The sequence below is a fragment of the Vulcaniibacterium thermophilum genome (assembly GCF_007923255.1).
Taxonomy (GTDB): Bacteria; Pseudomonadota; Gammaproteobacteria; order Xanthomonadales; family Xanthomonadaceae; genus Lysobacter_F; species Lysobacter_F thermophilum.
Window position 1 is genome coordinate 1 of record NZ_VOHJ01000025.1, and the last position, 40,480, is coordinate 40,480.

At 72.3% G+C, this 40,480-nt stretch carries 43 protein-coding genes and 1 pseudogene; 19 read left to right on the forward strand and 25 right to left on the reverse strand.

From position 1 onward, the window contains the following. The 9 genes from FQY64_RS14785 to FQY64_RS10525 all read left to right on the forward strand — a co-directional run. On the forward strand, positions 1-655 hold a 655-nt coding region (locus FQY64_RS14785; RefSeq protein ID WP_222431780.1), incomplete at its 5' end, for a hypothetical protein. Then, positions 652-1,293: a hypothetical protein gene (locus FQY64_RS10490; RefSeq protein WP_146474220.1), complete on the forward strand. Its 642-nt coding sequence runs from the start codon at positions 652-654 to the stop codon at positions 1,291-1,293. The genes FQY64_RS14785 and FQY64_RS10490, both read left to right, overlap by 4 nt. Next, on the forward strand, positions 1,290-1,721 hold the full coding sequence (locus FQY64_RS10495; RefSeq protein WP_146474221.1) for a hypothetical protein: 432 nt from the start codon (positions 1,290-1,292) through the stop codon (positions 1,719-1,721). Before FQY64_RS10490 ends, FQY64_RS10495 begins: the two co-directional genes overlap by 4 nt. Continuing rightward, the gene (locus FQY64_RS10500) at positions 1,718-2,530 is read left to right on the forward strand and encodes a type II secretion system protein (RefSeq protein ID WP_146474222.1); all 813 of its coding nucleotides are present in this window, start codon (positions 1,718-1,720) and stop codon (positions 2,528-2,530) included. Before FQY64_RS10495 ends, FQY64_RS10500 begins: the two co-directional genes overlap by 4 nt. 10 nt (positions 2,531-2,540) lie before the next feature. Continuing rightward, positions 2,541-3,281, forward strand: a complete 741-nt coding sequence (locus tag FQY64_RS10505; RefSeq protein WP_146474223.1) for a type II secretion system protein — start codon at positions 2,541-2,543, stop codon at positions 3,279-3,281. Beyond that, positions 3,278-3,490, forward strand: coding sequence for a hypothetical protein (locus FQY64_RS10510; protein ID WP_146474224.1), 213 nt, complete (start codon positions 3,278-3,280; stop codon positions 3,488-3,490). Before FQY64_RS10505 ends, FQY64_RS10510 begins: the two co-directional genes overlap by 4 nt. Positions 3,491-3,499: 9 nt before the next feature. After that, positions 3,500-4,117, forward strand: coding sequence for a response regulator (locus FQY64_RS10515; protein ID WP_146474225.1), 618 nt, complete (start codon positions 3,500-3,502; stop codon positions 4,115-4,117). Continuing rightward, the gene (locus FQY64_RS10520; protein ID WP_146474226.1) at positions 4,110-5,153 is read left to right on the forward strand and encodes a sensor histidine kinase; all 1,044 of its coding nucleotides are present in this window, start codon (positions 4,110-4,112) and stop codon (positions 5,151-5,153) included. The genes FQY64_RS10515 and FQY64_RS10520 overlap by 8 nt, the downstream gene beginning before the upstream one ends. A 92-nt stretch (positions 5,154-5,245) precedes the next feature. Further along, positions 5,246-5,887 carry a prepilin-type N-terminal cleavage/methylation domain-containing protein gene (locus FQY64_RS10525; RefSeq protein WP_146474227.1) on the forward strand — a complete coding sequence of 214 codons (642 nt, stop codon included), beginning with the start codon at positions 5,246-5,248 and terminating at the stop codon, positions 5,885-5,887. A 287-nt stretch (positions 5,888-6,174) separates the two neighbouring features. Here FQY64_RS10525 and FQY64_RS10530 read toward each other — a convergent pair whose 3' ends face one another. From FQY64_RS10530 to FQY64_RS10610, 17 genes are all read right to left on the reverse strand, one after another. After that, positions 6,175-7,035 carry a glycosyltransferase family 2 protein gene (locus FQY64_RS10530; protein WP_146474228.1) on the reverse strand — a complete coding sequence of 287 codons (861 nt, stop codon included), beginning with the start codon at positions 7,033-7,035 and terminating at the stop codon, positions 6,175-6,177. Beyond that, positions 7,032-7,895, reverse strand: a complete 864-nt coding sequence (locus tag FQY64_RS10535) for a glycosyltransferase family A protein (RefSeq protein WP_146474229.1) — start codon at positions 7,893-7,895, stop codon at positions 7,032-7,034. Before FQY64_RS10535 ends, FQY64_RS10530 begins: the two co-directional genes overlap by 4 nt. 10 nt (positions 7,896-7,905) lie before the next feature. After that, on the reverse strand, positions 7,906-10,116 hold the full coding sequence (gspD, locus tag FQY64_RS10540; protein WP_229814876.1) for a type II secretion system secretin GspD: 2,211 nt from the start codon (positions 10,114-10,116) through the stop codon (positions 7,906-7,908). 10 nt (positions 10,117-10,126) lie between these two features. Beyond that, positions 10,127-10,909 carry a general secretion pathway protein GspN gene (locus FQY64_RS10545; RefSeq protein WP_276508309.1) on the reverse strand — a complete coding sequence of 261 codons (783 nt, stop codon included), beginning with the start codon at positions 10,907-10,909 and terminating at the stop codon, positions 10,127-10,129. Then, a complete protein-coding gene (gene gspM, locus FQY64_RS10550) occupies positions 10,899-11,549 on the reverse strand; it encodes a type II secretion system protein GspM (RefSeq protein WP_146474230.1) in 651 nt (216 codons plus the stop codon). Before gspM ends, FQY64_RS10545 begins: the two co-directional genes overlap by 11 nt. Next, positions 11,546-12,643, reverse strand: a complete 1,098-nt coding sequence (locus tag FQY64_RS10555; RefSeq protein ID WP_229814875.1) for a PilN domain-containing protein — start codon at positions 12,641-12,643, stop codon at positions 11,546-11,548. The genes gspM and FQY64_RS10555 overlap by 4 nt, the downstream gene beginning before the upstream one ends. Before the next feature lie 35 nt (positions 12,644-12,678). After that, positions 12,679-13,557, reverse strand: coding sequence for a type II secretion system minor pseudopilin (locus tag FQY64_RS10560; RefSeq protein WP_146474260.1), 879 nt, complete (start codon positions 13,555-13,557; stop codon positions 12,679-12,681). An 8-nt stretch (positions 13,558-13,565) separates the two neighbouring features. Continuing rightward, positions 13,566-14,204 carry a prepilin-type N-terminal cleavage/methylation domain-containing protein gene (locus FQY64_RS10565; RefSeq protein WP_386112735.1) on the reverse strand — a complete coding sequence of 213 codons (639 nt, stop codon included), beginning with the start codon at positions 14,202-14,204 and terminating at the stop codon, positions 13,566-13,568. Next, positions 14,204-14,623, reverse strand: a complete 420-nt coding sequence (gene xpsI / locus FQY64_RS10570) for a type II secretion system protein XpsI (protein ID WP_146474232.1) — start codon at positions 14,621-14,623, stop codon at positions 14,204-14,206. Before xpsI ends, FQY64_RS10565 begins: the two co-directional genes overlap by 1 nt. Beyond that, a complete protein-coding gene (xpsH, locus tag FQY64_RS10575) occupies positions 14,620-15,072 on the reverse strand; it encodes a type II secretion system protein XpsH (RefSeq protein WP_146474233.1) in 453 nt (150 codons plus the stop codon). The genes xpsI and xpsH overlap by 4 nt, the downstream gene beginning before the upstream one ends. A 22-nt stretch (positions 15,073-15,094) precedes the next feature. Further along, the gene (gspG, locus tag FQY64_RS10580; protein WP_146474234.1) at positions 15,095-15,523 is read right to left on the reverse strand and encodes a type II secretion system major pseudopilin GspG; all 429 of its coding nucleotides are present in this window, start codon (positions 15,521-15,523) and stop codon (positions 15,095-15,097) included. A 142-nt stretch (positions 15,524-15,665) separates the two neighbouring features. Then, positions 15,666-16,883, reverse strand: coding sequence for a type II secretion system protein XpsF (gene xpsF / locus FQY64_RS10585; RefSeq protein WP_146474235.1), 1,218 nt, complete (start codon positions 16,881-16,883; stop codon positions 15,666-15,668). 590 nt (positions 16,884-17,473) lie between these two features. Beyond that, a complete protein-coding gene (locus FQY64_RS10590; protein WP_146474236.1) occupies positions 17,474-17,806 on the reverse strand; it encodes a GIY-YIG nuclease family protein in 333 nt (110 codons plus the stop codon). A gap of 258 nt (positions 17,807-18,064) precedes the next feature. Continuing rightward, complete coding sequence (gspE, locus tag FQY64_RS10595; RefSeq protein ID WP_146474237.1) at positions 18,065-19,783, reverse strand: type II secretion system ATPase GspE; 1,719 nt, start codon at positions 19,781-19,783, stop codon at positions 18,065-18,067. A 90-nt stretch (positions 19,784-19,873) separates the two neighbouring features. Then, positions 19,874-23,878: a phosphoribosylformylglycinamidine synthase gene (gene purL, locus FQY64_RS10600; RefSeq protein ID WP_146474238.1), complete on the reverse strand. Its 4,005-nt coding sequence runs from the start codon at positions 23,876-23,878 to the stop codon at positions 19,874-19,876. A gap of 62 nt (positions 23,879-23,940) precedes the next feature. Further along, positions 23,941-24,780 (reverse strand): DsbC family protein, encoded by an 840-nt coding sequence (locus tag FQY64_RS10605; protein ID WP_146474239.1) that lies wholly within the window; start codon positions 24,778-24,780, stop codon positions 23,941-23,943. Positions 24,781-24,853: 73 nt separating this feature from the next. Next, positions 24,854-25,321 (reverse strand): RDD family protein, encoded by a 468-nt coding sequence (locus tag FQY64_RS10610; protein WP_146474240.1) that lies wholly within the window; start codon positions 25,319-25,321, stop codon positions 24,854-24,856. Between the two features lie 29 nt (positions 25,322-25,350). Here FQY64_RS10610 and xerD point away from each other — a divergent pair, with 29 nt between their 5' ends. The 6 genes from xerD to FQY64_RS10640 all read left to right on the forward strand — a co-directional run bounded on the left by xerD (position 25,351) and on the right by FQY64_RS10640 (position 32,677). Next, complete coding sequence (gene xerD, locus FQY64_RS10615) at positions 25,351-26,304, forward strand: site-specific tyrosine recombinase XerD (RefSeq protein WP_146474241.1); 954 nt, start codon at positions 25,351-25,353, stop codon at positions 26,302-26,304. A 35-nt stretch (positions 26,305-26,339) separates the two neighbouring features. Continuing rightward, complete coding sequence (gene queD, locus FQY64_RS10620) at positions 26,340-26,696, forward strand: 6-carboxytetrahydropterin synthase QueD (protein WP_146474242.1); 357 nt, start codon at positions 26,340-26,342, stop codon at positions 26,694-26,696. A gap of 126 nt (positions 26,697-26,822) precedes the next feature. Beyond that, the gene (locus FQY64_RS10625; RefSeq protein ID WP_146474243.1) at positions 26,823-27,269 is read left to right on the forward strand and encodes a phasin family protein; all 447 of its coding nucleotides are present in this window, start codon (positions 26,823-26,825) and stop codon (positions 27,267-27,269) included. A gap of 216 nt (positions 27,270-27,485) precedes the next feature. Next, positions 27,486-28,259, forward strand: coding sequence for a TetR/AcrR family transcriptional regulator (locus tag FQY64_RS10630; RefSeq protein WP_146474244.1), 774 nt, complete (start codon positions 27,486-27,488; stop codon positions 28,257-28,259). Beyond that, a complete protein-coding gene (locus tag FQY64_RS10635) occupies positions 28,252-29,442 on the forward strand; it encodes an efflux RND transporter periplasmic adaptor subunit (RefSeq protein ID WP_146474245.1) in 1,191 nt (396 codons plus the stop codon). Before FQY64_RS10630 ends, FQY64_RS10635 begins: the two co-directional genes overlap by 8 nt. A 67-nt stretch (positions 29,443-29,509) precedes the next feature. Then, the gene (locus tag FQY64_RS10640; protein ID WP_146474246.1) at positions 29,510-32,677 is read left to right on the forward strand and encodes an efflux RND transporter permease subunit; all 3,168 of its coding nucleotides are present in this window, start codon (positions 29,510-29,512) and stop codon (positions 32,675-32,677) included. 169 nt (positions 32,678-32,846) lie between these two features. Here the strand turns inward: FQY64_RS10640 and FQY64_RS10645 are convergent, their stop codons facing one another. Continuing rightward, a complete protein-coding gene (locus FQY64_RS10645) occupies positions 32,847-33,620 on the reverse strand; it encodes a TMEM175 family protein (protein ID WP_146474247.1) in 774 nt (257 codons plus the stop codon). Positions 33,621-33,668: 48 nt separating this feature from the next. Here FQY64_RS10645 and FQY64_RS10650 point away from each other — a divergent pair, with 48 nt between their 5' ends. Both FQY64_RS10650 and FQY64_RS10655 read left to right on the forward strand, forming a co-directional pair. Further along, positions 33,669-34,154, forward strand: coding sequence for a GAF domain-containing protein (locus FQY64_RS10650; protein WP_146474248.1), 486 nt, complete (start codon positions 33,669-33,671; stop codon positions 34,152-34,154). Between the two features lie 49 nt (positions 34,155-34,203). After that, on the forward strand, positions 34,204-34,581 hold the full coding sequence (locus FQY64_RS10655) for a TfoX/Sxy family protein (RefSeq protein WP_146474249.1): 378 nt from the start codon (positions 34,204-34,206) through the stop codon (positions 34,579-34,581). Between the two features lie 311 nt (positions 34,582-34,892). On the opposite strand, the gene FQY64_RS10660 is transcribed toward FQY64_RS10655, so the two are convergent. From FQY64_RS10660 to FQY64_RS10690, 7 genes are all read right to left on the reverse strand, one after another. Then, positions 34,893-35,258 (reverse strand): histidine biosynthesis protein HisIE, encoded by a 366-nt coding sequence (locus FQY64_RS10660; RefSeq protein ID WP_146474250.1) that lies wholly within the window; start codon positions 35,256-35,258, stop codon positions 34,893-34,895. 383 nt (positions 35,259-35,641) lie between these two features. After that, the gene (locus tag FQY64_RS10665) at positions 35,642-35,848 is read right to left on the reverse strand and encodes a hypothetical protein (RefSeq protein WP_146474251.1); all 207 of its coding nucleotides are present in this window, start codon (positions 35,846-35,848) and stop codon (positions 35,642-35,644) included. A 235-nt stretch (positions 35,849-36,083) separates the two neighbouring features. Then, complete coding sequence (gene gcvH / locus FQY64_RS10670) at positions 36,084-36,473, reverse strand: glycine cleavage system protein GcvH (RefSeq protein WP_146474252.1); 390 nt, start codon at positions 36,471-36,473, stop codon at positions 36,084-36,086. Between the two features lie 65 nt (positions 36,474-36,538). Further along, the gene (gene gcvT, locus FQY64_RS10675) at positions 36,539-37,645 is read right to left on the reverse strand and encodes a glycine cleavage system aminomethyltransferase GcvT (protein ID WP_146474253.1); all 1,107 of its coding nucleotides are present in this window, start codon (positions 37,643-37,645) and stop codon (positions 36,539-36,541) included. A 51-nt stretch (positions 37,646-37,696) separates the two neighbouring features. Beyond that, positions 37,697-38,167 (reverse strand): hypothetical protein, encoded by a 471-nt coding sequence (locus FQY64_RS10680; protein ID WP_146474254.1) that lies wholly within the window; start codon positions 38,165-38,167, stop codon positions 37,697-37,699. Further along, positions 38,164-38,610 carry an NfeD family protein gene (locus tag FQY64_RS10685; RefSeq protein WP_146474255.1) on the reverse strand — a complete coding sequence of 149 codons (447 nt, stop codon included), beginning with the start codon at positions 38,608-38,610 and terminating at the stop codon, positions 38,164-38,166. Before FQY64_RS10685 ends, FQY64_RS10680 begins: the two co-directional genes overlap by 4 nt. A 3-nt stretch (positions 38,611-38,613) precedes the next feature. Then, complete coding sequence (locus FQY64_RS10690; RefSeq protein ID WP_146474256.1) at positions 38,614-39,570, reverse strand: SPFH domain-containing protein; 957 nt, start codon at positions 39,568-39,570, stop codon at positions 38,614-38,616. 87 nt (positions 39,571-39,657) lie between these two features. On the opposite strand from FQY64_RS10690, the gene FQY64_RS10695 reads away from it, so the two are divergent. Both FQY64_RS10695 and FQY64_RS10700 read left to right on the forward strand, forming a co-directional pair. Continuing rightward, positions 39,658-40,248, forward strand: a complete 591-nt coding sequence (locus FQY64_RS10695; protein ID WP_146474257.1) for an RNA polymerase sigma factor — start codon at positions 39,658-39,660, stop codon at positions 40,246-40,248. Further along, positions 40,241-40,480: pseudogene (locus FQY64_RS10700) on the forward strand (hypothetical protein); the annotation flags it as partial. The gene FQY64_RS10695 and the pseudogene FQY64_RS10700, both read left to right, overlap by 8 nt.

Here is a 40,480-nt window from a genome sequence, read left to right on the forward strand (position 1 = left end):
GCGCGCGATCGCCGCGGCGGGCGCGCTGGTCGCGGCCGGCCTGCTGGCGACGGCGGCGCAGCAGTGGCTCGACGCGCGCGCCCTGCGGCGCGAGGGCGCCGCGCTCGCGGCGCAGGCCGAGGCGAAACGGCAGGAGCTTGCGGCCATCGACGCGCGCTACAAGGCGGTCGGGGCCGACGCGCAGGGCGTGCGCGACGCGCTGGCCGCGTTCGATGCGCTGATCGCGCCCGCGCCGTCGCTGCGCGAGGGGCTGACGCTTGCGAGCCTCGGCTTCCAGGCAAGTCCGGCCTACGTGCTGGAGCGCCTGCACTGGCGGTTCGCCGACGCGCAACCGGTCGCCGCCGCGACCGGCGACGGCGATGCGGCGGTCTGCCCGCCTCCGCCCGAGCCGGCCGCCACGGACGCTGCGGATGCGGGCGCCTTGCGCGCCGGCATCGCGCTGGAGGGCATGCTCGCGGCCGAACTCGCGCTGCGCGCGGCGGTGGACGCGCGGCGCCGCTTCGAGGCGGCGTATGCCGGTCGCGACGCGGTGCGGCTGACCACGCCGAAGCCGCCGATCGACGCCAGCGGCGGCGGCGTGATCCGCGGCGGCGGCGAGACGCAGGCCGACGAGCGCCGCTTCGCCTACTGCCTCGTCTGGGAGGGCCGGCCATGAGCGGCGCACGTCTTCTGCTGCGGCGCGAGCACCTGCCGCTGATCCGCACGCCGCTGCTGCTCGCGCTCGCTGCGGTGCTGGTGGCCGGCGCGCTCGCCGGCATCGCGCGCGCCTTCGCCGTCCGCGCGCAGGCGGCGCACGCGCAGGCGGCGCAGGCGCTGGCGGGTGCCGAGGCCGAACTGGCGCAGTCGCGCCAGTCGCACGACGAACTGGAGCGCAACCTGCGCCGCTACGCCGAGCTGCGGCGCACCGGCTTCGTCGGCGAGGGCGACCGCATCGGCTGGACCGAGGCGCTGCTCGCGCAGCAGCGCGCGCTGGGGCTGCCGCCGGTGCGGTTCGAACTCGCGCCCCAGCGCGCGATCGGCGTCGGCGCCGCGCCGGTCGTGGACGGCATCGAACCCGACGCGGCGGCGCCCGGTCCGCAGGCGCACGATCTGCGCTTCTCGCTCGCCGGCATCCACGAGGACGAACTGCTGGCGCTGGTGGACGGGTTGCAGGCGCGCGGCATCGGCCATTTCCGCGTCGAGGACTGCGAGCTCCGCCGCGGCAGCGGGATGGGGCTGGATGCCGACTGCACGCTGCGCTGGATCACCTGGCGTCCGGCGGCGACGGCGGTGGCCGCGGAGGGCGCGCCATGACGCGCGCGTCGCTGCTCGTGCTGCTGGCGCTGGCGGATGCCGCGCACGCGGCAACGCCCTTGGGCCGGCTGTTCTACACGCCCGAACAGCGGCAGGCGCTCGCCGCCGCACGCGCGGGCGGCGCCAAGGCGACGGCGGATGCGCCCACCGCAGCGACGCCCGCTCCGGCCGCGCCGCGCGTGCTCGCGCTCACCGGCATCGTCGAGCGCCCCGGCCAGGCCAGCGTGGCGTGGATCAACGGCCAGCCGGTGGAGGACGGCGCGACGCTGCACGGCTACCGCGTGCGCATCGCCCCGCGCGGCGTGCGCCTGGTGCCCGCCCGCGGCGCCGCCCGGACGCTCGCGGTGGGGCAGACGCTCGATCTGGACGCCGGCACCGTGCGCGATCGGCTCGAGCCCGGCGCGGTCAGCGTGGAGGATGCGCGATGAGACGACAACGCGGCATGGCGATGCTGGCGGTGGTGATCCTGATCGTGGTCGCGCTGGCCGGGCTGCTGATCTACGACGCCCTGCGCGACAACCCGCGCATGGCGAGCCAGACGCGTGCCGCACCGCAACTGGCCGAAGCGCGCGAGGCGCTGATCGGCCACGCCAAGGCGGAGTGGTGCCGGCTGCAGACGGGCACGGTGGCCGACCACCTGCCCTGTCCCGACACCGGCACGTCCGAAGGCCAGGCCGCCGCGACCTGCGCCGGCACCGTGCGCGGCCGGCTGCCGTGGCGCACGCTCGGCCTGCCGCCGGTCCGCGACGCCGCCGGCGAATGCCTGTGGTACGAACGCGGGCCCGGCGGCGCGCGCGTGATCGCCCCGGGCGCGGCGCAGGGCGCTCAGGTGCGCGATGCCGCGGCCGGCGCGCCGGTGTGCGGCGGCAACTACGACCCGGCGCAGTACGTCGAAGGCGGCAACGACATCGCACTCGCCATCGCCGCCGCCGATCTCGCGCCGCCGAGCGGCTGCGCGCCGCCCGCACCGCCGCCGCCTCCGCCGCCGCCGTCCTCCAACCCGAGCTGCGTTTCGGCCGCGAACACCCTGCTCTCGAAGGTGTCCGGCAACAGCAACCTGTGCCGCCAGGGCGGCAACCGGGTGGCGCCGGAATGCACCGGCGCCGCCAACCAGATCGCGATCAACAACTGCGGCTGCCGGCCGGCCGCGGATGCGTTCGTCAATCCGCCCTGTCTCAACAACCTCAACCCGCCGCAGTGCCAGGCGGCGATCGCCAGCCTGCAGGGCTGCGGCTGAGGAGGCGACCATGAAACGCACGGCACGCGGTTTCTCGCTGGTGGAAATGGCGGTGGTGCTGGTGATCTTCGGCCTGCTGCTGAGCGGGCTGATGATGACCCTCACCGCGCAGCAGGCCTCGCAGCGCGCACAGGAGACGCGCCGGCTGCTGACGCAGGCGAAGGAGGCGCTGATCGGCTACGCCACCATCAACGGCCGCCTGCCCTGCCCGGCCGATCCCGCCCTCGCCAGCGGCGCGGCCGGCGCCGGCGCCGAGCGCGCGCCGACCGCGACCGGCTGCACCGGCGGACAATCGGGCGTGCTGCCGTGGGCCACGCTCGGGCTGCCCGAACACGACGCCTGGGCGCGGCGCATCACCTACCGCGTCAGCGCGCTGCATTCGCGCACGGTCGATCCGGCGCGCGCGGCCAGCCAGTACGGCTGCGCCACACCGCCGGCGACCGCGCCCGCGCAATCGGCGTTCGCGCTGTGCTCGCCCGGCGATGCCAGCGTGCGCGTCGCCGCCGCCGGCGCGACGCTGGCGGGCGCGGTGCCGGCGGTGCTGGTCTCGCACGGCGGCAACGGCTTCGGCGCCTCGCTTCCGGCCGGCACGGCGATGGCGGCCAGCGGCGACGCCGACGAGATCGCCAATCACGACGGCGATGCGGTGTTCGTCGATCGCACCCCGAGCGACACCTACGACGATCTCACCGACTGGGTCGCCTCGCCGGTGCTGATGAACCGGATGGTGCAGAGCGGGCGGCTGCCGTGAACGCCCTGCAGCCGCGCGAATCCCGGCGGCGTCGCCTGTGGCGGCGCGGGCTGGTCGCGGCCGGCGCGCTGCTCGTCGGCGGCGGCTACGCGCTGCTGTCGGTGCCCGCCGAGGCGATCCACACGGTGGCGGTGCAGCGCGCGTTCGCCGGGCTGGCGCTCGTGTTCGCCGGCGTCCTGGTCGCGGCCGCGAGCCGCCTGTGGCGCTGAGGAGGGGCGATGGACGATGCCGACGCGATCGAGGTGCTGCTGGTCGAGGACGACCCCGTGCTCGCGGAGCTGTTGCGCGCGCAGATCGCCGAGGCCGGGCACCGTGGCGCGCACGCGGGCGACCGCGAGAGCGCGCTGGCCGCGCTGCGCGGCAACGAGGCGATCGGCATCGCGCTGGTCGACCTCGGCCTGCCGCCGCATCCGAACGAGATCCGCGAAGGCGTGCGGCTGATCGAGCAGGCGTTGCTGGAACGGCCCGCGCTGAAGATCCTCGTGCTCACCGGCCAGGACCAGCAGGCCGCCGCGTTCGCCGCCGTGCGCGCGGGCGCGTTCGATTTCATCGCCAAACCGGCGCCGGCCGCGCGCATCCTCGCGGCGATCGAGCGCGCGCGGCTGTTCCTGGCCAACGAACGGGCGCTGCGCGCGCAGGGCGAAGCGCGCATCACCATCGCCGCACGGCTGAAGGACGGCCTGAAGGAAGCCGGCGAGAGCGCGGAGGAACGCCTGCTGCGGCAGGTGCTCAACGACACCGGCTACAACGTCGCCGAGGCCGCGCGGCGGCTCGGGCTGCCGCGCGAGAACCTCTACTACTTCCTGAAGAAGTACGGCATCCAGCGCAATGCTTGAACTGCTCGCGCTCGTCCTGGTCGTCGCCGGCGCCGCGCTCGCGGCCGCGCTGGCGGTGCTGCGGCGGCAGGCGCAGCGTCATGCGCGGCTGGCGGAGGCGCTGATCGCGCAACGGCCGCGCGTCGGCGCCGATCCGCTGGCGTGGTTCGAGGCCGCGCGGCCGATGCTCGAGGCGGCCGGCGTGCGCGGCCTGCGGTATCGCGGCCGCTGGTTCGCAAGCCCGGTCGAGGGCGGCTGGGGGACGGAAGCGGGCGAACCGCGCGTGCGTCGCTTCGGCGCCGGCGAGATGGCGCTGGAGGTCGCGCTGTTCCTGCGTCCCGCGCGCGGCGAGCGCCGCCTGCTGCGCGCGATGCCGCTGGCGGTGTTCGACCTGCTGCTGGAGCAGGCGTTGCTCGGCAAGTCGGAAGCGATCGCCGCCGCGCTCGCGCGCCAGGCGGAACTGACGCTGTACCTGCAGCACGACATGAAGAACCTGGCGCAGTGGCTGCTGCTGCTGGCCGACCAGTTCGAGGATGCGCCGGACGAGCGCCTGCCCGCCCGCGCCGCGCACCTGCGCCAGCAGGCGCCGCTGCTGCGTCGGCGCGCGGAACGGCTGGTGGATCTGATGGCGCGGCGGGCGCCGGTCGACGCGCCGGAAAGCGACGTCGAACTGGCCGGCGAGGCGCGCGTGTTCGCCACCTTCCACGGCGTGGAACTGGCGACCGCGGGCGATCCGGGCCGCACGCGGCTGGATCGCTCGCACCTGGAGCGCATCCTCGACAACCTGTTCGCCAACTTCGCCGCCAGCCCCGGAACGCCGCCGGTGACGCTGCGCGTCGAACGCGCGGCCGACCGGCTGTCGGCGGTGTTCCGCCAGCCCGCCGAGCTGGCCATTCCGCCCGAGCGCATCTTCGAGCCGCTCGCCAGCGGCCGCGCGCAGGGCACGGGCCTGGGCCTGTACCAGGCCCGGCTGGCCGCGCTGGCGCTCGGCGGCGATCTGCAGGCGCAGCCCACGGCGGACGGCCTGGAGTTCGTCCTCGCCCTGCCGACCCCGTAAACATTCTTTACGCCCGCGGCCATCAACCTTCCCGCCGCCGCGCCGCTAAAGCGGACACAGGTTCGGATCCGAATCAAACGGGGAGACACGCAATGAAGTCCTACAAGCGCCAGGCCGGCTTCACCCTGGTCGAAATCGCCATCGTGCTGGTCATCATCGGCCTGCTGCTCGGCGCGATCCTCAAGGGGCAGGAGCTGATCGACAGCAGCCGCACCAAAAACGCGATCAATGAGGTCAGCAGCATCAAGGCGGCGCATTACAGCTACATCGACCGCTACAAGCGGCTGCCGGGCGACGATACCCCGGTGACCGGCCGCGGCGGCACCTGGGCCACCGCCGCCGATGGCAACGGCAATGGCGTGATCAATGCGACCGCTGCAGACACCTTCACGGGCAACAACGAAGTCAGCACCTACTTCCGCCAGCTCCGCGCCGCTGGCTTCCTGACCGGCAACCCCGCGGATACTGGCGCCAACGCGCTCCCGCGCAATGCGTTCGGCGGTCTCACAGGCGTCGTCTACGCGAATGTCCAAGGAAACCCCCAACCGGTGCTTGCCGTATGCCAAGGCAACGTGCCGGGCAAGGCCGCCGTCGCGATGGACACGCAGAGCGACGACGGCCGCCCGAACGGCGGTACTGTCCGCGCGACGCAAGGTGCGAACAACGCCGCGCCGGCGGGCGCAGCTGGCGCTTACAACGAAGGGCAGGTCTACACGGTCTGCACCGCGATCTAACCCGGATCATCAGGCTGCTCAGACACCCCGCCCCGCGCGGGGTGTCGTCTTTTCGGGGCCTGCAGGAACGGCTTCAGCCGCGACCCGTGTGCATCATCAACACCCGGTCGCGGCTGAAGCCGCTCCTCGCAATGCCTTCGATCCGCGTTCATCCGCGCAAATCCGTGGCTGAATACCGTTGCGGTCGGTGGACCGGTCGCGGCCTAAGCCGCTCCCACAAATGCCGTCGATCCGTGTTCATCCGCGCGGTTCCGTGGCGGAGAGATGGACGCACCGGCCGTACCGCCTCAGCTCTGCCGCATCGCCGCGATCCACGCCCGCGTCGCCGCCAGCGGAAAGCGCAGCCAGATCGCCGCGAACACCGCCGCGCGCACCAGCGGCCGGCGCTGCGGCGCCTCGAACTTGCGGAAGTAGCGCCACAGCCCGCGGTGCTTGTGCCACTCGACGAACAGCGGCCGCGCGCGCGAGGACACGCCGCGCACGTGCACCACGCGCACGTCGTTGGCGACCGCGACCGTCGCGCCCGCCGCCTGCGCGCGCCGGCACAGATCGAGATCCTCGGCGTGCAGCCGGTAGCCGGTGTCGAATCCGCCGATGCGCGCGAACAGCGCGCGCGGCATCAGCATCAGCGCGCCGGACACCGCGTCCACGCGCTGCAGCGTGCGCGCGTCGTCCACCGGCACGCCCAGCCGCATCCGGCGCGGCGAACGCAGCATCGCGCCGAACTCGGGATGACGCCGGCGCGCGGCTTCGTCGCGCACGCCGGCCTCGTCGATCAGATCGGCGCCGACCAGCGCGCCGTCCAGCGCCCGCGCGTGATCGCGAAGGCGCGCCAGCGTGTCCGGCTCGACCAGACAATCCGGATTGACGAACGCCAGCCACGGCGGCGCGTGCGCGCCGAGCGCCTCCACGCCCTGGTTGCAGCCGACCGCGAAGCCGGGGTTGTCCGGGTTGGCGACGAACCGCACGCGCGCGTCCTGCAGCGCGTGGCGCTGCGCGATCGCCACCGTGCCGTCGGTGGAGGCGTTGTCGACCACGCGGATGGCCGCCACGTCGCGCGCGGCGCGCAGGCGGCGCAGGCACTCCTCCAGCGTGGCCGCGCTCTGGTGGCTCACCACCACCGCGGCGATGTCCGACTCGCGGCTCATGCGGAATCGGCCACGACCGGCGCGCCGTCCTCGAACAGCTCGCGCTGCGGCGGCAGCGGACCGACTTCGGCGAAGCGCGCAGCGAGCCGCTCGCGCGCGGCGCGCAGCGGATCGCCCATCAGGAACTGCGCCAGCCGCGCATGCCAGTCCGGCCAGCGCGCGGCGAGCCGGTCCATGTCGCCGTCGGCCGCAACGCCCTCGCGCGCGCGCACCACGAACGCCCGCTCGCACAGCACGTTGCGCCAGCCCAGACCGGCCAGCCGCAGCGAAAGATCGATCAGCGCGGCGTACCACGAGCCGTAGCTCGCCGTGTCCAGTCCGCCGGCGCGCCGGCGCGCGGCGCCGCGCAGCAGCACCGCGTGCGCGCACGCCGCGGGCAATTCGGGGTGCAGCGGCGGCATGCCGGCCGCGGCGCGGGCGAGCCGCTCGCGTTCGTCCGGGATCGGCCCGATCTCGCCGATGCGCGGCCATGCGGCCGCTTCGCCGGCGTTGCACCACGGCGTGGCGGTGGCGATCGCGCCGTCCGCCGCCAGCGACTCGCCCATCCGCTCCAGCCAGCCGGGCAGCGGCACGGTGTCGGACGGCAGCACCACCACGTCGAGATCGCCGCAGGCGCGCAGCGCCTCGTCCAGATGCGCGACCTCGCCGACCGGCCGCGCGCGCCGGGTGTACTCGGCCTTCAGGCGCGTGCGCTGCATCCAGCGCTCGATCAACGCGCAGCCGCGCGGCCCGGCCTGCGCATCGTCGGCCAGCCACACCGGCGTGCCCGGCGGCGTGGCCGCCTCGAGCGCTCCGAGGCAGGCGTCGAGCGCGGCCTCGTCGACCCCGACGGGCACCAGCACCACCGGCATCACGGCCATCGCGAACGGCTCAGCGGCGCTCGCCGTCCGCCTTGCGGTGCAGCGGTTCGAGCGCGCGGAAGCGGCGGCCGTATTCCTCGGTGAGCTGCTGCGCTTCCTGCGCGTTGTGCACGATGCGCGGCGTGAGCAGGATGATCGTCTCGGTGCGCGCGGTGGTCGAACGCTGCTGGCCGAACAGGCCGCCGATCACCGGAATGCGGCTCAGTCCCGGAAAGCCGGTCGAACCGCGGGTGACGCCGTCGCTGATCAGACCGGCGAGCATCACCGTCTGCCCGCTCGCCACCACCGCCTCGGTCTTCAGCTTGCGGGTGTCGATGCGCACGTTGCCGTTGCGGTCGGCCTGTCCGGTCGGCTGGCTGACCTCCTGCACGATCTCCAGGAACACCATGCCGTCGCGGGTCACGCGCGGGCGCACCTTGAGGATGGTGCCGGTGTCGAGGTACTGCACCTGGCTGTAGGTGTTGGCGGTGTCGATGCCCGGATTGACGGTCACCGACGACACCGGAATGCGGCTGCCGACGTTGAACGTCGCCTCCACGTTGTTGCGCACCAGCACCGAGGGCGTCTGCAGGAGCTGCACGTCGCTGACCTCGTCGAGCGCGCTGATCACGGCGGCCGCGTTGGGCCCGAGGAAGGTCCACGACATGCCGGGCGCCACGCCGTTGGTCTGCGTGCCGCTGACGTTGCCGGCCAGTCCGCTCCAGGTGGTGCGGCCGACCTGGCTCGGCAGGCCGGCGTCGGTCACCGCGCGCTCGAAGAACCAGTTGACGCCGTAGCGCAGGTCGCCGGTGAGCTGCACCTGCGCTACCTGCGCCTCGATGTGCACCTGCATCGGCATCACGTCCAGGCGCTCGATCACGTCGCGGATCGACTTCCACGCCGACGGCGTGCTGCGCACCAGGATCGAGTTGGTCTCCTCCACCGCCGACACGCCGACGCGGTCGCCGTTCACCTCCAGCGTCACCGCGCCGCTGCCTTCGCGGCGCGGCCCGAGCGACAGCGAGCTGCCGCCGGCGCCGGCTCCGCCGCCCATGTCGCCGCCGGCGTTGCCGATCTGCGCGGTGCTGGCGCCGTCGCCTTCCTTGATCTCGGTGGATTCCAGCCCCGGCATCAGGCTCGGCGGCGAGACCGCATCGCCGCCGCCGCGCGCGCTGCCGCCGAACACCTCGGCCAGGCGGTCGGCCAGATCGCGCGCCTGGATGTACTTCAGCTCGTAGCTGTACAGCCGCACGGCGTCGCCGGCGGTATCGATGCGTTCGAGCCACTTGCCGATCTCGTCGAGGTATTCGGCCTGCGGCGTGATCACCAGCACCGCGTTGGCGCCGTCCAGCGGCATGAAGCGGAACATGCCGGCCACCGGCGACTTGCTCTGCTCGCCGAACACCTTCTCCAGATCGGCGACCACGCGGCTCGCCTTGCCGGATTCGATCGGGAACACGCCGACCGACATGCCGCGCAGCCAGTCGACGTCGAAGATCTCGATCGTGCGCAGATAGTTCTCCAGCTCGGCGCGGGTGCCGGCCACCGTGATCAGGTTGCGCGCGTTGTCCACGTGCACGATCGCATTCGGCCGCGCGTAGGGCTTGAGCACCTTCTCCATCTCCGCGGCGGAGATGTACTTCAGCGGCACCACGCGGCTCTCGAAACCGCGGGCGGTGGCCGGCGAGCCGGTGCGCGGCGCGACCTGCCCGGCCACCGCGGCATCGGCCGGGACGATGTTGTAGCGGCCGTCGCTGTAGATCAGCCGCGCGTTGTTCCAGCCGAGCACCATCTCCAGCAGGCTCAGCGCCTCCGCCGGCGACACCGGCTTGGCGGTGACGTAGGTGACGGTGCCCTGCACGCCCGGCGCGATCACGTAGTTCTGTCCGAGCATGTCGCCGAGGATCGCCTTCACCACCGCGTGCAGCGATTCGCCCTCGAAATTGAACGTGGCCGAGCCGGTGGTGCCGCGGATGTTCGGCGGCGGCGCGGCGGCGGCGCCGCGGTTGATCACCTGGCCGGTGCCGCGGCGGATCTGCGGCCTCGGGCCGTCGTCCTCGCCGTCCAGCGGCTGTGTCGACACCGTCGCGCCGGCGGCGCCGGGCGATGCCGACGGCACGGCGGCATCGACGCGGTGCACCACCGGCACCGGCGCACTGGCGCAGGCCACCAGACTCAGCATGACGGCGGACGCGAGGAGCGTGTGGGGCAGGCCGACGCGCGGCAGCGGGGACGTCTTCATTCGGTCGAGTCTACGGAGTCGGTTCGGGCGCGGGGGGCGGGGGAGCCGGCTGCGGTTGCGGCGGTTGCTGCTGTTGCTGTTGCTGTTGCTGTTGCTGCTGCAACTGCTGCTGACGCAGCGCGGCGCGGCGCTGTTCGATGCGGCGGCGGATCGCTTCCATCTGCGCTTCCGCGGGCGAGGCGGCGTCGGCGCCGGCTTCGGCCGGCGGGCCCGGCTCCGGCGGTGGCGGCACCGGCAGCGCGTTGACGGCGGCGGTGGACCCGCCGATCGCGGTCGGCGGCTGGCCGCCCTTGCCGTCGAAGGAGCGCAGTTCCAGCGTGCGCCGTCCCTCCGGGCCTTCGAACACCGCCTGCCGGCCGTCGAGTTCGACCAGACGCCAGCCGGGCTGCGCCTCGGGCGCCTCGCCGAGCTTCACCCGCACCGACTGGCTGCCGTCCTGCGACTGCAGGATCGCGAGCCTGACCTGCGGCGTGATCAGCACGCTGGTGAGCTGGTAGTCGAACTGCGGCGCCTGCTGGCCTTCGGCATTGAGCCCGGCGACCACGAACGCCTTCGGCCGGCGGTCGGAAGTGAACAGCGGCCGCGCGGCGACCGCGCCGTACTGGCCCGGCGGCCCGAGCACCGGCGCCGCGGGCCGGGGCAGCGGCGGCAGCGGCCGCTGCAGCGACGCGTCGGCCGGCAACGTCGCCACGCGTGTGCCCATCCCGGCCAGCGCCAGCACCCAGGCGATCAGCGCCCAGCCGGCGACGGTCGCCAGCAGCCAGGTGCGCGGGCCGATGGCGTCAAGGCGCATCGATCACCTCCCCGCCTTCGCCGCGCGCCGGCGCCGCCGGCTGCACGCCGGGGCGCAGGTAGCCGTACAGGTCGAAGCTGACGTCGAGCCCGCCTTCGCCGGGCGCCGCCTGCCCGGTGCCGGGCGCGAAGTAGAAGCGCTGCGCCACCACGTTGAGATTGCCCACGAACAGCCGCGGCGAGCCGCTCTCGATCGCGTGCAGCACCGCCGCCAGTTCCGGCACGCCGCACTGCAGGCGGACCTGGATGGCGACCCGCGCGTAGGTGTCGCGCTGCGGTTCGTTCATCGGCGAGCGGTTGACGATCGCGCAACTCCGGTTGCCCGGGCTCGCCTGGCCGACGATCGCCTCCAGCCGCTGCGCCAGCGCCGCGGTGGCGAGCTCGGCGGTCGCCTCCGGCATGAAGCCGGGCGTGCGCGCCTGCTGCGCGCGCATCTCCTGCAGGCGCCGGCGCACCTGCGGCGCCTGTTCGAGCGCCATGCGCTGGCGCAGTTCGCGCTGCTGCAACTGCTGGATGCGGGTGTTGGCCGCAAGCAGCGGCTGCGTCCACCACGGATGGACCAGCACCAGGTAGGCGATCGCCAGCACGCCCAGCAGCAGGCCGAGCGCGAGCCAGCGGTCGCGGCGCGGCACGGCGTTCATCGCGCCCCCGCCTGGGCGGCCGCGGACGGCGCGCCCGCCGGTTCCGCGGTGAGGGTGAAGCGCTGCTTGCGCGAGACCGGATCGGGCATCAGCGCGCCGGTCAGCGCAGGCGCGCGCCACAACGGGCTGCCCTGCAGACGCGCGACCAGCGCCGACGGCTCGCTGCTCAGGCCGATCAGCAGGATCTGGCCGTCCTCGATCGCCAGCTTCTCCAGGTAGGTGTCGTCGGGCAGGCGGCGGGTGAGCTCGTCGATCACCGCCAGCGTGCTCGGACGGCTGGCGCGGGCGCGGTCGAGGAACTTCTGGCCTTCGATCAGCGCCAGCAGCTCCGCGCGCTCGGCGGCGGCGGCCTGCGCGGCGCGCGCGTTGCCGGCGATGCGGGTGCGCAGCGCCTCGGCCGCGGCCTCGCGGTTGGCGAGCACCTGTCCCATCGTCGCCACCAGCGCGATCGCCGCCACCGCCGCGAGCGCGTAGTTCCACACCCGCAGCGCATCGCGCCGGCGGTGCCGGCGCGCCGGCTCCAGCACGTTCACGCCCAGCGGCGTGCCGTCGGCGGCGGCGACGTCGATGCCGGCCAGCAGCGTGCCGAGCGGACCGAGCGCCTGCAGCAGCGGCTCCACCCGCGCGCGCGGCACGGCGATGAGCTCGGCCTGGATCTGCTCGCCGCGGCGCGCGAGCACACGCGCGTCGAACACCACCGCATCGGCCGGGAACGGCGTCTGCCGCTCGACCTCGAAGCCGACCACGTCGCGCAGCCGTTCGGCGGCGGCGGCCGGCAGCGTCAGCGGACGACGCAGGGCGTGCGCCGCGGGCACCAGCAGCCAGCGCGGCAGGTCGGCCACGCGCGGAGCCAGCACGCGCGCGAGCGGGTCGCTCTCGCCTTCGATCAGCGGCACGTGGCCGAGATCGCGCAGCGCCTCGCCCTGCTGCAGCCGCAGCTCCACGCCGTCGGCCCGCGCCAGCAGCAGCAGGCGGCCGCGGTCCAGCCCCAGCGCCTGCCGCGCCGTCGCCGGCAGCCAGGCCATGAGGGCATTGCGCCACCACGCCAGAAAGCCGCGCACGCCGCGCCCGAGGCCCAGGCCGAAGCGGGGCACGGCGCGCCGGGGCGGCGTCGGCTGATCGCTCGTAGCTAGCGTACTGATGCGCCTTCCTCCCAACGCAACGGGGTGTACGTCATCCCTGGCAGCGCCCCGCCGCCGCTGCGCACCACCGCACGCAACCGCGATTCGCGTCCATCGGGGAGACGCGCCCGGGACTCAATACTATAGGCGCCGCTGCGTTCACCGCTGAGCGGCACGCCGCCCGGCAGCAGCGGCGGCGGTTCGCCGGAGCCGGGGTTCCACCGCTCGCGCAGGCGCACGGTCTCCTCCCCGTTCATGCCCAGCGCGGTCAGCACCTCGGCGGTGGCGAACGCCGGATCCGGCTGCGCACGGCCGCTGTAGACGGTGACGTGCGGTTCCAGCCGGGCCACCAGCTCGGGCGTCAGGCCCAGCACCTGCAGCAGCTCGGCCGTGCTTTCGAACTCCGCGTCCTTGGCGCCGTACGGCAGACCGGCCGCGGCGTAATCGCCGTCCTCGGCGCCGCCGGCCGGTTGCGTCAGCGTGTCGGGATCGCGCCAGTCGACGATCGCGCCGGCCAGCCGCGCCGCTTCGGTCTGCTCCGCGCCCACCGCGCGCAGCAGCCCGCTCAGCAGCGTGTGGTCGGCGTGGTTGAGGTCGATGCGACCGTTCTCGTCGACGATGCGGATCTCGAGCTCGGCCCCGCGATACCGCCACGGGTACGCACGGCCGTCCGGCAGCCAGCGGCGGCGCGGGTCGGCCTCGTCGAGGCGGCCGAGCGCGTACTCCAGCCCCGCGCGCGCGGCCGCCTCGCCGACCACGCCGCGGGCCAGCACCCGCCCCTGCAGATGCTCGACCCGCGAGGTGAGCGCGAACGCGCCCACCACCGAAGCGAGCAGCACGATCAGCCACAGCACCAGCAGCAGCGCCGCTCCGCGCGGCCGCGGCAACGCGCGCCTCATTGCAGCGGCACTCCGGCGCCGGCGATGCCGGTGGCGAGCGGCAGCGCGACCACCAGCGGCGGCCAGGCGCGGCCGCCCGCATCGCGCAGCGTCACCTCCACCATCAGCGGCAACTGGTCGGGATTCTCCCAGCGCTCGCGCCATTCGCCGAGGCGACCTTCCGCATCGAGCGTGCGGTAGCGGAAGCGCACCTCGCGCAGGTCGTCGGCGAGCACCTCGGGCGGCCGCGGCGGGTTCTCCTCGATCACCGTGCCGGCCAGCACCATCGACAGCCCGAGCTCGAGCCGCACGCCCTCGCCTTCGCGTACGGCGGACAGCGCGTGCAGATGCGGTCCGCCGCGGCCGAGGTAGTCGGGCAGATCGGCGACGAACCGCACGCGGTCCGGCTCGCCGATGAAGCGCATGGGCAGCCCGCTCTCGCGGTCGAACCCGAACGGCACGCCGCGCGCGCCAGCGAGGCGGCGGCGCAGGACGGTCTCGACCGCGCGCATGCGCTCGTTGCGGGCGGCGATCGCTTCCCCGCGTTCGGCGGTGCGCGTGGCCGCGACCACGGTGGCGATCGCCAATGCGAGTCCGGCCGCCAGCAACGCGGTGGCGAGCAGCACCTCGATCAGCGTGAAGCCGCGCGCGCGCATCAGAACGTCCCCAGCGGCTGCGCGGCCACGCGCCGCAGGGTGTGCACGTCCAGCCGGCGCGGACGCCCGCCGCTGCGCCATTCGACCGACAGCGAGATCTCCAGCAGCCGCGGCGCGGCCGGGTCGCGCGGCTGCGCGGCGTCCGCCACCGCCGGATCGCGCCACGGCGCGATCTGCAGCGTCCAGCGGTAGCGCCCGCCCTCGAATGCGCCCTGGCTGCGGCCCGGCCGCAGCGGCGTGCCGATGCCGAGCTGGTCGATCAGCGACTGCGCATGCAGCGCCGCGCGGCCGGCATCGTCGGCCTCGCCGACCTGGCGCGCGGCGCCCGACAGCGCCCCCAGCAGCAACGCGAGCGCGCCGGCGAGCAGGGCGAAGGCCACGATCACCTCCAGCAGCGAGTAGCCGCGCTGCCGCTTCATCGACGCGGCTCCGCGCGGCGCAGGCGCACCTCGCCCGTCACCCAGGCGACGTCCACGTTCCAGGCCGCTTCGCCCGACTGCAGATGCACGCGGCCGCCGGTGGAGGCGCCGTCGGCGAAGAACACGATCGCGCCTTCGCCGCGCCGCGGCTGCACCTCGCGCGCGCCGATGAAGCTCACCCGCACGCTGTCGGGGATCTCGCCCTCGCGGCCGTTGGCGGCGGTCCAGCGGTGGGTGTCCGGCGCGACGGTGAACCGTTGCGGGCGGCCGGTCGCGATCGCCTGCGTGCGGGTGAAGCGAAGCTGCGCGGCGATCTCCTTCGCCGCGCCGCGCAGCGCCGCACCGCGGAAGCCGCCGCCGAGCGCGCCCGCGGCCAGCGCGCTGACGCCGGCGATCAGCGCGATCACCAGCAGCATCTCCAGCATCGAGACGCCGGCGCAGCGTTTCATGTCGGCGCCCGGCCGCGGCGGCTCATTCGTAGCGGATGTCGGCGGCGACGCTGTTGCCGCCCTGCTGTCCGTCGGCGCCCAGGCTCACCAGATCGAACGGACCGGCCTCGCCCGGCGCGCGGTACTGGATGGCGTTGTTCCAGGGATCGCGCAGCTCGTTCTCCTTCGCATAGGGACCGAGCCAGCCGGTCGCGTTCGCCGGCGCCTTGACCAGCTCCTCCAGCGACTGCGGCAGGCGGCCGGTGTCCATCTGGAACTGCTCGACCTTGCCGGCCAGCGTCTGCAACTGCGACTTGGCCAGGTTGACCTTGGCCCGGTCGGAGCCGCCGAGCACGCGCGAGCCGACGAAGGTGAGCACCGCGCCGATCAGCACGATGACGATGATGATCTCGATCAGGCTCATGCCGCGCTGGCGCGCGGCGGAGCGGAAAGGGGCGTGGCGATGGCGCATGAGCGGGCTCCTTGTCGAAAACGTCATGATGTCCTCCGTCCGCCCGCACCGGCGGGGGCGGCGCCGCGGCGTTCAGGCCGGGCTCGATTTTGCGCCGTCGGCCGCCGCACGCGCGGCGCCGGCGTTGCGCGGTGCAGCATGGCTAACCGATGGCGCTGGTCAGGTCGTACAGCGGCGTGAGCACCGCCAGCACCACGATCCCCACCACCCCCGCCAGCAGCAGCGTCACCACCGGCACCAGCGCGGCCAGCAGGCGGTCGAGCGCGAGCGACGTATCCTGCTCGAATGTCTCGGCAGTGCGCGTGAGCATGGCGTCGAGAGCGCCGGACTCCTCGCCCACCTGGATCATCTGCAGCGCCAGCCGGGGGAAGCGCTTGCCGCGGCCGAGCGCGACCGACAGCGGCACGCCGTTCTTCACTTCCTGCGCCGCTGCGTCGACATCGGCGGCAAGCACGCGGTTGCCGAGCACGTTGCGCGCGATGCCGAGCGCGGTCAGCAGCGGCACCCCGTTGCGCACCAGCGTGCCGAGCGTGCGCGCCAGCCGCGCGGTCTCGATCTTCGCCACCAGCGCGCCGGCGAAGCGGCGCGCCAGCAGCCAGGCGTCGAACCGCTCGCGGACGGCCGGATCGCGCCGCTTGCGGTCGAACCACCACAGCAGCAGCGCCGGCACCGCCACCACGACCAGCCACCAGTCGCGCACGAACAGCCCCACGCCGAGCACGGCGCGGGTGAACAGCGGCAGCTCGGCGTCGAGGCTCTCGTACATCTGCGCGAACTGCGGCACCACGTAGCCGAGCAGGAACAGCAGGCTCAGCCCGACCATCACCAGCAGGATCGCCGGATAGATCAGCGCGTTGACGATGCGCCCCTGCAGCGCGCGACTGCGCTCGAGGTAATCGGCCAGCCGCGCCAGCGTTTCGGCCAGACTGCCGCCGGCCTCGCCCGCGCGCACCATGTTCACGTACAGACGCGAGAACGTGCCGTGCTGGCGCTCCAGCGCGGTGGACAGCGACGCGCCGCCGCGCACGGCCTCGCGCACGTCGGCGATCGTGCGCTTCGCGCTCTCGTCCTCGGGCAGTTCCAGCAGGATCGACAGCGCGCGATCGAGCGGCTGTCCCGCGGTCAGCAGCGTCGAGAGCTGCTGGGTGAACTGCACCAGCCGCGCGCCGGCGAACGGCTTCGGCTTGAACAGCCCCTTGAACGCCGACGGCCCGCTGCCCGCCCCCGCCGGTTTCGCCTCCACCGGAAGGTGCCCCTGCTCCTGCAACCGCGCCACCACCTCGGCCTCGCTCGCCGCCTCCATCTGGCCGTCGAGCATCTCGCCGCGGGGGTTGAGGGCTTTGTAGTGGAACAGGGGCATGGGTGGCTCGGGAATCGGGAATCGGGAATCGGGAATCGGGAATCGGGAATCGGGAGTCGGGAATCGGGAATCGGGAATCGGGAATCGGGAATCGGGAATCGGGAGTCGGGAGTCGGGAGTCGGGAGTCGGGAGTCGGGAGTCGGGAGTCGGGAGGCGGGAGTCGGGAGTCGGGAGGCGGGAGGCGGGAGGCGGGAGGCGGGAGGCGGGAGGCGGGAGGCGGGAGGCGGGAGGCGGGAGGCGGGAGGCGGGAGGCGGGAGGCGGGAGGCGGGAGGCGGGAGGCGGGAGGCGGGAGGCGGACAAGCCTACGATGCTTCAGTCGTCATCCCCGCGAAAGCCGGAGCTCCGACTGCACTCCAACCCCGTCGTTCCCGCGCAAGCGGGAACCCCGTGTCTTCCTGGCACCCTGCCAAGACGCTGGATCCCCGCTTTCGCGGGGATGACGCAGCGTTCCGTTGGTCTTCTCGTCATCGGGCAGCATGGATCTCAAAGGCGGAAACCTGCCACGGCTCCCCGTCGTTCCCGCTTCCTTCGGCAGCCCAGGATGAGCGACGGGAACCCGGTGCCTTTCTCGCTGGCCTGCGCGCTCCATCAGCAGGGATCGAACTTTCCAATGGGACGCACCGGCACCTGCCCGATGATCTCCGGCCACAGATCGTTCCAGTAGGGATTGGACGCCTCGATCAACGCCAGCTTCCACGCCCGCCTCCACTTTTTGATCCGCTTCTCGCGCACGATCGCCGAGTCCATCGTCGCGTGCAGTTCGTACCAGACCAGACACGCCACCCCATAACGCGCGGTGAAGCCGTCCACCGCATGTTCGCGGTGCTGGCAGACGCGCCTGATCAGGTCGCTGGTCACGCCCGTGTAGAGCGTGCCGTTGCGACCGCTGGCCAGAATGTAGACGGCGGGCTGCCTGTTCATAGCCTTCCTCCGTGAAGGTCATTCCTCCTTGACCGCCGTCGCGCATGGCGGCTCGCTGGATTCCCGACTCGTCGTTCCCGCGCTCATTCGACCCTTCGACAAGCTCAGGGCGAGCGACGGCCCCCCCGCCGGCCAAGGCACTGGATCCCCGCTTTCGCGGGGATGACGACCTGCTGTGGCACCACCCGCGCCTCCCGCGGTCGGCAGCATGGCTCCGCATACTCGACCCAGCACGCGCGTCCGACGCCGCCCCAACGACTACGCCGTCTCCTCCGTCACCCGCAGCACCTCCTCGATGGTGGTGACGCCGGCCAGCGCCTTGGCGATGCCGTCCTCGTACATCGTCCGCATGCCGGCGCGGCGCGCGAGCTCTTCCAGCTCGCCCATGCCGGCGTGGCGCATCACCGCGCGACGCAGTTCGTCGTCCATGGTCAGAAACTCCATGATCGTCGTGCGGCCGAGATAGCCCGTCGGCGCGAGCGGCGAAGGACGCGGGCGGTAGAGATGGATGTCGCCTTCCGGCTGGAAGCGGCGCAGGCCGAACTTCTCGATCTCCTCGGGCGATGCGCGATAGCGCTCGGCGTGGGTCGGCTCGAGGCGGCGGACCAGGCGCTGCGCGAGGATGCCGTTGACGGTGGAAGTGAGCAGATAGTCCTCCACGCCCATGTCGAGCAGCCGCGTGATGCCGCCGGCGGCGTTGTTGGTGTGCAGCGTGGACAGCACCAGGTGGCCGGTGAGCGCGGACTGGATCGCGATGCGCGCGGTCTCCAGATCGCGCATCTCGCCGATCATGATGATGTCGGGGTCCTGGCGCACGATCGAACGCAGCGCGTTGGCGAAGTCGAGCCCGATCTGCGGCTTCACCTGGATCTGGTTGATGCCCTCGATCTGGTATTCGACCGGGTCCTCGACGGTGATGATCTTGACGTCCGGCGTGTTGAGCCGCGACAGCGCGGTGTACAGCGTGGTGGTCTTGCCCGAACCGGTGGGCCCGGTCACCAGCAGGATGCCGTGCGGCAGGTCGAGGATCTTCTGGAACTGCGCCAGCAGCGCGTCGGTGAAGCCGAGACGCTGGAAATCGAGCACCACCGTCTCGCGGTCGAGCAGGCGCATCACCACCGACTCGCCGTGCGAGGTCGGCACCGTGCTCACGCGCAGGTCGAGCTCGCGACCCTGCACGCGCAGCATGATGCGGCCGTCCTGCGGCAGCCGGCGCTCGGCGATGTTGAGCTTGGCCATGATCTTGATGCGGCTGATCACGGCGGCGGTGAGGTTGGCGGGCGGGCTCTCGCCCTCCTCGAGCACGCCGTCGATGCGGTAACGCACCTTGAGCCGGTGCTCGAACGGTTCGACGTGGATGTCGGAGGCGCGCAGTTCCACCGCGCGCTGGATGATCAGGTTCACCAGCCGGATCACCGGCGCTTCGGACGCGAGGTCGCGCAGGTGCTCGACGTCGTCGGCATCGCCGCTGCCCTCGCCCTCGGCGCTCTCGACGATCGCGCCCATCGCGCTGCGGCCCTGGCCGTGCCAGCGTTCGATCAGATCGTCGATTTCCGAACGCGGCGCCACGAACACGCGCACGTCGCGGCCGGTGGCCAGGCGGACGGCGTCGAGCGTGTAGGCGTCGTACGGCTCGGCCATCACCACGTCGACCGCCTGCTCGCTCTCGGCGAACGGGCACAGCGCGAACTGCTTCATGAACCTGGGCGTCAGCGCGACGCCTTCCGGCGGCAGCTCGGGCAGTTCCTTGACGTTGATCAGCGGCAGGCCGAGCACCTCGGCGCAGGCCTCCGCGTGGTCGCGCTCGGAGACCAGCCCGAGGCGGCCGAGCAGGTTCAACAGGCTTCCGCCCGTCTCGTCCTGGACGCGACGCGCACGCGCCAGGTCGGGCTCCTTCAGCCGCCCCTTCGCCAGCAGCGCATCGACGATGCGCGCCTCCTCGTCCGCTGCGACGGTGTGTTCGGGAACCGCGTTCACGCCCTTCCTCCGTGCCGAGCGTTCGACTTTAACAGGGGCGGCCGCAAGCCTCCGCGAGCGCGGACCGGGCCGCGGAGCGCAGCCGCCCGCTCAGCCCACCCACACCCGCGCGTTGCGGAACATGCGCAGCCACGGCGAATCGTCGCCCCAGTCGCGCGGCGCCCAGCTCAGGTTGACGGTGCGCGGCGTGCGCTCCGGGTGCGGCATCAGGATCGTGACGCGGCCGTCGGTGGTGGTCAGGCCGGTGATGCCGGCGGGCGAGCCGTTCGGGTTGGCGGGATAGCGGGTCGCCACCGTGCCGTCGCCGTCGATGAAGCGCAGCGCGACGTGCGCCTGCGCGAGGTCGGCCTCGTGCGCGAACTCGGCGCGGCCTTCGCCGTGCGCGACCGCGATCGGGATGCGCGAGCCGGCCATGCCGGCGAGCAGGATCGACGGCGATTCCTGCACTTCCAGCAGCGCCAGCCGCGCTTCGTACTGTTCGCTGCGGTTGCGCAGGAAGCGCGGCCAGTGCCCGGCGCCCGGGATGATCGCCTTGAGCTGGCTCAGCATCTGGCAGCCGTTGCAGGCGCCGAGCGCGAAGGTGTCGGGACGGGCGAAAAACGCCGCGAACTGCTCGCGCAGGTCGGCGCGCTCCAGGATCGAGGTCGCCCAGCCGCGGCCGGCGCCGAGCACGTCGCCGTAGCTGAAGCCGCCGCACGCGGCGAGGCCGCGGAACGCGTCCAGCCGCACGCGGCCGGCGATCAGATCGCTCATGTGCACGTCGACCGCCTCGAAGCCGGCGCGGTCGAAGTTGAACGCCATTTCGGTCTGGCTGTTGACGCCCTGCTCGCGCAGGATCGCCACCTTCGGGCGCGCGCCGAGGTTGAGGTACGGCGCGGCGATGTCCTGGGCCGGATCGAACGTCAGCCTCGGCTTCAGGCCCGGCGCCGCGAACCGGCGCGCGGCCTCGCGCTCCTCGTCGGCGCAGGCCGGGTTGTCGCGCAGGCGCTGCATCGCATGCGTCACCGACCACCAGGCGTCGAACAGCGCCTCCCAGCGCCACTCCACCAGCGTCTCGCCGTCCTTGCGCACGCGCACGTGCGGCGCGGAGGTGGGACGGGCGATGCGCTGCGCGCAGTCGATGAGGTTGTGACGCGCGACCAGGTCGGCGAACGCGGCGCGATCGTCGCAATCGATCTGCACGATCGCGCCGAGCTCCTCGTTGAACAGCGTGCGGAACGGATCCTCGCCCCAGCCGTCGAGGCTGATCTCCAGCCCCAGGTGCGAGCAGAACGCCATCTCGCACAGCGCGGCGAACGCGCCGCCGTCGCTGCGGTCGTGGTAGGCGCGCAGCAGACCGGCCTCGCGCGCGTCGCGGATCAGCTCGAAGAAGTCGCGCAGGCGCTGCGGATCGTCGAGGTCCGGCACGGCCGGATCGTCGGGCTCGGGCGAGAAGCCGGCGAACGCCGGCAGCGCGCCGCCGCCGCCGTGGGCGTCCGGATGGCACTGCGCCAGCACCGAGCCGCCGAGCCGCTGGCGGCCGGCGCCGAGGCCGATCAGCCACAGCTCGGTCTCGCCCTCGCGCGACAGCAGCGGAGTGAGCTGCTCGCACACGTCGCGCACCGGCGCGAACGCGCTGACGATCAGCGACACCGGCGAAACGGTCTTGTGCTCGCCGTCGGCGTCGCGCCACTGCGCCTGCATCGACAGCGAGTCCTTGCCGACCGGGATCGACAGATCGAGCGCGGGGCACAGTTCGAGGCCGACCGCCTTCACCGCCTCGAACAGCTTCGCGTCCTCGCCCGGATGACCGGCGGCGGCCATCCAGTTCGCCGACAGCTTGATGCGGTCGAGCGATTCCACCGGCGCCGCGCACAGGTTGGTGATCGCCTCGCCCACCGCCATGCGCGCGGCGGCGGCGGCATCGAGCAGCGCCAGCGGCGTGCGCTCGCCGATCGCCATCGCCTCGCCGGCGAAGCCGTGGTAGTCGGACAGCGTGATCGCGCAGTCGGCCACCGGCATCTGCCACGGGCCGACCATCTGGTCGCGCGCGGTCAGACCGCCGACGCTGCGGTCGCCGATGGTGACCAGGAACTGCTTCGCGGCCACCGTCGGATGCGCGAGCACGCGCAGACCGGCCTCGTGCAGATCCAGCCCGCCCCACTGCAGCACCGGCCACGGGCCGGGCGCGGGCGTGCGGGTGTCGCGGTGCATCTTCGGCGGCTTGCCGAACAGCACGTCCATCGGCAGATCGATGGGGTGAGGATGACCCGCTTGCGCGGCACTGCCGCGCGGGTCATCCGAACGCCCGGCGCGCTGCGCCGGGCCGGGGGGCACCGTCGCGACGCCGCCTCCATACTCGCCCTCGACCGTGGCGCCGTATCCCACCACCAGCCGTTCCTCGGCCGTCGCATGGCCGACCACGGCGAACGGGCAGCGCTCGCGCGCGCAGATCGCGGCGAATTCGTCGACGCGGTCGGCCGGCAGGCCCAGCACGTAGCGCTCCTGCGACTCGTTGCACCAGAGCTGCATCGGCGACAGCGAGGGATCGTCGGTCGGCACCTTGGCGAGGTCGATCACGCCGCCGACGCCGGAATCGTGCAGCAGCTCGGGGATCGCGTTCGACAGGCCGCCCGCGCCGACGTCGTGGATGGCGAGGATCGGGTTGCGCTCGCCGAGCGCGACGCAGGCGTCGATCACTTCCTGGCAGCGGCGCTGCATCTCGGGGTTGTCGCGCTGCACGCTGGCGAAGTCGAGTTCCTCGTGGCTCTCGCCCGAGGCCAGCGAGCTGGCCGCGCCGCCGCCGAGGCCGATCAGCATCGCCGGCCCGCCGAGCACCACCACCGCATCGCCCGGCCGCAGCCGGTGCTTGCCGACCTGGCCACGGTCGATCGCGCCGAGGCCGCCGGCGAGCATGATCGGCTTGTCGTAGCCGCGCACCACTTCGCCTTCCGACAGTTCGAAGCTGCGGAAATAGCCCAGTAGATTGGGCCGGCCGAATTCGTTGTTGAACGCCGCCGCGCCGATCGGGCCTTCGAGCATGATCTCGAACGCCGAGGCCATGCGCGGGTTGAGCGCGCGCGGCGCCTCCCACGGCTGCGGCAGGGTCGGGATGCGCAGGTGCGAGACCGAGAAGCCGCACAGGCCGGCCTTCGGCTTGCCGCCGCGGCCGGTCGCGCCCTCGTCGCGGATCTCGCCGCCGGCGCCGGTGCTGGCGCCCGGGAACGGCGCGATCGCGGTCGGGTGGTTGTGGGTCTCGACCTTGATGCAGAACGCCGACGGCGTTTCCGCCTCGGCGCGGTAGACCCGCGAATCCGGCCGCGGCCGGAAGCGGCGCGCCGGGAAGCCCTCGACCACCGCCGCGTTGTCGCTGTAGGCCACCAGCGTGTGCGCCGGCGTCTGCGCGTGGGTGTTGCGGATCATCGCGAACAGCGAGGTCGTCTGCGCGCGGCCGTCGATGGTCCAGGTGGCATTGAAGATCTTGTGCCGGCAGTGCTCGGAGTTCGCCTGCGCGAACATCATCAGCTCGACGTCGGACGGCGCGCGGCCGAGCGCGCCGTAGCGCTCGCGCAGGTAGGCGATCTCGTCCGGCGCCAGCGCCAGGCCCAGCCGGGTGTTGGCGTTCTCCAGCTCCTCGAGCGCGATGCGTTCCAGCTCGCCGCGCGCGGGCACGGCGAACAGCGCGGCGGCATCCTCGCGCGCGACCAGCAGCGACTGCGTCATCGGATCGTGCAGCGCCTTGGCCAGCGCGCCCTGCGCGGCGGCCTCGCGCGGCCAGCCGGCGAGGTCGTAGCGGGTGCCGCGCTCGACGCGGCGCAGCGGCAGACCGGCGCCGCGCAGCAGTTCGGTCGCCTTGCTCGACCACGGCGACACCGTGCCCAGCCGCGGCACCACGAAGCGCGAGGCCACGCCGTCGGCGTGCGGCATCGGCTCGAAGCCGGCCTGCAGGATGCGGCGGAGGGCGTCCGGATCGGGCGCGGCGCCGGGTTCGGGCTCGACCCAGTACACCGGCCAGGCGTCGATCAGCTCGATTCCGGGATGGATCGCGGCGAGCCGCGCTTGGAGCCGTTCGCGGCGGAACGGCGACAGGGCCGAGGGGCCCTCGAGGACGATCATGTGTCCGGGCAAGGCGGGAGGGGGCCGAGATTGTACCGGACCGCCCCCCGCGCCCGGCCGCGTCAGGGCGCGCCGGCGCCCGCGCCGCCCTGCGCCAGCTTGTCCAGACGCTCGCGCAACTGCCGCGGCGGCACGTAGCCGCCGAGCTGGGTGCCGTCCGGCGCCAGGATCATCGGCGTGCCGGTCAGGCCCACGCGCTGGCCCAGCGCGTACTGCTGGTTGACCGTGGTCTTGCACTCGCGCACCGGCACCGGACGGTCGTTCTTGGCGTCGGTCAGCGCGCGGCGACGGTCAGGCGCGCACCAGACGGCGACCATCTTCCGGTAGTCCTCGCTGCCCAGCCCCATGCGCGGGAACGCCAGGTACTCGATCGCGATCCCCTGCCGGTTGTACTCGGCGATCTCCTGGTGCAGCTTGCGGCAGTACCCGCATTCGACGTCGGTGAACACGGTCACCGTGTACTTCGGATCCGGCGGCGCGAACACGATGCGCTCGCTCTTCGGGATCTCCTGCAGCAGCTCGCGGCGCAGCGAGGCGAGCGAGGCTTCGCTCAGGTTCTTCTGCTGCCGGATGTCGAACAGCGCGCCGTTGACGCCGGGGATGAACACGTAGCGGCCGTCGTCGCTGACGTACAGCGTCTGGCCGGAGACGATGGCCTCGCGGAAGCCGGGGATCGGCGCGGCGCGCAGCCGGTCCGGCTCGATGTTGGGATCCAGCTCGCGCAGCGCGGCCAGGGCGCGGCCTTCGGGCGTGTCGGGACGCGGCGCGGCCTTGGGCGCCGGCGCGGGGGCCTGGGCGGTCGCCGCCTGCGAACCGGCGGCGTCGGCGGCCGCGCCCTGCGGCGCCTGCGCGCAGGCGGCGAGACTGACGAGACCGAGCAGGGCGAGGGTGGTGCGCTTCATGGGGAATCCTGGCGGATGCGGCACGGCCGCGTGGGGGGACGGGGCGATTGTGGCACGGCGGCGGCGGCGCACCTCAGCGCGCGCGCTTGGCCTCGCGGCGCAGACGCGTGCGGCTCGCGCGGTCGTGCCAGGTGAGGCGGTCGCGATCCAGCCACGCCCACCAGAACCCGAGCCCGGCCGGCAGCAGCGACAGCGTGCCGACCGCATAGCGCACCAGCAGCGCGCGCAGCGGCGCCGGCGCGCCGTCCAGCGCGGTCACCCGCAACCGCCACGGACGCATGCCCAGCGTCTGTCCGCCGCGCCGCCAGCTCAGCACCGCGTAGGCGCCGGTGATCAGCCAGCAGGTCGCCCACAGCGCCCACTGCCAGGCGCTCCACGGCGGAATGTTCTCGCGCACGCCGTGACCGCTGGCGGCGTACAGCACGGTGAACGCGAGCGAGGCGATCATCCACAGCGCGGCCGCCGGCCACAGGTCGTAGAACAATGCGAGCAGGCGCCAGCCGATGTGCGGCCGCGCGCGCGCGGAAACGTCGGATGCCATCGCGCCAGCATAGCCGCTAAGCTCGCCGCATGAGCCCCCGCACGCCCGCCGAGCGCCGCCAGCAGACGCAGGCGCTGCCGCCGTTGCGCGCGGAGGACGAAGCGGCGATCGACCGCTTCCTCGACGCGCTGTGGGCCGAGCAGGGCCTCGCCAAGCAAAGCCTCGCCAGCTACCGACGCGACCTGCAGGCGCTCGCACGCTGGCTCGACGGCCGCGGCGGCGGGTTGGCGCAGGCCGACCGCGCCGCGCTGTTCGACTACCTCGCCTGGCGCAACGCCCAGCGCTACTCGCCGCGCAGCAACGCGCGCCTGCTCTCGGCGCTGCGCGCGTTCTACGGCTGGCGCGTGCGCCGCGGCGAACGCGCCGACGATCCCACCGCCCTGCTCGATCCGCCGCGGCTGCCGCGCTCGCTGCCCAAGGCGCTGGCCGAAAGCCAGATCGACGCGCTGCTGGCCGCGCCGGACACCGCCGGCGCGCCCGGCCTGCGCGATCGCGCGATGCTCGAACTGATGTACGCCGCCGGCCTGCGCGTGAGCGAGCTGGTGAGGTTGCCGGCGGTCGCGCTCAACCTGCGCCAGGGTCTGCTGCGGGTGACCGGCAAGGGCGGCAAGGAGCGGCTGGTGCCGCTGGGCGAGGAGGCGCGGCACTGGCTGGAGCGCTATCTCGCCGAGGCGCGCCCCGCGCTGGCCGGCAAGCGGCAGCCGGCCGAGCTGTTCGTCGATGCGCGCGGCGAGGCGCTGAGCCGGCAGGATTTCTGGCGTCTGGTGAAACGCTACGCGGCGCTCGCCGGCATCGACCCCGCGCGGATCAGCCCGCACGGCCTGCGCCACAGCTTCGCCACCCACCTGCTCAACCGCGGCGCCGACCTGCGCGCGCTGCAGATGCTGCTCGGTCACGCCTCGCTGTCGACCACGCAGATCTACACCCTGGTCGCGCGCGAGCACCTCAAGCGCCTGCACGCGCGCCACCACCCGCGCGGGTGATCGCGCGAACCGCCACGCGGCCGCACAATAGGCGGATGGACATCTTCAAGGTCTTCACCCTCGAAGCCGCTCACCGGCTGCCGAACGTGCCGCCCGGCCACAAGTGCGCGCGCCTGCACGGCCATTCGTTCCGGGTGGAGATCCACGTCGCCGGCGAGCCCGGCGCGGACACCGGCTGGGTGATGGATTTCGCCGACATCAAGGCGGCGTTCCGCCCGCTGTACGAACAGCTCGACCACCACTATCTCAACGAGATTCCGGGGCTCGAGAACCCGACCAGCGAACGCCTGGCGGTCTGGATCTGGGAGCGGCTGAAGCCCGCCCTGCCGCAGCTCTGCGAGGTCGTGGTGCACGAGACCTGCACCTCGGGCTGCCGCTACCGCGGCGGCTGACCGTCTGCCGGGAGGTCGACGCCGCCTGCACCTTCCGCAACGCGGCCTGAGCGCCCGCCTCCGCCGTGTTGCGCTGCAACATGGAGCCTGTTATGTTGCAGCGCACAAACGGCCCAGGAGGCACGCATGTATCCCTTCAACGAGCAGATCGTCGCCGCCACCCGCCAGTTCGCGGACGCGGCCGCCCAGGTCAACCGCCTGGCCCTGAAGAACGCCGAGGCCGTGATCGGCCTGCAACTGGTCGCGGTCGAGGAGCGCGTCGGCGCGACCTTCGCCTTCTTCAACGAAGCCGCCGAGGCGCGCGACTTCGATGCCGTCAAGACCCTGTGGCCGAAGGGCCTGCAGGTGGCGCGCGAGAACGTGGAACGCGCGGTGACCACCGCCCAGGACGTGCTCGGACGCACCCTGAAGACCCAGGAAGCGATCGCCGAGCTGGCCAAGACCCAGTTCGAGCGCAACGCGGCGCAGGCCCAGGACACCGTCCGCCAGGCGCAGGACAGCGTGCAGCAGGCCACCGAGACCCTGCAGAAGGCCGCCAAGGCGGCCGCGCGGCAGAACGACGCCCGCGCCTGATCGTCTCTCTCTCCGGTCACCCGCACGGCCGACCGGCCGTGCCCCCTCAGTGACCCGGCAGGGATGCCGTTGAACCGCCGGCCGGGGCCTCCCCGGCCGGCTTCTTTTTTGTCCGCGCGTCGCAGCGGGTGCGACGGCCGGGCCGCACAGTGCGGGCCCGGTTGCCGGCTGAATGAATAAGGTTCAAAATCCGTGCCCGCTTCGACCCCTCCCCCCATGGGCACCAAGGACCGCCGTCAGCGCGAGTTCGCCGAACGCGAACAGCGCTTCCTGGACGCCGCCCAGGCGCTGATCCAGCGCGACGGGCTGCTTTCGCTGCAGATGTCGAAGGTCGCCGAGGCCTGCGACTACGCGATCGGCACGCTGTACCAGCACTTCGCCAGCAAGGAGGACCTGCTGGTGGCGCTGGCCACGCGCAACTGCCTGAGCCGCGCGCACCTGTTCGAGCGCGCCGCGGCCTGGCCGGGACCGACCCGCGAGCGGATGGTGGCGATCGCGCTGGCGGACGTGATCGTGCTGGGCGAGCAGCCCGAGCACTTCCGCCTGGCGCAGTTCGTCTGGACCGAAGTGGTGTGGGGCGCGGCCTCGCCGCAGGCGCGGCAGCGGTCGCTGGAGGCGGTGGAACCGCTGGGACGGGCGGTCGACCGCATCGTCGAGGACGCGGTGCGCTGCGGCGACCTGCCCGCCGCGGTGGCGCCGAGCCCGGAAACCCTGACGATCGGCCCATGGAGCCTCTGCCTGGGCATGCATACCTTGATGCATGCCGAAGGCGTGCTGCCTTCCGCGCAGTTCCCCGACCCCTACCGGCTGCTGTTCCGGCACGTGCATTACCTGCTGAACGGCTACGGCTGGCAGCCGCTGTTCGATCCCGCCGACGACACCGCGCTCGACGGGCAGCTCGCGCGCCTGACGCGCGGAATCTTCGATTGCGCCTGGCCTCCCGGTCCGGCACCGGTTTCGACATCTGGCAAGGAACCCTCCCATGGCTAGTCCCGCCGCGCCCCGCAAGCCCTCCGCGCGCAAGCGCATGTTCTGGATGCTGCTGATCACCCTGCTGGTGTTCGGCGCCGTCTTCGGCCTGAAGGCAGTGATGAACAAGGGCATGAACGACTTCTTCGACAACATGCCGATGCCGCCGGCGGTGGTCACTGCCGCGGTCGCGCGCGAGGCGACCTGGGCCGACACCGAGGAAGTGGTCGGCACGCTGGTCGCGGTCAACGGCACCGAGCTCACCAGCGAGGTCGGCGGCGTGGTCGAGCGCATCCACTTCCAGCCGGGCGAGCGCGTGCGCAAGGGCCAGGTGCTGGTCGAGCTCAACAGCGACAACGAGCGCGCGCAACTGAAGGCGCTGGAGGCCACCGCGCGCCTGGCGGTGGTGCAGCGCGAACGCTGGCGCGAACTGGGCGGGCAGAACCTGGTCTCGCGCGCCGAGGTCGACGAACGCGTCGGCCAGGCGGCGACCGCGCTCGCGCAGGCCGACGCCCAGCGCGCGCTGATCGCCAAGAAGACGATCCGCGCCCCGTTCGACGGCGAGCTCGGCATCCGCCGCATCAGCCTGGGCCAGTACATCAACCCGGGCGCGCCGCTGGTCATGCTGCAGGCGGTCGATCCGATCCTGGTCAACTTCGCGCTGCCGGAACAGCGCCTGGGCCAGGTGAGTCCGGGCCAGCCGATCCGTCTGAGCGTCGATGCGCAGCCGGGCCGCAGCTTCGAAGGCACCGTGACCGCGATCGAGCCGGCGGTGGATCCGAGCACCCGCAACTTCACCGTGCAGGCGCGCCTGTCCAACCCGGAGGGCGTGCTGCGTCCGGGCACGTTCGCGCGGGTGTCGCTGGATCTGGGCCAGCCGCGCAAGGTGGTGGTGATCCCGCAGACGGCGGTCAGCTTCAATCCGTACAGCAACGCGGTCTGGGTGCTGTCCCCGGCGCCGAAGCGCGCGCAGCCGCAGGCCGAGGGCCAGCCCGCCGGGCCGGCGCCGGAATTCGTGGTCAAGCAGCGGTTCGTCAAAACCGGCGCCACGCGCGGCGACCTGATCGCCGTCCTCGACGGGCTCAAGCCCGGCGAGCGCGTCGCCAGCAGCGGCCTGCTGAAACTGCGTCCGGACATGCCGGTGATCGTCAACAACAAGGTGACGCCGAGCGCGGACGCCACGCCCGACGTGGAAAACCGCTGATGCGCGCCGGAGTCGTTTGCGGCTCCGCTCACCCCCACCCGCGTCCGAGGACGCGCGGGAGAACGCGATGAAATTCACCGACATCTTCATCAGGAAACCCGTGCTGGCCGTCGTGGTCAGCCTGTTCATCCTGCTGCTGGGGTTGCGCTCGTGGAGCGAGCTCAACGTGCGCCAGTACCCCGAGCTGCAGAATGCCGTGGTCAACGTCAGCACCGCCTACTTCGGTGCCGACGCCGACCTCATGCAGGGCTTCATCACCACCCCGCTGGAGCGCGAGGTGGCGAGCGCCGAAGGCATCGATTACATCGTCTCCAACAGCGCGGCCGGGATCAGCACGATCCAGGCCTTCATCCGCCTCGACTACGACCCGAACGAGGCGCTGACGCAGATCGCCGCCAAGGTCAACAAGCTGCGCGGGACGCTGCCGCAGGAGGCGGAGGATCCGGTGGTCGAACTGCAGCAGGGCGAGCAGTTCGCGATCATGTACCTGTCGTTCGCGAGCGATGCGCTCAGCAACAGCCAGATCACCGACTACCTGATCCGCTCGGTCGAGCCCAAGCTGGCGACCATTCCGGGCGTGCAGCGCGCCGAGATCCTCGGCAGCGGCACCTTCGCGATGCGCATCTGGCTCAAACCCGATCGCATGACCGCGCTGCGCGTCACCGCCAGCGACGTCGATGCGGCGCTGCGCAACAACAACGTGCTCGCCGCGGTCGGTTCCACCAAGGGCCAGATGGTGTCGGTGGACCTCACCGCCCGCACCGACCTGCGCACGCCGGAGGAATTCCGCAAACTGGTGATCCGCGAGGAGGACGGCGCGATCGTGCGTCTGGGCGACATCGCCGACGTGGTGCTGGGCTCGGAGAACTACGGCACCTCGGTGACGATGAACGGCCAGTCGGCCACGTTCATGGGCATCTACGTCGCGCCCGACGCCAACTCGCTGGACGTCATCACCCAGGTCCGCGAGGTGTGGGACCGCGAGATCCTGCCGCAACTGCCCGAGGGCATCGTCGCGACGATCCCCTACGACGGCACCGAGTACATCCGCGACGCCATCAACGAGGTCGTGCAGACCATCGTCGAGGCGGTGCTGATCGTGATCGTGGTGATCTACCTGTTCCTGGGCTCGCTGCGCAGCGTGGTGATCCCGGCGGTGACGGTGCCGTTGTCGCTGATCGGCACCCTGTTCCTGATGCTGATCCTCGGCTACACCATCAATCTGCTGACCCTGCTGGCGATGGTGCTGGCGATCGGCATCGTGGTGGACGACGCGATCATCGTGCTGGAGAACGTCCACCGTCACATCGAGGAGGGCATGAAGCCGTTCGAGGCGGCGATCCGCGGCGCGCGAGAACTGGCCTGGCCGGTGGTGGCGATGACCACGACGCTGGTGGCGGTGTACCTACCGATCGGCTTCCAGGGCGGCCTCACCGGCGTGCTGTTCACCGAGTTCGCGTTCACCCTCGCCGGCGCGGTGCTGCTGTCCGGCGTGATCGCGCTGACGCTCTCGCCGATGATGTGCGCGAAAATCCTCAAGCCGCACGGCGAGGGCAGCAAGACCCGCCTGGAGCGCTGGCTCGACGACCGCTTCGACCGCCTGCGCAGCGCCTACCAGCGCCGCCTGCACGGCGCGCTGGAAACGCGGCACGTGATCGGCCTGTTCGGCGCGATCGTGTTCGTCTCGTGCGTGTTCCTCTACATGGTGGCGCCGAAGGAGCCGGCGCCGGAGGAGGACCAGGGCTTCCTGCTGGTGGCGGCGCAGAGCGACCCGTTCACCACCCTCGACTACGTCGAGCGCTATACGCGCGAGCTCAACGACATCGCCAACGCCATCCCCGAGAAGGAGAACATCTTCCTGTTCAACGGCGGCTTCGGCGGCGGTGGCGGCGGCTCGGCCAGCGGCGCGTTCGCCGGCATCGCGCTCAAGCCGTGGAGCGAGCGCGAGCGTTCGACCAACCAGGTGCTGCAGCAGGAGATCCAGCCGAAGATCAGCCAGATCACCGGCCTGAACATCTTCGCCTTCCAGCCCCCGCCCCTGCCGACGGCGGGCGGCGGCGGCGCGCCGATCGAGTTCGTGATCGGCGGCGTCGGCCCCCTTTCCGAACTGCAGGGCCTCGCCGACGAGATCCTCGGCCGCGCCTACGCCAGCAAGCGGTTCATCTTCATCGACAAGGACCTGAAGATCGACAAGCCGCGCATCGAGGTGCTGGTGGACCGCGACAAGGCGGCCGCGCTCGGCATCGAGATGCGCACGCTGGCCGCGGACATGGCGGCGCTGCTGTCGGGCGGCTACACCAACCGCTTCGCGCTGGAGAACCGGTCCTACCGCGTGATCCCGCAGGTGCAGCGCAGCGACCGCCTCAACGCCGAGCAACTGAAGAACTACTACACCCGCACCCGCGACGGCGAGCTGATCCCGCTGTCGACGATCGTGACGCTCAAGGAATCGGCGCAACCGCAGCAGCTCAAGCGCTTCCAGCAGCTCAACGCGGTGACCATCTCCGGCCAGCCGCGCCCGGGCGTCAGCAAGGGCGAGGCGCTGGCGGTGCTGGAGAACGCCGCGCGCGAGGTGCTGCCGCAGGGCTACAGCGTGGACTACGCGGGCGAGTCGCGTCAGTTCAAGCAGGAAGGCCAGGCGCTGCTGATGACGCTGATCTTCGCACTGATCGTGATCTTCCTGGTGCTGGCCGCGCAGTTCGAGAGCTTCCGCGACTCGCTGATCATGCTGATCACGGTGCCGATGGCGATCTCCGGCGCGCTGCTGGTGCTCAACGTGCTCAACATGGCCGCGGGCATCCTGAGCTTCTCCGGGATCGAGGCCTTCCCCGGCATGAGCATCAACATCTACACCCAGGTGGGGCTGGTGACGCTGGTGGGCGTGATCTCCAAGCACGGCATCCTGATCGTGGAGTTCGCCAACAAGCTGCAGCTCGAGCAGGGCCTGTCCAAGCGCGAGGCGATCGAGCAGGCCGCGGCGATCCGCCTGCGTCCGGTGCTGATGACGACCGCGGCGCTGGTGTTCGCGATGATCCCGCTGCTGATCGCCACCGGCCCGGGCGCCGCCGCGCGCTTCTCGATGGGCATGGTGATCGCCGCCGGCATGACCATCGGCACCGCGTTCACCCTGTTCGTGCTGCCGGCGTTCTACCTGTACCTGGCGCGCGACCACTCGCGGGAGCGGGCGCTGTCGGCCTCCGACGAGCCGGGCGAGCCGGCGCCGGCCACCGCCTGACCGGCGGCACGGCGATCACGACGGGCGCCGCAGGGCGCCCGTCCGTGTTTCGGCGTCGAGCGGCCCGCGCAGCGGCCGGTCTCCCGCGCACGACCCGCACGAGCCCGCAGCGGCCGCAGCGAACCGGCCGACGTAAGGGCATCGGCTCCCGGGCGAAGCGCGGAGCCGATCAGCCCGGCTGCGACGCCGGCGCGCTGGCGGTTTCGACCGCTCCGGCCTGCGCCGCGCGCAGCGCGCGCGCCTGCCGCGCGGCCACCGCCGCGAACACGCCCATCGCGATCGGCAGCAGTCCGTACACCATGCCTGGCAGCCCCTGCAGCCACGAACGCGCCGGCAGCGTCAGCGCCAGCAGGATGGACAGCGCCGCGCTCGCCACCAGGATCGCCATCGCGGCGATCTCCTGCCGCGCTACCAGCCGCTCGAGCGCGTCCAGACCGAGCGCATCCGCCCGCCGCAACGCGTGGCGGTAGAGCAGGATCAGCGTCGCGCTCATCGCGGCGAAGCCCGTGCCGTAGACGACGTAGAACAGCCGCAGCTCGCCCGCGCCCGGCGCCGGCGGCAGCGCCGACGGCAGGTACCCGCCGCTGAGATGGGAGAAGGCGAAGGCCATGATCATCCGCAACGGATAGACGTAGATCAGCGTGACCGCCACCAGCGCCAGGCTGAGCAGCACGGTCCTGCCATCTTCCAGACCCGTGCGCCGGCTGAAGTTGCGATGGCCGAGCCAGAACACGGCGAGGATGGCGAAGCTCGCCAGGAACGCGGGCACGCGCTTGAGCGCGCCCACCAACGCCTGCACCGAGTTCGGCAGCGGATCGAGCGTGATCACCAGCAGCGTGACGGCGAACGCGAACGCCGCATCGACGAAGGTTTCCAGCCGCGTCGGCGCGGCGCCGCGGATGCGGAAGCCGCTGCGGTCGCGCGGCAGAGACGTCAGCTCCATCCTCCCTCCCCTCCCGGCGCCGGCAGGGCCGGTTGCTACACTGTGGGCATGTTCGCCCAGCAGAGTCTAAGCGGCACCAAGCCGGAACAGTACGCGCACCTGCTGCAGCAGGCGCGCGCGCTGATGCACGGCGAGCGCGACCGCATCGCCAACGCGGCCAACCTGTCCGCGCTCGTCTATCACGCGTTGCCCGACCTCAACTGGGTCGGCTTCTACTTCTTCGACGGCCGCGAACTGGTGGTGGGCCCGTTCCAGGGGCTCCCGGCCTGCGTGCGCATTCCGCTCGACAAGGGCGTGTGCGGCGCGGCGGCCTCGAGCCGGCGGACCCAGCGCGTGGCCGACGTGCACGCCTTCCCCGGCCATATCGCCTGCGATTCGGCCTCGAACTCGGAATTGGTGGTGCCGCTGCTGGCGGCCGACGGCACGCTCATCGGCGTGTTCGATCTCGACAGCCCGAAGTTCGACCGTTTCGACGGCGACGACCAGGCGGGTCTGGAAGCGATCGCGCGCGCGTTCGTCGAGGCGATCGCGTGAGCGCGCCGAGCGCGCCCGGCGGCGGCGCCCCCGGCCGCGGGGAGTGAGCATGGCCGGTGCGAAGCTGCGCAACATCGGCCCCAAGTCGGCCGCCTGGCTGCGCCAGGTCGGGCTACGCACGCGGGAGGATCTGGCCGCGGTCGGCGCGGTGGAAGCCTACATGCGCGTCAAGCGCGCGGGCTTCAAGCCGACCCTCAACCTGCTCTACGCGCTCGAAGGCGCCCTGCTCGACTGCCATTGGCAGGACGTTCCCGAGGCGAGGCGGCACGAGCTGATCCTCGCGGTCGACGCCGCCACCGCGCAGTTGCCGCCGCCGCGCTACCGCCCCGCCGCCGCGCCCGTGACCACCACGCACGCGCAACCGGACGAGGCGCCGCCGTTCGACATCGGCTTCGACGCACCGGACGCGAGCGGCGACGACGACTGAAGCCTGACGAGCGGCCGCGCAGGCGTCTGCCGCGCCAGGCCGGCCGGTCCTGCATCGGCTTCCGCGTTGGTCCCCCCGCGATGCTCACCCTCGACCGTTCGTTCGACAGGCGCAGCGCCTGGGCGACGGACACCCATGACCTGCGCGGCACGTGCGCGCGGGAACGAGCGGGAGATCGAGCGGCATCCCCGGGAACGCGAATGCCGCCCCCGGGCGGCGAAGCGCGACCGTGCGGCGCGCCAAAAAAAGAATCCTCCTCCCGCCTGGGCCGCGGGAGGAGGATCGTCGGTACTACGGTATCGGGGTCGTTATCAGATCATCGGAGCCGGGGTGGCCGGCATCGCGGTGGTGGCGGCGGCCGGCTTGGCCTTCTTCGCCGAAGACTTGCGAGCGGCCTTCTTGGCGGCCGGCTTCTTCGCCGCCTTCTTGGCGGTCTTCTTCGCAGCAGCCTTCTTCGCGGTCTTCTTGGCGGCCGGCTTGCGGGCGGTCTTCTTGGCCGCCTTCTTGGCGGTGGCCTTCTTGGCGACCTTCTTCGCCGCCGGCTTGCGCGCGGTCTTCTTCACCGCCTTCTTGGCGGCGCTCTTCTTGGCGACCTTCTTCGCCGCCGGCTTCTTGGCGACCTTCTTCGCCGCTTTCTTCGCGGCGGGCTTCTTCTTGGCAGCTTTCTTCATAGCCATGGTGTGGCTCTCCTCGTCAGTGGTTACTGTCGACTTGCGTCGGATCAAAGCCCAGTAGCGACAGCCGCGGCAAGACGACCCGCGGCCAACCGCTCCCGCGCAGCGCGCAGCGGAGCGGACTCAGGCAGGCCGGCGCGCTCTGCGGCGCGCTCGGCAAGGCGTCCGGACGGCATCCGGACGGCACGGGCGGCAAGCGCCGCCCAACGAAAAACCCGGCCCTCCGAGGGAGAACCGGGCTGGAAGCGAATCGGGTTGTACGTTTCCGCGGGGGACGCGCCGCCTTCCACCGTGTCGAGCATCCGGGCGGAGAGGCGTTTGGCGCAGCGCGTTGTCGCGTTCGTTTTACTCACTCGCATTCGCAGGAAACGTCTGCTGGGCGAAACCTAATCACGGTTTTTTTCACTGTCAACAACCTGCCGCGAAAAAAACCGCGGAAGACGCGCGCGGCGGCGGCGTGTTCGGCGCGCCGGAGCGCGGCGATGGATGCGGGAGATGACTTCGCGCGCGTGCGCCACGATCGCGTCGCGCGCGCGCAAACGCAGCAACGGCGCGGCTTCGCGTGTGGTGCGCGGATCGCGGGCGATGCGCATGGACGCCTCGTACCCGCGCGCGCGCGATGCGCTCGCGCCGTCGGTCGGCGCCGCACGCCGAAGGTCTCGCGCGCGCGCCGATTTCGCGTCGCACAACCGCCGACTGCGCGGGATTGCGCGAACTCCGCGCCGGCTTGCGCACGCCTTCGGGCGCGATCGCGGCCATCGCGGCGCCCGGAAACGAAGAAGCCCGGCCGTCTCCGACCGGGCTTCGACACGCCGCTCACGGCGCAGCTCATTCCTCTTCGATCAGCTCCGCGTAGTCGTCCGGACCGAGCAGTTCGTTGAGCTGCTCCGGGTCTTCCATCTCGATGGTGAACATCCAGCCTTCGCCGTAGGCGTCCTCGTTGATGGTCTCGGGCTTGTCGACCAGCGCGTTGTTGACCGCGACCACCTTGCCGCTGACCGGAGCGTAGACGTCGGAGGCGGCCTTGACCGACTCGACCACCGCGCAGGCGTTGCCGGCCTCGACGCGCTCGCCGACGGTCGGCAGCTCGACGTAGACCAGATCGCCCAGCAGCCCCTGCGCGTGCTCGGAAATGCCGACGGTGACCTTGCCGTCGCCTTCGACACGGGCCCACTCGTGGGACTTGAGGAACTTGAGGTCGCCGGGAATCTCGCTCATGGGGGCTCCGGTGCTGCGTCTGGGGGGTCGGTGTGGGCGGTTAGTGTAGCGGAGGGTGCCGGCGATCAAGCCAGCACGCCGGGCTGCGCCTGGCCGTCGCGGACGAACGGGAACTTCACCACGCGCACCGGCACTTCGCGGCCGCGGATGTCCACGCGCACCTGACCGGGATCGCCGGCCGGCACGCGTGCGAAGGCGATCGCCTTGCCGAGCGTGGGCGAGAACGTGCCGGACAGGATCTCGCCCTCGCCGTTGGCGGTGAGCACCCGCTGGCCGTGGCGCAGCACGCCCTTCTCGTCCATCACCAGCCCGATCATCTGCCGCGGCGCGCCGCTCGCCCCGCGCGCCTCGAGCGCGGCGCGGCCGATGAAGTCGCGGCCCTCGTCGAGCGCCACCGTCCAGGCGAGCGCGGCTTCGTACGGGGTGACGGTCTCGTCCATGTCTTGGCCGTACAGCGCCATGCCCGCTTCGAGCCGGAGGGTGTCGCGCGCGCCGAGCCCGGCCGGCTTGACGCCCGCGGCAAGCAGCGCGTTCCACAACGCGACCGCGTGCGCCTCCGGCACCATCACCTCGAAACCGTCCTCGCCGGTGTAGCCGGTGCGGGCGACGAACAGCGGCACGCCGTCGGCGGTGTGCGCCTCGCCGGCGGCGAAGCGGACGAGCTTGCCGATGCGCGCGCGGTCGTCCTCGCGCAGCAGACCGATCACCCGCTCGCGCGCGTTCGGGCCCTGCACCGCGATCATCGCGAAGTCGCGCCGCTCGCGCACCTCGACGGCGAACGGCTGCGCCTGGGCGCGGATCCAGGCCAGGTCCTTCTCGCGCGTGGCCGCGTTGACGACGATGCGGAAGAAGTCCTCGGCCATGAAGTAGACGATCAGGTCGTCGATCACCCCGCCCCGCTCGTCGAGCATGCAGGTGTACAACGCCTTGCCCGGCGCCTTGAGCTTGTCCACCGAGTTGGCGAGCAGACGGCGCAGGAACTCGCGCACGCGCGCGCCGCGCAGGTCGACCACGGTCATGTGGCTGACGTCGAACATGCCGGCGTCGCGGCGCACCTGGTGGTGCTCGTCGATCTGCGAGCCGTAGTGCAGCGGCATGTCCCAGCCGCCGAAGTCGACCATCTTGGCGCCGAGCGCGCGGTGGGTGTCGTTGAGGACGGTCTTCTGGGTCATCGGCGTGCGACGCGGCGTGGAGGGGCCGCGATTATCCCAGATGGCTCCCGCTCAGAGGCCGTAGCCTTCGTTGAGGCAGCGCACCTCGCCGGGGTCGAGCGCCACGAAGCGGCCGCTGGCGCGATCGAGCCTCAGCGCCCAGCGCACGGCGGGCCAATGGGTCTCGCTCGCGCGGCCGTTGCCGTCGACCAGCGCGACGATCCCCGGATCGGCGCGCCCGTCGCGCTCGCAGGTGCCGAGCGCGAGCGTCTGTCCGGCCTGTGGCGCCGGCACCGCGGCCAGATCGGTGATGCGCCAGCGCGCCTCGGCGCCGGCCATGCCGGCCTTGGCCTCGGCCAGCACCGCCTGCGCGTGGCCGTCGCGGTCGAGCGTGGCCACCGCGCGGGCGCAGACGTCCTCGCCTTCGGGCACGCACACGCCGCTGCGCGATTCCCAGCCGGACGGATACGGCGGCACGACGCGTCCGCGCAGCGCGGGCAACGCCGCCGCCTGCATCGCCAGCGCGAGCGCGAAGGCGCTCATCCGGCGTGTGCGGCCTCCACGCGCAGCACCATGCCGTCGGCCCCGACGATGCGCACCGGCGTGCCGGCCGGCAGGTCGGGACCGGCGACGTCCCAGAACGCGTCGGCGATCTGCACCCGGCCGCGACCATCGACGATCGCGCGCTCCAGCGGCACCACGCGGCCGATCAACTGTTCGGCGCGGCGGTTGAGCGTGGGGCGGTCGCTCTGCGGCTCGCGCGCGCGGAACCAGGTGCGGTAGATCTGGATGCTGACGAAGCTCAGCACGACGAACAGGGCGATCTGCACGAGCAGGTTCAGCCCCGGCACCAGCAGCACCGCCGCGAACACCGCCGCGGCGGCGAACCCGAGCCAGAGCAGGAACGCGCCCGGCGCCATCGTCTCCGCCGCGATCAGCAGCAGCGCGATCGCGCCCCAGATCACCGCCGGCCAGTTCCAGGCCATGGCTCAGGCTCCGCGCGGCGGGATCGCCGGAGGAACCGCGCGGCCGCCGCGCTCCAGCGCCTCGCGCGCGAGTTCGGCGATGCCGGCCAGCGAGCCGACCACGCCCGACGCCTCCATCGGCATCATCACGAACTTCTGGTTCGGCGCCTCGGCCAGCGCGCGGAAGGCTTCGATGTACTTCTGCGCGATGAAGTAGTTGATCGCCTGCAGGTCGCCCTGGGCGATCGCCTCGGACACCATGCGGGTCGCCTTCGCCTCGGCCTCGGCCAGGCGCTCGCGCGCCTCGGCCTCGCGGAAGGCGGCCTCGCGCTTGCCTTCGGCCTCGAGGATCGCCGCCTGCTTCTCGCCTTCGGCGCGCAGGATCTCCGACTGCCGGTGGCCTTCCGCCTCGAGGATGCTGGCGCGCTTCTCGCGCTCGGCCTTCATCTGCCGCGCCATCGACTCGACCAGATCGCGCGGGGGCTGGATGTCCTTCAGTTCGATGCGGTTGACCTTCACGCCCCACGGATGGGTGGCCTGATCGACCGCGGCCAGCACCTTGGCATTGATCTCGTCGCGCTTGGACAGCGATTCGTCGAGGTCCATCGAGCCGATCGCGGTGCGGATGTTGGTCATCACCAGGTTGAGGATGGCGATCTCGAGCTGGGCCACCTCGTAGGCGGCGCGGGCGGCGTCGAGCACCTGGAAATAGACCACGCCATCGACCTTCACCACCGCGTTGTCCTTGGTGATGACGTCCTGGCTCGGCACGTCCATCACCTGCTCCATCATGTTGATCTTGCGGCCGACGCCGTAGATGACGGGGATCAGGAAGTGCAGGCCCGGCTCGAGCGTGCGGGTGTACTTGCCGAAGCGCTCCACCGTCCAGTGGTAGCCCTGCGGCACCATCCGCACCGCCTTGAACACCAGGATGACGCCCGCGATCAGCAGCGGGATGGCCAGTACGCTTCCCAGATCCATCGAGATTCCCCTTCCCGTCGGTTTGCGACGAGTATAGGACGCGCCCGCTGCGACGGTTCCGCCGCCCGGCGCATCCATGAGGGTTCGATGCCGCCCGAATCCGCCCCGCCGCCGGTCCGCTCCAGCTTCGCGATCGACGTGCCCGATGCCCTGCTGGCCCGCGCGCGGGCCGGCGAGGCGGGCGCGTTCGAACAGCTTTACCGCTGGTTCGAGCGCCCGGTGTTCACGCTCGCGCTGCGCCTGTGCGGCGACCGCGAGGAGGCGGCCGAGGTGCTGCAGGAGACCATGCTGAAGGTGTTCGCCAAGCTCGGCGAATTCCGCGGCGGCTGTCCGTTCTGGGGCTGGCTGCGGCAGATCGCGGTGAACGAGGCGCTGATGCGGCTGCGCAGCCGGCGCAAGTGGGAGGACGACACCGCGCTGGAGGACCACGCGCTCGCCGACGAGCACCTGCCGCCGCCCACCGCCGCGGCCGACGCGGCGGCGCTGGCGCGCGCCCTGATGCAATTGCCCGAGGCCACCCGCAGCGTGCTGTGGCTGTACCACGCCGAGGGCTACACGCACGAGGAGATCGCCGCGCTGATGGCACGCACGCCTAGCTTTTCCAAGTCGCAACTCGCGCGCGGCGGCCGCCGCCTGCGCGCGTTGCTCGAATCCACCGCGGAGAAGGCCCATGCCTGACGCCGACCGCCATCCCGAACGCCTGCCGCCCGCTTGCTGGAACGAGGCGTTCGCCGCCCTGCCGCTGGAGGCGCCGGATGAAGCGCAGCGCGCGCGGATCGTGGCGACGCTGCAGGCGCGCACCGGCCTGCGGCTCGGCCGCACCCGCGCGCGCCGCCTGCCGTGGGCGGTGGGCGGCGCGCTGGCGGCGGGCATCGCGCTCGCGCTGGTCGTCGCCTGGCCGCCGCCTCCG

Bases quoted from the DNA above. Each gene is read 5' to 3' on its own strand.
- queD (WP_146474242.1), top strand. From the start codon at position 26,340: ATGGACATCTTCAAGGTCTTCACCCTCGAAGCCGCTCACCGGCTGCCG.
- FQY64_RS10495 (WP_146474221.1), top strand. From the start codon at position 1,290: ATGACGCGCGCGTCGCTGCTCGTGCTGCTGGCGCTGGCGGATGCCGCG.
- FQY64_RS10610 (WP_146474240.1), bottom strand. From the start codon at position 25,321: ATGGCATCCGACGTTTCCGCGCGCGCGCGGCCGCACATCGGCTGGCGC.
- FQY64_RS10630 (WP_146474244.1), top strand. From the start codon at position 27,486: ATGGGCACCAAGGACCGCCGTCAGCGCGAGTTCGCCGAACGCGAACAG.
- FQY64_RS10635 (WP_146474245.1), top strand. From the start codon at position 28,252: ATGGCTAGTCCCGCCGCGCCCCGCAAGCCCTCCGCGCGCAAGCGCATG.
- FQY64_RS10505 (WP_146474223.1), top strand. From the start codon at position 2,541: ATGAAACGCACGGCACGCGGTTTCTCGCTGGTGGAAATGGCGGTGGTG.
- gcvT (WP_146474253.1), bottom strand. From the start codon at position 37,645: ATGACCCAGAAGACCGTCCTCAACGACACCCACCGCGCGCTCGGCGCC.
- xerD (WP_146474241.1), top strand. From the start codon at position 25,351: ATGAGCCCCCGCACGCCCGCCGAGCGCCGCCAGCAGACGCAGGCGCTG.
- xpsF (WP_146474235.1), bottom strand. From the start codon at position 16,883: ATGCCCCTGTTCCACTACAAAGCCCTCAACCCCCGCGGCGAGATGCTC.
- FQY64_RS10605 (WP_146474239.1), bottom strand. From the start codon at position 24,780: ATGAAGCGCACCACCCTCGCCCTGCTCGGTCTCGTCAGTCTCGCCGCC.
- FQY64_RS10645 (WP_146474247.1), bottom strand. From the start codon at position 33,620: ATGGAGCTGACGTCTCTGCCGCGCGACCGCAGCGGCTTCCGCATCCGC.
- FQY64_RS10685 (WP_146474255.1), bottom strand. From the start codon at position 38,610: ATGGCCTGGAACTGGCCGGCGGTGATCTGGGGCGCGATCGCGCTGCTG.
- purL (WP_146474238.1), bottom strand. From the start codon at position 23,878: ATGATCGTCCTCGAGGGCCCCTCGGCCCTGTCGCCGTTCCGCCGCGAA.
- FQY64_RS10520 (WP_146474226.1), top strand. From the start codon at position 4,110: ATGCTTGAACTGCTCGCGCTCGTCCTGGTCGTCGCCGGCGCCGCGCTC.
- gspM (WP_146474230.1), bottom strand. From the start codon at position 11,549: ATGAACGCCGTGCCGCGCCGCGACCGCTGGCTCGCGCTCGGCCTGCTG.
- FQY64_RS10500 (WP_146474222.1), top strand. From the start codon at position 1,718: ATGAGACGACAACGCGGCATGGCGATGCTGGCGGTGGTGATCCTGATC.
- FQY64_RS10490 (WP_146474220.1), top strand. From the start codon at position 652: ATGAGCGGCGCACGTCTTCTGCTGCGGCGCGAGCACCTGCCGCTGATC.
- FQY64_RS10515 (WP_146474225.1), top strand. From the start codon at position 3,500: ATGGACGATGCCGACGCGATCGAGGTGCTGCTGGTCGAGGACGACCCC.
- FQY64_RS10655 (WP_146474249.1), top strand. From the start codon at position 34,204: ATGGCCGGTGCGAAGCTGCGCAACATCGGCCCCAAGTCGGCCGCCTGG.
- FQY64_RS10625 (WP_146474243.1), top strand. From the start codon at position 26,823: ATGTATCCCTTCAACGAGCAGATCGTCGCCGCCACCCGCCAGTTCGCG.
- FQY64_RS10590 (WP_146474236.1), bottom strand. From the start codon at position 17,806: ATGAACAGGCAGCCCGCCGTCTACATTCTGGCCAGCGGTCGCAACGGC.
- gspG (WP_146474234.1), bottom strand. From the start codon at position 15,523: ATGCGCCATCGCCACGCCCCTTTCCGCTCCGCCGCGCGCCAGCGCGGC.
- FQY64_RS10695 (WP_146474257.1), top strand. From the start codon at position 39,658: ATGCCGCCCGAATCCGCCCCGCCGCCGGTCCGCTCCAGCTTCGCGATC.
- xpsI (WP_146474232.1), bottom strand. From the start codon at position 14,623: ATGAAGCGGCAGCGCGGCTACTCGCTGCTGGAGGTGATCGTGGCCTTC.
- FQY64_RS10530 (WP_146474228.1), bottom strand. From the start codon at position 7,035: ATGAGCCGCGAGTCGGACATCGCCGCGGTGGTGGTGAGCCACCAGAGC.
- FQY64_RS10565 (WP_386112735.1), bottom strand. From the start codon at position 14,204: ATGCGCGCGCGCGGCTTCACGCTGATCGAGGTGCTGCTCGCCACCGCG.
- gcvH (WP_146474252.1), bottom strand. From the start codon at position 36,473: ATGAGCGAGATTCCCGGCGACCTCAAGTTCCTCAAGTCCCACGAGTGG.
- gspD (WP_229814876.1), bottom strand. From the start codon at position 10,116: ATGAAGACGTCCCCGCTGCCGCGCGTCGGCCTGCCCCACACGCTCCTC.
- FQY64_RS10525 (WP_146474227.1), top strand. From the start codon at position 5,246: ATGAAGTCCTACAAGCGCCAGGCCGGCTTCACCCTGGTCGAAATCGCC.
- FQY64_RS10650 (WP_146474248.1), top strand. From the start codon at position 33,669: ATGTTCGCCCAGCAGAGTCTAAGCGGCACCAAGCCGGAACAGTACGCG.
- FQY64_RS10640 (WP_146474246.1), top strand. From the start codon at position 29,510: ATGAAATTCACCGACATCTTCATCAGGAAACCCGTGCTGGCCGTCGTG.
- FQY64_RS10680 (WP_146474254.1), bottom strand. From the start codon at position 38,167: ATGAGCGCCTTCGCGCTCGCGCTGGCGATGCAGGCGGCGGCGTTGCCC.
- FQY64_RS10545 (WP_276508309.1), bottom strand. From the start codon at position 10,909: ATGCGCCTTGACGCCATCGGCCCGCGCACCTGGCTGCTGGCGACCGTC.
- FQY64_RS10690 (WP_146474256.1), bottom strand. From the start codon at position 39,570: ATGGATCTGGGAAGCGTACTGGCCATCCCGCTGCTGATCGCGGGCGTC.
- xpsH (WP_146474233.1), bottom strand. From the start codon at position 15,072: ATGAAACGCTGCGCCGGCGTCTCGATGCTGGAGATGCTGCTGGTGATC.
- FQY64_RS10535 (WP_146474229.1), bottom strand. From the start codon at position 7,895: ATGGCCGTGATGCCGGTGGTGCTGGTGCCCGTCGGGGTCGACGAGGCC.
- FQY64_RS10660 (WP_146474250.1), bottom strand. From the start codon at position 35,258: ATGGCTATGAAGAAAGCTGCCAAGAAGAAGCCCGCCGCGAAGAAAGCG.
- FQY64_RS10665 (WP_146474251.1), bottom strand. From the start codon at position 35,848: ATGCGCATCGCCCGCGATCCGCGCACCACACGCGAAGCCGCGCCGTTG.